The organism is Streptomyces sp. NPDC008121, assembly GCF_042957155.1.
Taxonomy (GTDB): Bacteria; Actinomycetota; Actinomycetes; order Streptomycetales; family Streptomycetaceae; genus Streptomyces.
Window position 1 is genome coordinate 613735 of record NZ_JBIBHT010000005.1, and the last position, 48345, is coordinate 662079.

The following is a 48345-nucleotide window of genomic DNA, read 5'->3' on the forward strand; positions in this document are numbered from 1 at the left end:
GCCTCTAGGGCCCAACACACCCCCTATCGTAAATGGCCGGACGGGCCCCCCCCCCCCCCCTTGGGGGGTTTTTGTCCTCGGGCCGGGGCCTATACCCCCAAGACACCCCCTAGGGCCGAAAAGGGATCTGTCGGCCCGTCACCCTCCCCGCACCTCTTGATGTGACGTGCCCATGTCGTCACGCTGTTACCCGGCGCACCCCCTACCGCAACCCGGCGCCGCCACGATGACCGGGCCGCCCGGCGCCCGCCGGCGCACGGCACGGACAAGGTCCCCCCACGTCAAGGGAGTTCACATGCTCGCCGCCAGCGTCTACGCGCGTCGCACCCTCCGTCGCGCGAGCGTCCTCACCGCCACCGCCGCCCTGGCCGTCACGGGCCTCCTCGCCACCGCCCCCGCCGCCCAGGCCGCGCCGCCCACCCCGGTCAGCGCCGCCACGGCCCGTACGTACCTCGCCTCGCTCACCGTCAAGGCGGAAGGTTCCACCAGCGGCTACAGCCGGGACCTCTTCCCCCACTGGAGCACCCAGTCGGGCGCCTGCAACACCCGCGAGGTCGTCCTCAAGCGCGACGGGGTGAACGTCGTCCAGGACTCCAGCTGCGCCGCCGTCAGCGGCAGCTGGTACTCCGAGTACGACGGAGCCACCTGGACCGCCGCGTCCGACCTCGACATAGACCATGTCGTGCCGCTCGCCGAGTCCTGGCGCTCGGGCTCCAACGCCTGGACCACGTCCCAGCGCCAGGCCTTCGCCAACGACCTCACCCGCCCGCAGCTCATCGCCGTCACCGACAACGTCAACCAGGCCAAGGGCGACCTCGACCCGGCCAAGTGGATGCCGTCGCGCACCGCGTACCGCTGCACGTACGCCCGCATGTGGGTGCACGTGAAGTACCACTGGAACCTGAGCGTCGACTCCGCCGAGAAGAGCGCCCTGCAGTCCGTCCTCAACGGCTGCTGACGAGCCTCGACGCCCCTCGACGGCACGCGGGGAAAGCTTCCTGCGCCCTCCGTCGTTCCGTACCGTACGGCGGAGCGACGGAGGGGATGCCACGATGGACGCCGGACACGGACCCGGAGAAACACCCAAGGACACAGCGACCCGCGGAACCCCGGACGGGCCGAGCGGCGCGGCGCGACCCACGGTCCCGCCGGGGCTCCCCGATGCGCCGGGGCTCGCGGTCACGCCGGAACGCGTGCCCGGACCCGCGGTCGGGCTCAGACTCGGGCCCGTGCTGCGGTACGTCGACGGGGTGACGGGCGACAGCGCGACGGTGTGGGTCGAGGCCGACCGCCCCTGCACGGCGGAGATCCGCTGCGCGGACGGGGCCGGCGGCCGGACCCGTACGTTCCAGATCGCCGGTCATCACTACGCCCTGATCCCCGTGACCGGCCTGACCCCGGGCAAGGCGAGCCCGTACGAGGTGCTGCTGGACGGCCGCCGGGTGTGGCCGCTGCCCGACTCGCCGTTCCCGCCGAGCACCATCCGCACCCCGGCCCCCGACGGCGAGGAGACCCTCCGGGTCGCCTTCGGCTCCTGCCGCTGGGCGGCGAGGCCCGCGACCGGCCGCGACCCGGTCGGCCCGGACGCCCTGGACACCCTGGCGACGGCCCTCGCCACCGGAGCGGACGCCGATCGCCCCGATGTCCTGCTGCTGCTCGGTGATCAGGTGTACGCCGACGAGACCTCCGCCGTCACCCGCCGCCGGCTGGCCGCCCGCCGCGACCCGCGCGACCCGCCGGGCTCCGAGGTCGGGGACTACGAGGAGTACACCTGGCTCTACGACGAGTCCTGGCGCGCCCCCGAGGTCCGCTGGCTGCTCTCCACCGTCCCCAGCTTCATGATCTTCGACGATCACGACATCGTCGACGATTGGAACACCAGCGCCGCCTGGCTGGCGCGGATCCGGGCCACGCCCTGGTGGCGCGAGCGGATCCTGAGCGGGCTGATGTCGTACTGGGTCTACCAGCACCTCGGCAACCTCTCCCCGGCGGAGCTGGCGGCCGACCCGCTGTACGCCGAGGTGTGCGCCGCGCCCGACGGGACGGAGCGGCTCCGGCGGTTCGCGGCGGAGGCGGACACGGATCCGGCGTGCGTGCGCTGGAGTTACCGGCGGGACTTCGGCCGGACCCGACTGCTGATGATCGACACCCGGGCCGCCCGCGTCCTGCGGGAGGACGCCCGGGAGATGCTCGACCCGGCCGAGGCCGACTGGGTCCGCGCGCAGGCGCTGGCGGACCCCGGTTCGTACGACCACCTGCTCATCGGCACCTCCCTTCCGTGGCTGCTGCCTCCGCTCGTCCACGACGCCGAGGCCTGGAACGCCGCGCTCTGCCGGGGGGAGCGGGGCGGGCCCGACGGGCGCTGGGCGCGACTGGCGGAGGACCTGCGCCAGCGGGCGGACCTGGAGCACTGGGCGGCGTTCCCGGAGTCCTTCGAGGCGCTGACGGCACTGGTCGCGGAGGTGGCCGGCGGGCCGCAGGCGCCGGCCACGGTGTGCGTGCTGTCGGGGGACGTCCACCACGCGTACGTGGCGGAGCCCGAATGGCCGGAGGCGGGGGGCCGCCTGGGGTCCGTCGCGACGGGTCCGGGTGCGGGGTCTCGCACGTCGGGGCCGGGCGCGCACGTGGTGCAGCTGACCTGCTCGCCGCTGCACAACGCGGTGCCGGCCTCGATCCGGGTCGGCTTCCGCTTCGGCTGGAGCCGGGTGGGCCGCCGCCTGGGACGGGCGCTCGCCCGGCACGGCCGGGTGGGCCGGCCGGTGATCGACTGGCGCAAGGCGGGCGGCCCGTGGTTCGGCAACCAGCTGATGACGCTGACCTTCCGCGGCCGCCGGGCTCACCTGTCACTGCGTCAGGCGCGGGCGGGAGACCGGCTGGTGACGGTCGATGAGCGGATGCTCCACGACGGGGGCGACGCGGGGTGACGACGGCGGGGGGTGATAGCGCAGGGAGGACGGTGACGACGCAGGGAGAACGGTGACGGCCGGACGCGAGCGCGGGTGACGCTCGCCACAGTGGCACCCTCAGCCGAATGTTGAACTTGCAAGTACTACTGAGGCCAACCTAACCTGACGACCTCATCGGTTCCGTCCCCCCGCGTTCCGTTCTCCGTGAACGGAACAGACCGAAGGAGTCCGTCCCCCACGAATACCCAGGTCAACCGCCTCCATCACGCCCAGCCGTACGCGCTCGGGCTGTTCCGTATCGTCGTCGGCCTGCTCTTCGCCAGCAACGGCGCCGCCTCGCTCTTCGGCGTCCTCGGCGGCGCGATGGGTGGCGGCACCATCGCGGCCGGCACCTGGCCGGGCTGGTACGCGGCCGTCATCCAGCTCGTCGCCGGCGTCCTGGTCCTGGCCGGGGTGGGGACGCGCAGCGCCGCGTTCGTCGCCTCCGGCTCGATGGCCTACGCGTACTTCAAGGTGCACCAGCCCGAGGCGCTCTTCCCGCTGCAGAACAGCGGCGAGGGTGCGGCGCTCTTCTGCTGGGCGTTCCTGCTGCTGGTCTTCACCGGCCCCGGGGCCCTGGCGCTCGACCGGCTCTTCGGCGCCCGCCCCGCCGAGCCGGCTCGCACGGAGGAGCAGCGCGCCCCCGCGACGGCCTGACCCGACAGGCCGCGCGGCCGGCGCCCGGTCCGTCCTGGGGCGGCCCTTCCCTCGTCCCGGGGCGGCCCGCGCACGGTGGGGGGCGCACCTCTTCTTCACCGCGCCCCCACCCCGTCCCCCACCGCTTCCGCACCCCCGCGTACGCTCTGCCTCTGTGAACGTGCTCGACAGCATGGGGTCACTGAGGTCACTGACCGCGGGCCCGTGGATCTACGCGGCGGTGGTGACGTCGGTACTTCTCGACGTCTTCCTGCCCGTGCTGCCGAGCGGAATCCTGGTGATCACGGCCGCCACGGCGGCGGCGACCGCCACGGCCGCGTCCCCGGACGTGCCCTCCGTGCTGCCGCTGCTGCTCTGCGCGGCCACGGCCTCGGTCCTCGGCGACTTCGTGGCGTACCGCCTGGCCTGGCGCGGCGGGGCCCGGCTCGACCGGGCCATCGCCCGCTCGCGCCGCCTGACCGTCGCGCAGGAACGTCTCGGCGCGGCGCTGGCACGGGGCGGCGGCCTGCTCGTGGTGATCGCCCGGTTCGCCCCGGCGGGCCGGTCGGTGGTCTCCCTCGGCGCGGGCGCGGCGAAGCGCCGGATCAAGGAGTTCCTGCCCTGGTCGGTCGTGGCGGGGGCGGCCTGGGCCGGTTACAGCGTGGGTCTGGGCTGGCTCGGCGGGCAGTGGCTGGGCGCGACCTGGTTCAGCGCGGGTGTCTCGGTCCTCGCGCTGTTCCTCGCCGGATCCCTCGCGGCCTACGTCATACGGCGTCCGGCTGCGGCTCCCGCTCCGGCGTCCTGACGCGCTGACGGGGGCCCCGCGCCCCGGTGTCACCGTGCGCGTCCCGCTCGTGCCGGCCGTTCTCGGCGTGGGCGTGGTGCCCGTCGTGACTGTCGTGGTCGGCGTGACCGTGGTGAGCGGCGCGCGTGGCGCCGGTCGTCCCGGCGGCTCCGGTCTGCCGGTGCGCGCCCCGCACCTCCAGTCCGTCGAGGAGTCGTGCGGTGGCCTCGGCGATCTCGGCCACGGCCCGGTCGAACACCTCCCGGTTGTGCGCGGCGGGCGCGCGGAAGCCGGACACCTTGCGGACGTACTGCAGGGCTGCGGCGTGGATGTCGTCCTCGGTGGCCTCTTCGGGCAGGACGGGCGGTCGGAGGGTCTTGATGCTGCGGCACATGCCTCCAGTGTGACGCGCCCCACTGACAGACGCCTCGCACAGCCGCCGGCCCCCGCATGCGACCTGCGTCTTTCCCCACCGGGCTCATCCGCCGCGGGCGCGCCGGCTCCGGGCGTTGATCTCCGCGGCGCGGGCCCTCAGCTCCCTCAGGGGCGTGGCGGGCTGCACGTCCGTCGGCTCGGCCTCCCACGCGTGGCCGCCGTCGACGGGCCGGATCAGGCACCGGCCGGCGACGCTGTCCAGATAGAACCCGACCCGCCCGGTGGCGGCGTCGCGCACGAGGTCACCGGCCTCGGGCAGCGGCAAGGGCAGTGGCTGCACGAATCGCCTCCGTCCCGGAAATCCTGTCGTCCCAGCTCTCCAGAGATACACCCAGGGAAGCGGCGCGCCCCCTCCCTGTCAACGTATCTCTAGAGATGTCCCCCGATGGATGGATCGGCCTCCGGCGTCGGACGGACGACGCCCGCGGGCGTGCGCCACCGCCCGGAAGTGCGCCGTAGGGTGTCCCGCAGACGAAGGGAGTGGCCCACCCATGGCTGACCGGGACAGCGGTCGTCGGCCCAAGTACCAGCGGATCGCCGACGAGTTGAGAACCGCCATCGAGTCGGGCGCCTTCGCCCCCGGCGACCGGCTCCCCGGCGAGAACGACCTCATGACGACGTACGAGGTGGCCCGGATGACGGCCCGGCAGGCGCTGTCCGTCCTGCGCAACGAAGGTCTAGCCGAGGCCCGCAAGGGCGCCGGCGTCTTCGTCCGCACCTTCCGCCCGTTGCGCCGCCACGGCATCCCCCGGCTCGCGCGGGAGCACTGGGGCACCGGCCGTTCGGTCTGGGCCGCGGACATCGAGGACCGGGCGCTCACGGTGGACGGGATCGAGGTCGGCGAGGCGCCCGCGGGCGCCCGGGTCGCCGAGGCGCTGGAGCTGCCGCCGGACGCGCCCGTCTGCGTCCGCAGCCGCCGCTTCGTCCTCGACGGCAAGCCGGTGCTGCTCTCGGTGTCGTACCTCCCGGCCCGCCTCACCCACGGAACGCCGATCACCACGCCGGACACCGGCCCCGGCGGCACCTACGCGCGGCTCGCCGAACTGGGCCACCAGCCCGTCCGCTTCCGCGAGGAGATCCGCTCCCGGATGCCGACGGCCGACGAGTCGGCGCGGCTGGCGCTGGGTCACGGCACGCCGGTCATCCTGATCTGTCGTACGGCGTTCACGGCCGCGGGCGTCGCGGTCGAACTCAACGAGATGACGCTGGACTCGGCGTCGTACGTCCTGGAGTACGACTTCGACGCGTGACGGCGAAGACGCCGCCGGGCGCGGCGTACTCCACGCTCCCCGGGAACCGTTCGGCCGCGCGCCGCACCGCCTGCTGGTCGGGGGCGTGTGAGGTGGTCCGGTGCGGCGACCCCGGGGCCGTACGGCGGCGCTCTCGCGGTCGTACCGCGGCGATCCCGGGCCGTACGGCGGCGCTCTCGCGGTCCGCTCCGGCGCTCCCCCGGCACTTTCCGCGCCGCGCGAGTGACTCCGTGCGCCGTCGTCGGCGGGCCTGGGGGTTCTCCGCGACGGGTAGACCCGGCGAGGAGGAGGTGGGGGGATGCCGACGGTACGACCCGAGGACTACGGCGCCGTTCCGGGCAAGGACGCGACGGCGGCCTTCCGGAAACTGTTCGCCGATGTCGACGAGCGGCTCGTCCGCGACGCGGGCGGCGGGGTGCCCGTCGCGACGACGGACATCCTCCTGACCGGCGTGTACACCGTCTCGGGCAGCATCATGCGGCCCGTCGCCGGCCGCGCCCAGGGCCTGACGGTGCGGGGCATCGGGAAACGGGCCTCGGAGATCGTGATGACCGGCCCGGAGCCGCTGCTGGTCAACAAGGACCGCTGGATGGGCGTCCGCTGGTACGACGTGAGCTTCCGTTCCACCAACCCGAAGGCCACGTATCTGTACGCCTCGTCGACGGGCGCCTGCCAGGACTGGGGGTGGACGAACTGCGAGTGGCGCGGCACCTGGCAGCGAGGCATCGGCCTGGACGGCCCCCGGGCCAGCAACACCAACTCCGAGATGTTCTGGACGAACTGCCACGTCAACGGCGCCTACGCGGACGCCTTCCTCCGTGTCGGCATGACCCCGGCCCACCCGCAGCAGGACCAGTTCCTCAACTACTGGTTCACCGGCTGCAAGATCGAGTACGAACACGGCGACTTCATCCGCGCCGACAAGGGCGGTTTCATCTGCGTCGAGAGCGGTTCCTTCATCGTCAAGGGCCGGCGCCCCGACGGCGGCCCGTCGCGCTTCTTCCATTTCCCGACCGCCGGCCACCACGACTCGGTCCAGCACCTCCACGTACGCGCCGTCCGCTTCGAACTGCGGCACGCGACGGCCAAGGTCATCGAGTCGAAGTGGGCCGGCCACACCGTCTTCGACGGCTGCTCCGACACCGCGCTCGGCTTCCAGCAGCACTCCCCCGCGCTCGTCGCCCACGAGTACACCAACCCTGGGGTCGTCACCTACCGAAACTGCGACCTCGTCGGGAAGCACGCCTACCACCTGACGGCCGCCAACCCGAGACAGCGGGTCATCTACGAAGCCTGCACCCGCCGGAACAACCGCACCCGCGCCGCCTTCCTCGCCGTCGACGGCCCGCACGCACCGAAGGCCCCGCCGATCATCCACGTGAACGACGCGGACGGCATCAGATAGCCGCCCGCGCCCTACACGTCGTTCACGCCGTTCAGGCGGTACAGGCGGTACAGGCTGCTTACGCCGTTCACAGAGACGGCGTCACCTCGTCCGCACCGCCCCCCTCCGGCTTCAGGCGCGGGGCGGCAGGTCCCGTACCGCGTCGAGGGCCGACCGCCACGGGAAGGCCGCCGGATCGCCCTGCCCCGGCGGGTGCGGCACGAACCCGCCGTCCCCGTACAGCACCGTCACCCCGGCGCCGCGCAGCGCCGCCACCGACCGCTCGAACTGCGGGTGCTGGACGTACGCCGCGTTCACGCACGGCACCGTCACCATCGGGATCCGCTCCCCGATGCCCTCGGCCATCACCCCGACGACGAACGTGTCCGTGATGCCGAGGGCCCACCGGTTGACCGTGTTGAAGGTGGCCGGCGCGGCGAGCACCGCGTCCGCCGGTGGCCAGACGTCGGGCTCCCCTGGCAGTCCGTAGTCCCAGCGCACCGGGTGCCCGGTGAGCGCCGCGAGCCCGTCGAGGGACGGGCCGAGCCAGCGGGCGGCGGTCGGCGTGAGGCCGAGGCAGACGTCCCAGCCGTCGGCCTGGGCGCCCTCGACCACCCGGGCGATGTCGAACACCGGCGGGGCGGCGCTGCTGAACAGGTACAGGGTCCGAGTGCTCATCCGCCCATCCGATCACATGCGGCCGCGCGCGTCCGGAGCGGAGCCGGAGCACGGGCCGACAGACGGGCGAGCGGACGGGCGGGAGCCAGGGCCGGACACAGGTCGGGGCCGGAGCCGGGAGCCAGGGCCGGACACGGGTCGGGGCCGGGACCGGGTCGCGCGCATGTCGGACCGGACGTGCCGGCCGGTCAGGCCCGGCAGCGCAGCATCTCCAGCGGCGGCTTCGCGATCAGGTCCGCCCAGAACTCCTCGCCGTACTCACGGACACCGGCCTCGGACACCGTCAGCGGGACCCACTCCACCTCGCGGAACCCGGCCGCGTCCAGACAGTGTTCGTAGACCTCGCGGCGCGGGGCGGCCGCGCGGATCCTGATCGGCTGCGGGTCGAGCAGCGCCGTCACCCATACCCCGGGCCCCGTCTCGGTCTCCTCGCCGGTGGGCTCGCAGCGGAACCCGTACCGCTCCAGGGACGGGCAGTCGAAGCCGTAGTCGGGCTTCTGCGCGAAGACGAAGAACTCCCCGCCCGGCACCAGGTTCTCGTGGATGTTGCGGCACATCCGCTCCATCGTCGCGATGTCCGGGGCGTAGTTGAGGCACTGCACCGCGAGGGCGACGTCGAAGCGCCGGCCGAGCGGCGCCAGCTCGGCGACGTCGCCGACCTCGTAGCGCACCCCCAGCGGGTCGCGCCGTTCGATCTCCCGCGCGGCGGCGATCATCTCGCCGGAGATGTCGACCCCGAAGACCTCCGAGGCGCCGCGCCGCTTGAACTCGCGGCTGTAGAAGCCCGTCCCGCACGCCAGGTCGAGCACCGACTTCCCGTCGACGTCCCCGACCATCCCGAGGAAGCTCGGCACCTCGCCGAACCGCGTCAACGGCAGCGCCTTGAAGCCCTCGAACGCCTCACCGATCTCGTCATACTGCTGCACGCTCATCGTGCCGCCCCCTTCTGTACGTCGTCCGGTACGCGACCGCGCCGGCCCTCCGGCAGCGGAGGCCTCATCGGGCCGCGGTCGTGGCAGAGAGTCTGCTCCGCCCAGGTCCGGCGCCCGTACTGGCGGATCACACAGAGAAGGCGACGGGTCGAACCTCGTATCAACCAACACACCCGCGCCGAGCAGCCACGACCCCGTACCGCCCCTGATAAACCGCCACGACCGTTTGCCACGCGTGGTTTTCCCTTCGGTCCGCCCGGCGCTCCCAGCAAAGACGGGCCTTCGCCCCGGTGGCATATCGCGGGCGTATCGAAAATCGCATACGCCACCACTACGGCCCTCGGTCTGTGATGGGGCCATGAACCACACGGCACCCCTCTCGGCATCGTCGCCCCGCCGCGCGCGCGGGGCGGTACCCCTCGGCCTGGCGTTCCTCGCGGTCCTCGGCGTGGCGGGCGCCCTGTTCTTCCTGCGGCGGCCGCTGATGATGTCGGCTCCGGCGTGCCTGGCGGGGCGGTGGCACGGCTGCTTCGACACGTTCAACGGCGTGGTGCTCATGACCCTGGTGACGCTGCCGTTGGCCGTGCTGGTGGCCGGGGGGCTGGCGTGGCGCCGACGGGCGGCCGGCGTCCCGTCGGCGTGGCGGCTGTCGCTGGCCGAGGTGGGCATGGTCCACGGGACGGTGCCGTTCGTGTGGCTGACCATGATGCCGGGGGGCGGGGCCGGCGTCGTCCCCGCGCGGGTGAGCCTGGTCCCGTTGCTGGACCTGGTCACCATGGGGTCCCTCGGGATCGTCGGCAACCTGCTGGTCTTCGCCGCGCTGGGCTTCTTCGCGCCGATGCGGTGGGCGGCCCTGGCGTCCGTGCCGCGGATCCTGGCGCTCGGGGCGGGCTGCTCGGCCCTGGTCGAGATCGCGCAGTACGTGCTGCGGCTGGACCGGGTGTCGTCGGTGGACGACGTCCTGGTCAACGCCACCGGGGCCGTGCTGGCGGGGCTGGCGTCCCGCCGCTGGTGGCGCACGGAGAGCTGAGCACCCCGCCCGCACCCGCACCCGCCCCCGCGCATCCGTCATCGATATGCGGCGCTGCTTAGGCTTCGGACATGCGTGTACTGATCGTGGAGGACGAGCCCTACCTGGCGGAGGCGGTCCGGGACGGTCTGCGGCTGGAGGCGATCGCCGCCGACATCGCGGGCGACGGTGACTCCGCCCTGGAACTGCTCGGCGTCAACTCCTACGACCTCGCGGTCCTGGACCGCGACATCCCCGGCCCCTCGGGTGACGAGGTCGCCCGGCGCATCGTCGCGTCCGGCAGCGGGATCCCGATCCTCATGCTCACCGCCGCCGACCGGATCGACGACAAGGCGTCCGGGTTCGCGCTGGGTGCCGACGACTACCTCACCAAGCCGTTCGAGCTGCGGGAGCTGGTCCTGCGGCTGCGGGCGCTCGACCGCCGGCGCGCGTACGCCCGGCCCCCGGTCCGCGAGATCGCGGGCCTGCGTCTCGACCCCTTCCGCCGGGAGGTCTTCCGCGACGGACGGTACGTCGCCCTGACCCGTAAGCAGTTCGCGGTGCTGGAGGTGCTGCTCGCCGCGGAAGGCGGGGTCGTCAGCGCGGAGGAGCTGCTGGAGCGGGCCTGGGACGCGAACGCCGACCCCTTCACCAACGCCGTCCGGATCACCGTCTCCGCCCTGCGCAAGCGCCTCGGCGAACCGTGGGCCATCGCCACGGTGCCGGGCGTCGGCTACCGCGTCGAGACCGGCAGCGCCGGAACTGTCGGGCCTGGCGGTACGGGTGCGTAGACGATCGGGGCTCAGCGCCCGGCTGAAGCTCACCCTCAGCTACGCCGGCTTCCTCGCCGTCGCCGGTGCTCTGCTGCTGGCCGTGGTGTGGGGGTTCCTGCTGCGTTACGTACCCGACAACGCCCAGGGCCTGCTCGGGATCTCTCCCAACCGCTACCTCCTCGTGCGCACCTTCGTCCCGGCGGCGGCGGTGGCGATGGGATTCCTGCTCGTGTTCGGCCTCGTCGGGGGCTGGATCCTCGCCGGCCGGATGCTCGCACCGCTCACCCGGGTGACGGCGGCGGCCCGCCTGGCGGGAACCGGTTCGCTGTCCCACCGGATCCGGATGGAGGGCCGCCGGGACGAGTTCCGGGAACTCGCCGACGCCTTCGACACCATGCTCGACCGGCTCGAATCGCACGTCGCCGAACAGCAGAGGTTCGCCGCGAACGCCTCCCACGAACTGCGCACGCCGCTGGCCGTCTCCCAGGCGCTGCTGGAGGTCGCCCACGAGGACCCGACACGGGACCGGGGCGAACTCATCGCACGCCTACGGGCCGTGAACACGCGCGCGATCGGCCTCACCGAGGCCCTCCTGCTGCTCAGCCGCAGCGGCCGCGGGACGTTCACCCACGAGGAGGTCGACCTCTCCCTCCTCGCCGAGGAGACCGCCGAAACCCTGCTCCCCCTGGCCGAACGGCGTGGAATCACCCTCGACGTGACGGGCGGCCCGGCACGGACCAGCGGCTCGGCGGAGCTCCTGCTGCGGATGGTGACGAACCTCGTCCAGAACGCCCTCGTCCACAACCTGCCCACCGGCGGCACGGTGACGGTCCACACGGAGACGCGGGACGACGCGAGCCTGCTCCGGGTCGAGAACACGGGCCCTCCCGTCCCCCCGGACCTGGCCCCGACCCTGATCGAACCCTTCCAACGCGGCACATCCCGCACCCGCACCGACGAACACGCGGGCGTGGGCCTCGGCCTCGCGATCGTCCACACGATCACCCAGACCCACGCCGGCACCCTCACCCTCACCCCGCGCCCGACCGGCGGCCTCTCGATCACGGTCCGTCTGCCCGGCCAGCCGTAAGAGCAGGCCTCGGGCTGGAAGCGGCCGGCCGCCACGCAGTGCCGCGACCGCACCAGATCGCCGTCACGTCCGCCGTCAGGCTTTCGTGTCACGGATGGCCAATCAGCCTCCACCACCCGCGCGTGCGCCGCATGATGAACGCTCTCATCCGCAACACCGAGGGACGACCATGCGCACCCACACCACGACCGCTGCCCTCGCCGCCGGCCTCCTCCTCACCGTGACCGGATGCGGTGCCGACCACGTGCGACCGACATCCGGCCCCGCCGCGACGGCAGCCTCAGACACGCCCAGCCCCTCAGGAAGCCCCACCGCGATGGGCCCGCTGCCCTTCGGTGCAGCGATGAAGGTCACGGACACCGAGGACGGCACCGCCGGCACCGTCACCGTCCTCGGCTACGAGCAGCGCGGGATCACAGCACAGACCAGCGCTGACGAGGAGTTCGGCACCAGCGGATATGTGTGGGCCACGATCGAGCTCAAGGTGTGCAGCACGAGGGGCACACTCGGCGCGACCCGTTACCCATGGGCCCTCGCCTACGCCGACGGCTCCCGCATCGAGCCGAGCGGTGTCACCTACGGCGACTTCCCCAAGCCCGAGTACCCCTACGAGGCGAAAATCAAGGCGGGCGACTGCGTCCGCGGCAAGACCGTGTTCGCCGTCCCCGGCGCACAGCGGCCCGAGCGCGTCCTCTACACGACCGACCTCTTCGACACCCCGCCCGAGTGGACCGTCCCCCTGGCATAGAGGCAGAAGGCTCCCGTATCCGGCCGCCCCGGCGGCGGTGGTGCAATCCCCGGATTGCACCATCGCAACTTCACATCAGGTGATACGCGCCGACCCCGCCATGATCGGCAAGGGACCTTTTCCCTGGTGGCGCGTACGGTTTCGAACCACCGACACCTGCTTCGTCAGCTCGCCCGACGGCGACTGAGCACCCTGGCGACCCTGGCGATCACTGCCGCCCTCAGCCCTCCGGAACTGCCTCTGTGCGCCGACGTTGATGCCAGCAGTCGGTGTCAAATCACGGGTTTGGCATCTGCTCGTCAGCCGCCCTGCGTGGCCGTGCAATGGCTTCCGCGGCACGCCTGTCAGCTGCATGCTTTCGCTCGATGGATGCCCGCAGTTCCTCAGGGGTCGGCCATGGCGCGTGCCGGTGGATCATGCGGTGACAGTTGGCGCATATGAGGGCGAGATCGCTGAGCTTGGTCCGCCCCTCCCCCGCTTCGTGCAACGGCACGACGTGATGGCACTCGATGTACCCAGCGCCACGGTCGCCGTAGACCTGCTCGAAGTCGAACCCACACGCCTCACACGCCAGCCGCCCACCGCGCTGAACCACGGAAGCGATCTTCTTCTTCCGCAGGCTCTTGTTCCGCTCGCGGGCCTGATGTCGGCGCATGAGGAGCCGTCCCTCGGGAGCGCTGTAGTCGTCGAACTCCTCGTCTTCGGTCGGCGCAAGGCTCTGCAGCTCGCCGATCGCGATGCCCTGCCGGAGGAGCCGAGCGACTTCGGTCATCTCGTCGGGCCGGGCAAGGAACTGCATCAGCACCGCAACGTCGAGGGCGCCGCCGTTGGTGGGTCTGCCTTGGTACTCCGGATGGCGCGTGGCGATGTCGAACGTCTTGCGCGCCACTCCGTTCGGGTTGCGGAACTTCTCGTTGCGCTCCGCCTCGGCGTGGAGGGGAAGCAGCTGGAGCAGGCCGGACAGCTCGACCACTCTGGCGTCCTGAGCGTCCAGCCCCTTCCAGCCGTTCTCCATCACGAGCTGACAGGCAAGGATGATCTCGTCCCGGGCCCAGTCAGGATTCTTGACAGCCTTGACCTGGAAGCCTGCCCGCTTCAGCCACGCCGCGGCGTGCTCTTTGCCTCCGCTGAACTCATCAGGTCTGAGGGCTCGCCCCTGATCCCACTGGTGCGCCACGCCCGCTATGGCTTTGGAGTCGTACTCCCGCCCGTCGTACACCACAACGTACGAGCGGGCCTCTCCGAAGCCGTACCTCGCCAGAAACTCATCCCGCCCCAACTTGTCATACTCTGCAATGGCCTTGAGTACGGACCCCTGTGTGATCGCTCCTCTACGCATGGCGGCAGCGTACGACCCCACGCTGACGGCCACCTGCCGCCCGAAGCAGCCAACGCCGGGCGCCGTGCGCCTCGTCATGCGCCCTATGCCCTCTTGCGCGGCTCGCACCCAGCCTGCACGGTTTCGTTGAATGCTGCTCGGCACTCAGGTGCCACAAGGGGGAAGGGCGGTAGGCCGTGGCAACCGTGACTGGGTGGGCCGAGAAGACCTTCGGCGACGCCGCAGGCCCGTTAGCCGACCTGGTCCGCGCCAGCTTGGTTCGAGCCCATGCCCGAGCCCGCAGCGGCCACGAGGGAGTACAGACCCAGACGCTGGAGGCATACGGACACGGCCTGTACGCCGCGCAGTACGAGGAACTGGAAGTGGGCCTCGCCGCACTCCCCGAGGCCACGCCTGTGCGCTTACAGGGACGAACGCTCATGATCCTTGGCGACCATGTGATCTACCCGCTCCGCTACGCGAAGAAAGACGTCCCCGTCACGGCAGCACGACTGCGACGCGCCACAGGCTTCCGGGCCGACCTTATTCGCCGGCACGGCCCCGAGCCCATGCAACAAGCCTTCGACCTGGGCCTCGACGAGTTGGACGAGCAAGAAGCCCATCCCGACCTCGCGCTGCTGTCAGAGGACGTCAAGCTCGTACTCGTCGCCTACGCCTGTTCCATGACTCAGGGCGTCATGCGCATCGAGTGGGGCTCCGCCGAACTGCGCCGCGAGGACCGCTACCTCATCTGGCACCACCATGAGCCACTCCGCTCACCACCGCGATAGAAGACACCCCATCAGAGGTCGGCGGAGCGGCTATGGGCTGGAACTGCTTTGAGGCGAGTGATCACGGCCCCGTAAGCTTCTGGCGCGTCGGGAAGCTAATGGACCTGCCCGGTGCAGTACGACGTTGGAACCATGCCCTCAGAGGCTCGCCCCAGTAGCTGCTCTCAGCCGTAGAGCTGACCGCTCCAGCCACACACTCCAGCCACAGAGGGGTTCCCCACCCAGCAACCCGAGCCGTCAGGCGAGATCCCTGACCCGCGTCGCGAAGAACGCCGGTCTCCGGTCGTCCGGCTGCACGACGCCCGGCACGGTACGGCGACGCTCCTCACCCGCCGCCACCAGGTCCCGCAGGGGCGCTACCGGACGCGGGCGACAGCCGGGGTTGCGGAACCGGGCTGCTGCACCGCAGGATCCTGGCGGGGGTGATCATGGAACGGCACGATCTGGAATCGCTGTTGTCCGGTCATGACGAGGCGTCCGTGATGGCTCTGGCCACCCTCCGCAGCGGCGCCACCTACTGGGTGGGAGACCGGGCACAGCCCGCAGGCCAGCATGCCGGAGTCTTCAAGCGCCGACTTCAGCGCATGCGGATGTACGGACTCGAACCGCTGGGGCTGGAACGGGCAGTACAGCTCGTCCGCGAACATGGCCGACCCGTGCGCACAGGGATGATCCATTCTGCCGATCGAACATGGACCACCCTGCTCTTCCTCACCGAGGACGGCAACGCGCTAGTGGCCTGCGCCGGCTGGCAGCTGCCGCTGGTAAGGAAGCCACCGCTTTAGGAGTTCGATCGGACGGTGCTGGCCGGGGAAGGAGCGTTGCTGACGGCTACTGTGGCTGACCGGGCGCGACTGCTGCTGTCCACCGTCGTTGATGTCAGCTGCGGATGTCAGACCGCCCTGACATCCTGCGCGCGTGAGAATGACATGGGCCGACTTCTGGGCGCTGATAGCCACCCTGAACGGCGCGAAGCCACCGAAGAGAGCTGCCACCGCCTCGCCGAGGAGCTGAGCCGCCGTCCCGTCTCCGACATCGTCGGTTTCGCGGAGCGGCATGCCGAGGCGCTCTACCGCCTGGACCAGGAGAAGTTCGGCACCCTGCCCGTGATCGACCTGACGGCCCGGTTCGGCAGTCCGTTCCCGCAGTCGTCCGACGGGTTCCTGTACGCGCGCTGCGCCGTGGTGGCCGCGGGTCAGGCTGTGTGGGAGAGCGTCTTCTTTGACGTCGACAAGTTCGCTCCGTACACCTCAAGCGAGCGTGACGGCGAATGGTTGCTGTACGTGCCGGACAAGGCCTACGAGCTGGCCACCGGCGAGGAGTGGGACCGCTCGACCCGATACTGCTTCGAGAGCTACTCCAACAGGGACGGATGGCCAGACCTGCGGAGCTGAGGCGAGCTACCGCTTGATCGGGATAACCGCATCTTCGGGCTCGTCGGAGGCACGCCGTGCGGTCACCAGGTAGCCCGCGAAGCTCACGTCCGGCCTGGCCTTCGCCCACCCGTCCGCCGCCTTGACCGGGACCAGTACGGTCGTGCTCGGAAGGGGGTAGTTCACCTTGTCCGTGGCGCCCGGGGGTACGCCGTAGCTGCAGTGCACCTCGACGATCGACACCACCTCCACCGAGGTGGGCGCGTGCCCCTCCCCCTGGCCGTGATGCTCCTCGCGGAAGTCGATCTCATCCGCACGTTCGCTACCGACAACGTCGGCGTAGTCCTCCGGATCGACCTCCAGCAGCGTCCACGAGACAACATCCCCCGACGCGAAGTTCTCTCCGCAGCACTGCATCTGCCAGTCATCAACCCAGATCGTCAACGTCATGTCGCCATTGTCTGCTGCCCCGAAGCCCGTCGTTGTCGACGGTGGGCGTCAGCGATCCAGGTTGGGGATGGGGCAGCGCTCCAGAGGTTCGTCCTGCCGGTCGGCCCAGTGCCACCAGAGACTTCGGTCCGGGCAACGCCACAGGGAACGACAGACTCGCTTCTCGTCTTCCTCGCGCAGGCAGAGGAAGAATCCCTTCCACTCCATGGATCGGTTGCACTCGGGGCAGTGAAGGGGCCAGTCAGCCATTGTGTGCAACCTGTCTCGGTCGTTGCCAGTGGTCGGTCGTAGCGTCGTCAGCCGATGGGGATCTCGTAGACGATCTCGCACAGTGCTCTGGGCACGACGATGTCCGCAGTCTCCACGGGCTGGCTGCCCTTGGTCGCTGTAGTAGGTCCGCTGGATGTGCGTGACGAGGGCGGCCTTCCGGACCCCAAGGAGCGACGCTTCCTCAGCGGTGGCCTGCCGCGGCTCGGGCTGCTCAATAGCGTGGCTCGCGCGCTGCGGACCGCACCATCCGTACCCGCTACCGGGGTTCGGCCCCATAGGTCCCGGATCCGGCCCGCCCCGGCGAGGACGGGTATGGTCGGCGTACCTCAATCCGCTCCGCCCTGCGTCTCGATGGCGACGCCGCAGGGCTAGGGGCTGTCCCTTAAAAGATCTCCGGACCTCTGTGGGGGCTACCCCATGACGGCGCGAGCCGTGTCGAGAAACGCCGATCGGTTGCCCTCCAGGTAGTCCCGCACGCTCTCGCCGTCGGGCAACCCTTCCCACACGGTTCGGTTGAGGTCGAGGAAGTGTACGTGTGCAGCTTCATGCACGGCTGGGGGGAACTGGATGCGGATGAGCCGGTCCGCGACCCAGAAGCGGTACATCACATCCCGGGTCGTGAGGTACCAGTCGTCGGTGTCCTCCCAGTCGGAAGGCCGGGCGTACGCGCAGCGTTCCGCCTCTGCCGACACCTCGATGAATCGCTCCAACAGTGACAGCCGCTCCGCGCGCCGGGTTTCCGACAACGCGATTTGCTGCCGTTCCTGTTCAGCGCGTTCCGCTGACCGCTGAGTCCTGTGCTGGACGAGGTAGGACAACATGCCGCCGAGGACAACGCCGCCCAACGATATGAGTGACAACCAGACCTGACCTGACATGACGATCATCATTTCATGACGTCGATCTCTGAGACGATCGCAGTGTGGCTGGTGTGACCACGGCGTCGGTGCCGCCCTGGATAGCCCCGTTAAACACGCACCTGACGATGCATCGGCTCGCCCCATTGTTCGAGGTGCCCAAGTCGGCGGCGGACCGCACCATCAACCACCTCGGGCCGATGCTCGCACTCCAACCCCGCAAACGGTTCTCCAAGTCGTCATCGACGCCGACACCCGCCTGGTCGTCGCGGTCGGTCGACCCCTCGCCGGATAGACGAGGCACCCCCACGAGGGACAACGACGCCTGAGGCAGCTCGTAGATCATTTACGGGACAGCCCTCAGGCGCAGCGTGCGCAACTCGAACACCTGTTCACCCGAAGAGTGAACAATGGATTGCCCGTACATCCGTCAAGCAGGGCGGGCGGTCATCCCCAAAGACGTGCCGGGGCGCTCAAAGCAAGCCCCGGGTCGGCGCCCCCAGCGCAAGGCGACCCCCCTCCGACGCTCCGAGGAGGCGCCGCTCGTGGGCCCATCGACATGCTTCTTCCGCCCGACTCCCTTAGGGGTTATCGAGGGGCCGGGAAGGTGTGGCGAGACTGCGTGAGAGCGCATCCAACGTGCAGTCACGGTGCAGTGGAACGGCTAAGGCCCAGGCCGAGCAACGCTCTGACCTGGGCCTTCGTTGACCTTTGGCAAGGTCAGCGCGGTGGGCGCGGACGGTTTCGAACCGCCGACATCTGCTTTGTAAGAGCAGCGCTCTACCCCTGAGCTACGCACCCGTGGAATGAGGCAACAGCGTACATGGCCCATGGGTGGGTCCCGCAAACCGATACGGGGGGCGGGGGGTAGCCCTACCCCGGGGCGGTGGGTCGCCGGATCGTGGGGGTGGGGGGTCGGTGCGTACCGTGAGGGGACAGTCAGCGTGTCACCAGGGGGTTCGATCGTCATGGCCGCTCGTCGTCGTATCCGTACGTTCCTCGTCGCCGGTGGAGCCGTCGTCGTCGCCCTCGGGGTCGCCGGGTGTGGGGGTGCCGATGTCGAGGGGGCGCCCGTCGAGAAGAAGAGCTTCGCGTTCTCCGGGAAGACGCTCACCATCGACGCCGACAACTCCGAGCTGGAGATCGTGCCCGCCGACATCGAGGACGTGCGCGTCAGCCGGCAGGTCGACGGATGGGTGTTCATGGGGTCGGGGCCCGAGGCGTCGTGGCGGATGGAGGGCGAGCGGCTGACCCTGCGGGTCGACTGTGACGCCGTGGCCAGTGACTGCGACTCCGTGCACCGCATCCAGGTGCCGCGCGGCGTCGCCCTCACCGTCGAGGACGACAACGGGCAGGTCACCGCCGACGGCTTCGACACCGCCCTGACCGTACGGTCCGACAACGGCGCCGTCCTCGTGCGGAACGCCTCCGGCGCCCTCGATCTGTCCAGCGGCAACGGCGAGGTCGTCGTCGAGGGCGGCACCACCTCGCAGCGCGTCGTCGCCCGGAGCGACAACGGGGCCGTGCGCCTCGCGCTCAGCGCCCCGCCGGCCCGCGTGGAGGCCACCAGCGACAACGGGGAGATCGACATCGCCCTGCCGAAGGGGACATACGACGTCGACGGCCGCGCCGACAACGGCGAGGTCCGGATCGACGTGCCGAGCACCAAGGGCGCCGACCGTGTCGTGACCGCTCGCAGCGACAACGGGGAAATCGTCGTGCGCAGCGCGAACTAAAGGGTTCGTGTGTTCGTCCTTACCTGGTGGGAGAATGAACCGGACCGGGCAGCGCGGCGATCACAGCACGGGAGAGGGACGTGGCGGCGACTCACGCGAGGGGCGGGGCGAGCGCTTCGGCGTCCCCGCGGCGCCCCTGCGGCCTGGGGCTCGCGTTCGCGCTTCCGCTTCTCGGGCTCGCCCTCCTTCCCGCCTCGTTCGCCGGTGGCGGGACCCGCCGCTGGTTCGGCGGGCGTGGCGAGAGCCAGCGGGCCGAGGCCCAGGCCGCCAAGGATGCCGCCGCCGCCGCGTTCTACGAACTCGACACCGCCCAGCGTGACCTGCGCATCTCCATCGAGACGATCACCGCCGTCGACGATTCGCCCGGTGCCCGCCGCGCCGTCGAGGGCTTCGCCGCACTCGGACGGCGGATCGACGAGGCCAGCCTCGCCTACATCACCGCCGTCGACGCCCACGACCTCGACCGGGACGAGCTGGACGCGGCGACCGCGAGCCGGGCCCGCGCCGAGCTGACCCGCGCCAAGGACGAGCTCCTCCGGGTCAAGGGCGAGCTGGACCGCTTCGAGCAGGGGCTCGGGCCGCTGCTCGACACCGCCGAGACGCAGCTCGCCCGGCTCGCTCCCGCCGTCGAGCGGGCCCGACAGGCCCTTCGCTCCGCGAGCACCGCTCTCGACACGGCCCGCGAGGCGGGCCTGCGCGCCGACGACCTCGCGGCCCGGCTCGCCGCCCTCGGTCCCGACCTCACCAAGCTCAACGAAGGCGCCGGCCGGCACGGCGTCCCCGCCACCCTCCAGCGCGCCGACCGCGTCCTGCGGGACGCCGAGGCCGTACGGTCCGAGGCGGAGCGGTTGCCCGAGCGCGCCGCCGAGACCGACAAGCGCCTCGTCTCCCTGCGTACGCGCGCCCAGGCGCTCACCACCCGGGCCGGGGGCGTCGAGCCCGTCCTCTCCGAGCTGCGGCGCCGTTTCTCCGCCGCCTGCTGGCAGGACCTGCAGCACGTTCCCGACCAGGCGGCCGACAGCCTCCGCCAGGCCGAGGAGAGGCTGGAGGAGGCCGCCGCGGCCCGCGCCGAGCAGCGCTGGCCCGACGCCACCAGCCTGCTGGCCACCGCCCGCGCCCTGCTCAACCAGACCGACGAGGCCGTCTCCGCCGCGGGCGACCGGCTGCGCCGTCTCGACGCCGTCGCCAAGGACCCGCAGCACGAGATCGACCGCGCCCGCTTCGCCGTACGCGACGCGCAGCGCCTCGCCATGGCCGGCCGCACCACCCCCGACCCCCGCCACGCCCGGCCCCTCGACGACGGCGTCGCCCGCCTCGACCGGGCCGTCGCCGCCCTCGACAACGGCCGCCACCCGGACTACTGGCACTTCCTCACCGAGCTGGAGGCCGTCCGCGCCACCGCCGCCCGGGTCGTCGAACTCATCCGCGAGGAACGGGGCGGTGGCGGCGGCGGCCGTTAGCCTGTCCGTATGCCTCGATACGAATACCGCTGCCGGACGTGTGGCGACACCTTCGAACTCAGCCGGCCCATGGCCGACTCCTCCGCCCCCGCCGCCTGCCCCGAGGGGCACGACGACACCGTCAAGCTGCTCTCCGCCGTCGCCGTCGGCGGCACCGCGACCGGCGGCGGCCCCGCCCCCGCCGGTGGTGGCGGTGGCGGATGCTGCGGTGGGGGCTGCTGCGGCTGACCGCCGGTCGGGTGGGTGAGCGCCTCAGCGTCGGCGGGTTCGGGCGGGGCACCTCATTCCGGTACGGGTCCCCCCACGCCGGTCGCGGCGTCCGCCGCACCTCCGGCCACCCCCGTGAGACCGCCTCCGGCCACCCCCGTGGGACCGGCTCCGGCCGGCCCCGCGAGACCCGTAGCGCCTGACGTGCCCGTAGTCCCCGCAACCCCTGCGATGCCGGTGATCGTCTCCGTGATCCCGCCGCCGGGCAGCCGTGCCGCGCGGTGGGCGCGGATCGTCGTCAGGAAGCGGCGCAGGATCTCCTCGCCCGCCGCCACGCCCCGTTCGGCGAGCACCTCCACGTGCGGGGCGGTCCAGCCCGTGTCGGCGAGTTCGCCGTGGCCGGGGCGCCAGGCGCGGTCGGCGGCGAGCAGCAGGTCGGCGTCGAGGAGGGAATCCCCGGCCGCCAGGGTCAGGGCGGCGCCGGACCGGCGGGCGACCTCGCGCATCGCCGCGCTCTTGGTGAGCGGCTTCGGTACGGCGTACACCTTGCGACCCTGCAAGGAGACCGTCCAGCCCCGGTCCCCCGCCCAGTCGCCGAACCGCTTCAGCCACTCCTCGGGCAGCCGCTCCCGCTCGACGACGAGGTACGCGAAGAGGTCCTCGGCCACCCGGTGCTTGCGCACCCAGGACAGGTCGGTGGTGGCGGTGAAGTAGGCGCGGATCTCGGCGAGCGGCGCGCACTCGTCGGCGAGGCGGCGCAGCACGCTCTCGTGCCAGTCGAGGTCGGTCACGCCGTCGACGAGGAGATGGCCGCCGTTGGCGCAGATGGCGTACTTCGGCGCGGGGCCGGGGAGTTGGATGCGCTGGTACTGCTTGCGGGTGCGGGTCGTGGTGGGGACGAAGACGGCCTCCGCGGACACCTCCGCCAGCAGCACGGCCGCGTCCTCGGTGAGGTACGACAGCGGCTTGGACTCGTGGACCTCGATGCTGAGCAGCCGGGGCGCCTGCGCGTCGGGCATGCCGAGGGCGAGGGCGGCCGCGGAGTAGATCAGCGTACGGTCGAGGTCGCTGGCGACCATCACGGTCTCGGTGCTCACTGGGAGACCACCGCCTTCCCGTCGGCGCCCGTGGCGCCACGCGTGTACTGGGGGTGGATCAGTCCGACACAGGTGTACGGGAGGTCGTCGACCTCCTCGACCGGCACCCCGCGCTGTTCGGCGAGGAGCCGGACGTGGGCGAGGTCGGCGCCCGCGCCGCGCTGGGCGAGGATCTTCCAGGGGACGCGGCGCAGCAGGACCCGGGTCGTCTCGCCGACGCCCGGCTTGACCAGGTTGACGTCGTGGATGCCGTACTCCTCGCTGATCCGCTCGACGGCCGCCCAGCCTTCCCAGGTCGGGGTCCGGTCGGCGGAGAGCAGTTCCTTGACGTCGGTGTCGACGGCGTCGCCGACCTCGTCGAAGCGGGCGGCGACGGCGTCGAGGAAGTCGTTCGACACATCGGCGCCGGCCAGCTCGCGGTAGTACTTCCCGCCGTGGAAGTCGTCGGGTCCGACCAGGTCGGCGCGGAGGACCGTACGCGATATGAGGCCGGAGACGGTGGAGTTGAGGCAGGCGGAGGGGATGAGGAAGTCCTCGCGGGTGCCGTAGGTGCGCACACAGGAGCCGGGGTCGGCGAGGACCGCGATCTCCGGGTCGAATCCGGGGAAGTCCCGCAGGGCCTCGGCCAGTTCGCGGGTGATGGCGCCCTTGCCGGTCCAGCCGTCGACGAAGACGACGTCGGCGGGGTCGTGGTGGGCGGCGAGCCAGCGCAGCGCGTTGGCGTCGATGCCGCGCCCGCGCACGATGGAGACGGCGTAGTGGGGCAGGTCGAGACCGTGGCGGGCCTGGGCCCAGCGGCGCATCAGGACGCCGACGGGGGTCCCGGCGCGGGCGAGGGAGACGAGCACCGGCGTGCCGCTGCCCCGGCCGGAGCGCTCGGCGAGGACGGTCTCGGTGACCGTGCCGACGGCGCGGGCGATGCGGGTCGCGGAGGTCTCCAGGGCCGCGTGGAACAGCTCCTGGTATTGCGCGGTGGGCTGGTACTCCACCGGCAGCGACTCGGCGTAGTGGGCGCCGCCGCTCTGGATGGCCTCCTCCCGCTCCTCGGTCGGGGCCTCCAGCTCGACGTCCGAGAGGTCCTGGAGCAGCCAGCCGACCTCCTCGGGCGCGTACGAGGAGAAGGCGGGGCCGCGGAGGGGCTCGGGCAGCATGGAGGCCCTTTCTGGGGGAGCGGCGCACGTGTAGGTCGGGACGACGGCGAGGACCACGTGCGGAATGTGCGCGGCGAGCTGGGCCAGCAGGCCGTCCGGGGCGTGCAGCTCGGGCGTGTCGGCGGCGGAGTCGACGACGGCCACGACCGCGTCGAAGCCGGCGCCCGCGACGTTGTAGGCGTACCGCCGGCCGGGGCCGTCGGCGGGCCTGTCGTGGGCGGGGAAGACGAGACGGGTGCGGATGGCGTAGCCGGGGTCGTCGACGGCGAGGACCGGCGAGCGGGTGGTGGTGGAGTACGCGGTGTCGAATCCGGCGCGCTCCAGCTCGACGGCGAGCCGCAGCGGGGCGTACATCAGCTCCTCGAAGCCGAGGACGAGGACCCGGCCGGATGCGGACGGGTCTGCGGAGGCCGCGATGGGTACGGACGGGGCCCCGGAGGCCGCACCCGGTGCCGACAGGGCCCCGGAGGCCGCCCCCGGTGCGGACGGGGCTGCGGAGACCGCCCCCGCCCCTGCCGTGAGGGCCGTCGCCAGGCGTCGGGTCATGGCCGGCAGAGCCGCCGTCAGGGCCAGGGCGTGGGAGGCGGTGAAGCCGTGACGGCCGCCGTCCGGGAGGCCCTCGGGCCAGCCCAGCTCGACCCGTACGGGCGGGGCGCCGAGCGGCGGCCCGGGGGCCGGGGCCGGCTCCGTGTCGTACTCCGCCACCAGGGCCTGGCCCCGCTCCAGGACGCCCTCGGGGAGGCGTACCGTCCCCGCCGCTCCGGCCACGAGGTCGACGCGGGCGCCGATCTCCTCCGCGAAGGCGCGCAGGCGGTCGTGGTCGGCGGGCCCGCGCATGTCGACGAGGGCGACGACCACGTAGCGGTCGCGGGGGTAGCGCTCGTGCAGGTCGCGGATGGTGTTGAGGACGGTGTTGCCGGTGGAGAACTCGTCGTCGACGAGGATCAGCGGCCCGTCACCCGCCAGCAGCTTGGGGTCCTCGGGGAGGAGGAGGTGCGAGGTGGCGTGCGAGTGGGACTCCTCGAAGCCGCCGGCCCGCGCGACCCCGTCCACCGGACGCCGGGTGGAGTGCAGGTACGGCGCGGAGCCCAGCCCGTCGGCGACCGCGTGGCCGAGGGCGGTCGCGGTCTCGGCGTAGCCGACGACGACGGCCCGCCCGGCCTCCTCGCCGCCCAGGAGGTCGCGGACCCGCTCGCCGAGGGCGACGCCCGAGCCGTACACCACCGTCGGGCGCTGGGGTATGTGCTTGCCCAGCACGTGGGAGACGAGGAGGTGCGCCCGCTTGGGGTTGCGGCGCAGTGCGAGGCCCAGCAGTCCCGGGAGCGTCTCGTCGCCGACCAGTTCGACACCGAGTCGCTCGGCGACCCATGTACCCGACCACACCACGTTGTCGATCACCCTTCGTCAGCCGGCCAGTCCGGCGGTCAGCAGATCCACGAAGCCGACGTCCTCGCGGGCGACGCCGAAGACCTCGGCGCGCAGCAGGGTCCGTTCCGCCCAGGCGCGGTGCGGCTTCACTTCGTTCATCTTGTTCGTATACGCGGAACGCATCACCCCGCCGGCACCCCGCTCGGGGCGGAGGATGTCCTGGGCGTCGCTGAACTCCTCGTGACTGACGACGGAGAGCGCGTGCACGGGCACCACGTGGGTGGGGTGGATGCAGGTCTTGCCGAGGAGGCCGTTGGCCCGGTCGAGTTCGATCTCGCGCAGCAGCCCGTCGAGGTCGTGCTCGATGAGCGCGGTACGGAGGTCCTCGGCGCTGCCCTCCAGGAAGGGGCTGCGGCGCAGCTGTGGCTTGAACATGCGTTCGCCGGGCCGGAAGTACTCCCAGACCGGGCCGGTGATGGTGAAGCCGCTGCCGTCGGAACGGCCGAGGACGTTGACGACGTCAGAGATGACGTGCGCGACGATCTTGACGTCGTACGCCGTCATGTCGGGCGAGCGGCGCAGTCCGTAGGCGGAGCAGAAGTCGGTGACGCCGAGCCGGAGCGCGAGGACCCGGTCGCGGTACTTGTCGACGATCGCGGCGATGCCGGCGAGGGTCGCGGCCCGGGTCTCCAGGTGGAGCAGCTCGGGGGACTCCAGGACGGGCATGGCGAAAAGTCGCCGTCCGCAGGCCCTCTCCGCCTCGGCGAGGGCCTCCAGGAAGGCGCGGCCGCGGCACTCGTCGAACTTGGGCAGGACGAAGCCGGTGAGCAGGCGCACGTGGTCGCCGAGCCGGGCGACCAGATCGGTGATCTGGCGGGGCTCACGGACCCGGATGAAGAGCAGGGGCACATCCGCGACCCCGCCGGCGCCGGGGGCCGTACCCGCGCCGGAGGCCGCGCCCGCGCCGGAGCCGGGAGGCACGCCGGGGTCCGTGCCCGCGCCGGAGCCGGGAGGCACGCCGGGGTCCGTGCCCGCGCCGGGGCCCGGCCGGGTCGCAGGGTCCTCGGCCGCCGTGCGGGCCGTGTCGGCGGCGGCCCGCGTGGCGGCGGGCGACACGCCCGTCGCGAGGTCGGCGAACTGGCTGACCAGGTTGGACTCGGCGGCCTCCACATCCGTGTCGGCGATCGAGTCCTCCAGGCAGAGCACCATGGAGACGACCCCGCGTGCGGCCTGTTTGCGGACGTCGTCGGCGAGCCGCGGCCGGGTGGCCGGGCTGTACAGCGTGGCACCCAGGGCCACGGCGAGCGTGCTCGCGGGCGAGTCGGCCGTGAACTCGGCCGGCTCCTGGTGGAACAGCCCGGCCCGCGAAGCGGACGGGATGTGCCCGAAATGACGCATGTAACTCCCCCGACTGCCTTTGCGGGCCCTGATGACATGTGGCCGGTAATAGTACGTAGGTGCGGGTGTCCGTAGTTCCCTCCCATCATGAAATCCAGGTAACTCGTCCGCATCCGATCGGTCTCGCCCGGCTCGCCGCGCCCCCCGCGTTGTCCGCGGGCCCACCCAGCAGGCAGGATGACCGTCATGACGCACGCGATGCTGAAGGGCTCCAACGTCCCTCTCGACACCGCGGCCGTACGGGCCGTGCTCCGCTGGACCCCGGGCCCCGGGGTCCCTGACGTGGACGCCTCGGCCCTGCTGCTCGGCACGAACGGACGCGTGCGGTCCGACGAGGACTTCGTCTTCTACAACCAGCCGCGCCACCCCTCGGGGCTGGTGCGGCGGCTGCCGAAGAAGCGGGTCGCCGAGGGGCTGACCGACACCGTCGAGGCCGATCTCGGCCGGCTCGACCCGTCCGTCGACCAGGTGGTGATCGCGGCCTCCTCGGACGGCGACACCTTCCGGAGCGTCTCCGACCTGCGGATCCTGCTCTACGACGCGGGGGCGCCGGACCGGGAGCCGCTGGCGCTGTTCGACGTGACGGCGGAGACGGGCGAGGAGACGGCGATCATCTGCGGCGAGCTGTACCGGCGCGGGGACGCCTGGAAGTTCCGGGCCGTGGGGCAGGGCTATCCGACCGGGCTCGTCGGCCTGGCCACCGACTTCGGGATCTCGGTGGACGAGGCCGCGGAGGAGGGCGCCTCCGGGTCCGGCGACCGTGCGAACGACGGCGGGGCCCCGCGCCCCCAGGGCGGCCGGAACACGCCCGCCGCCCCGGATCTGGACCTCGGCCCCGACCCGGATCTGGACCTCGACCTGGACGCGACCGTCGTCCACGCGCCCGTGACGGCGCCGGCACCGCCGGTCGTACCGCCGCAGCCGGCCAATCCCCCGGCCTACGGCTACCCGCAGCCCGCCTACGGCTATCCCCAGCCGTACGCCCAGCCCCAGCCGCATGCCCAGCCGTCCTCGGCGCAGCCCGGCTACGGCTATCCCCAGCCCGCCGCGGCCGCCGCGCCCGCTCCGGACCCGAACTTCCGGCTGCCTCCGATGGGCCCGCAGTTCGTACGCCCGTAAGTGGTCCGGCCGGAACCGCACCCGCTACGCCTTGGTCTTGTAGCCGCGCCCCCACTGCAGGCCCCAGCCGTACAGCCGGTCCAGTTCCGCCTGGAAGCCGTACACGAACTTCACCTCACGGCGGACAACCAGCTCGTCCTTGACCTTCTCGACGGTGAACACCGCGCAGGAGCGGGCCTGGGGGGCCCGCTCGTCGAGTTCGATCTCGATCCGCGGGCCGTTGCTGGGGTAGAGCGTCACCTTGGCGTGCGTACGGTCGAAGGCGGGCGTCTGGTCGTAGATGTAGACGAAGAACAGCAGGCGCTTGATCTCGTCCCGGTGGTCGAGGTTGACGAAGATCGTCTCGCCGGACGAGCCGCCGAACCGGTCGTCGCCGCTCAGGTTCACATACGGCGGCGCGTTCAGGGAGCCGAAGAAGTTGCCGAGCGGCTGCACCACGCCCCTGCTGCCGTCCGCCAGCTCGTACATGCAGCCGAGGTCCAGGTCGACGTTGACCATGCTCTGGGTGTGCGCCTGGACGACCTCGGGCTTGAAGAGCTTCGAGGGGTGCCGGAGCAGTTGGCCGCTCTGGCGTGAGCGGCCTTCTATGTCGGAGGTGCGCATCCGCCAGGAGAGGTTGACGCGCAGGTTGCCGGTGGCGGCGCCCTGTTTGGTCAGGGAGACCGCCGGGCGCCGTCTGGTCAGGTCGATGGTGTTGCTGGCGGCGTTGCCCGAATCGAACTGCGCGGCCCTCCCCGGAAAAAGGCCGTCCCAGAAGCCCATGTGCCCCACCCCCCACTCGGAAACCTATGACACGCCGAGGGGCGGCCGGGTGCACCGGCCGCCCCTCGGTGAAGCGTTCCTCGCGCGCGGGGGTGTCACACCCCGGACGGCACCTCTGTCTTGTCCCCGGAGGAGCCGGAGCTTCCCTCGGCCGCCGCGAGGGCCTTGTTGCGGCGGACGGAGGACCAGAAGGACCAGGCGATCAGGATGACGCCGATGGAGCCGGTGATGAGCTCGCTGATCTGGTAGCGGATGGTGACCATGAGGATCACCGCGAGCGCGCCGATGGCGTAGTGGGCGCCGTGCTCCAGGTAGACGTAGTCGTCGAGGGTGCCCTGGCGGACCAGGTAGACCGTGAGCGACCGGACGTACATGGCGCCGACGCCGAGGCCGAGCGCCATGAGGACGATGTCGTTGGTGATGGCGAAGGCGCCGATGACGCCGTCGAAGGAGAACGACGCGTCGAGGACCTCGAGGTAGAGGAACATGAAGAAGGCGGCCTTGCCGGCGAGCTGCACGGCCGAGACCTGCTTGCCGGACCGCTTGGCCTCCTCCTCGGCCTCGTGCTCGCGCTCTTCCTCCTCCTCGAGCTTGTTCTCGAAGAAGCCGGAGAGACCGCCGACGACGAGGTACGTGATGAGGCCGAAGACGCCGGAGAGCAGGACGGTCGAGGCCTTGTCGACGTGCGTACCGCCGTGCTGGTGTGCCTGGGTCGCGAAGGTCATGGCGCTGATGGCCAGGACGATCAGGGCGACGCAGACCGACAGCATGTCGACCTTGCCGAGCTTGGCGAGCGGGCGCTCCAGCCAGCCGAGCCACTTGATGTCACGGTCCTCGAAGATGAAGTCGAGGAAGATCATCAGGAGGAACATCCCACCGAAGGCCGCGATCGACGGGTGCGCGTCGGTCACCAGCTGTTCGTAGCGCTCGGCGTCGTTGAGCGCGAGATCGACGGCCTCGATGGGGCCGATCTTGGCGCTGATCGCGACGATCACCACGGGGAAGACCAGCCGCATGCCGAAGACGGCGATCAGGATGCCGATCGTGAGGAAGATCTTCTGCCAGAAGGGGCTCATCTTCTTCAGGATTCCGGCGTTGACCACCGCGTTGTCGAAGGAGAGCGAGATCTCGAGGATGCACAGGATCGCGACGACCCCGAGCGCTTCCCACCCCCCGAAGAGCACCGCTGCGACCAGTCCGAGCGCCGTGACGGCGAACGACCAGCCGAAGGTTTTCAGTACCACTGTCTACCTCATCGTGTAATTACGCGGCTTTACGAAACGTTGACCCCGAAGTCTAGAGCGATGCCCCGAAGCCCGGACGCGTACCCCTGCCCCACCGCTCGGAACTTCCATTCACCGCCGTACCGGTAGAGCTCGCCGAAGATCATCGCCGTCTCGGTGGAGGCGTCCTCGGAGAGGTCGTAGCGGGCGAGTTCCTGGCCGTCCGCCTGGTTCACGACGCGGATGAAGGCGTTGCTGACCTGGCCGAAGGTCTGGCCGCGGTTGTCGGCGTCGTGGATCGACACGGGGAAGATGATCTTGTCGCAGTGGGCCGGCACCTTGACGAGGTCGACGATCAGCGACTCGTCGTCGCCGTCACCCTCTCCGGTGAGGTTGTCCCCCGTGTGTTCGACAGAGCCTTCGGGGCTCGTGAGGTTGTTGTAGAAGACGAAGTACTCGTCGCCGAGCACGCGCCCCGACTGGCACAGCAGGGCGCTGGCGTCGAGGTCGAAGTCCGCCCCGGTGGTGGATCGCGCGTCCCAGCCGAGGCCGATCAGCACCTGGGTGAGATTCGGTGCGGCCTTCGAGAGGGAGACGTTGCCTCCCTTGGCGAGCGTGACGCCCATGATGTGTTCCTCCCCGGTGAGTACCGCTGCTACGGCTGGTGGTGCGGGTGGTGCTCGTCGTGCGCGTGTGGCTGGTCATGCGGGTGTGGCCGACGGTGCTGGTGGTGCTGGTGATGAGGCACGTCCGGCGCCGCACGAGAGGTGCGGCGCCGGACGGTTCAGTGTCGCGTGGCTCAGACGTTGACGCCGAAGTCCTGCGCGATGCCGCGCAGACCCGAGGCATACCCCTGGCCGACGGCGCGGAACTTCCACTCCGCGCCGTTGCGGTAGAGCTCGCCGAAGACCATGGCGGTCTCGGTCGAGGCGTCCTCGGACAGGTCGTACCGGGCGATCTCCGCGCCGCCGGCCTGGTTCACGACGCGGATGAACGCGTTGCGCACCTGGCCGAAGGACTGCTGGCGGTTCTCGGCGTCGTAGATCGACACCGGGAAGACGATCTTGGCGACGTCGTCGGGCACGGTGGCGAGGTTGACCTTGACCTGCTCGTCGTCACCCTCGCCCTCGCCGGTGAGGTTGTCACCGGTGTGCTCGACGGAGCCGTCGGCGCTCTTCAGGTTGTTGAAGAACACGAAGTCCTGGTCGTTGCGGACCTTGCCCTCCGCGCTGACCAGAATGGCGCTGGCGTCGAGGTCGAAGTCCGTCCCGGTGGTGGTGCGGACGTCCCAGCCCAGACCGACGATGACGGCGGTCAGGCCAGGGGCCTCCTTGGTCAGCGAGACGTTGCCGCCCTTGCTGAGGCTGACTCCCACGAGTCCCTCCATTGGTTTCCAGGGGCAGCGCCCCCGTCGTGCGTTGGCATCGGATCAACGTCTGGATCCTAGTGACGGGTTCCCGGCCGAGACAGACGATTCGCCCTGATCCTCAGAGAGTGTCGAGCGCCTTGAGGTAGTCGTCGAGGTCGCGGGCGTCCGGAAGGGCGTTGACGACGGTCCAGCGGACGACGCCCTCCTTGTCGATGATGAAGGTGCCGCGCACGGCGCAGCCCTTCGCCTCGTCGAAGACGCCGTAGGCGCGCGAGGCCTCGCCGTGCTTCCAGAAGTCGGAGAGCAGGGGGTATTCGAGGCCCTCCTGCTCGGCGAAGACGCGCAGGGTGTGGATGGAGTCGTTGGAGACGGCGAGGAGCTGGGTGTCGTCGTTGACGAACTTCGGCAGGTTGTCGCGCAGCTCGCACAGCTCGCCGGTGCAGACCCCGGTGAAGGCGAAGGGGTAGAAGAGCAGCACCACGTTCTTCTCCCCGCGGTAGTCGGAGAGCCTCACGGTGCGGCCGTGGTTGTCCTTGAGCTCGAACTCCGGGGCCTGGGTGCCGACCTCGATCGCCATGCGTACGCGTCCCTTCCGCTGGACCTTGTGGACCTCGTGGACCTTCACTGGACCGAACAGGTGAGAACAGCTTAGGGCGGCCCTCGGGGGGCGCACGCACAGAGCCCCCGCCGACGGGGTCGGCGGGGGCTCCTGCTGCTTGGGGTCAGCGCTTGGGTGCCACCAGTCGGCTGCCCGACCAGTCCTTGGCGACGCTGATGCTCTTGGTCTGGGAGAAGCCGGCGGTCTGCGCGGCATCGCTGATGTCGCTCGGCTCGACGTAGCCGTCTCGGCCCGTCTTCGGAGTCAGGAGCCAAACGACCCCGCCGTCCTCCAGCAGGCCGATGGCATCGACCAGGGAGTCCGTCAGGTCTCCGTCCTCGTCGCGGAACCAGAGCACGACGGCGTCGGCGACGTCGTCGTAGTCCTCGTCAGCGAGGTCCGACCCGATGATGGACTCGATGCCTTCGCGGAGATCGAAGTCGACGTCGTCGTCGTAACCGATCTCCTGGACCACCTGTCCGGGCTCGAACCCCAGCCTCGCTGCCGGGTTGGTCCGCTCCTCCGCGTGGTCCGCGGTCGCGCTCACGGCTTGCCTCCTGATCATGTATCGGAAAATGCTTCGGCCACGCGCGTACGCGCGGCGCTGGCCGTAGTCCACACGGGCTGGGCGGATCGCGCAAGTACCCGGCCGTCGAGACCGCCGAAACGGTGACGTTTGGGGCCGTCTCGCCGAAACCTCCGACCCGATTCCACTCCGCTCCGTAATAGAGGACACACGCTTCGTACCGGTTTATGGTCTTCCGCGGTTTCAGTCTGCCGAACGTGCGGACGAAACGCATGCGCGGGTTGGGCGTAAGGTTGCGATTTGACCCAACCAGGCGCCCCTCGGGGGTTACCCCTCGGTAGAGATGACGTTTGACACTGACGGGGTACACGATGGACACCCCGGCCTCCTGTGGGCTCCACCGAACAGCGAAGGAACAGCGTGGCTTCCGGATCCGATCGCAATCCGATCATCATTGGCGGCCTTCCCAGCCAGGTCCCGGACTTCGATCCGGAGGAGACCCAGGAATGGCTCGATTCCCTCGATGCCGCAGTCGACGAGCGGGGCCGTGAGCGAGCCCGCTACCTCATGCTCCGTCTGATCGAGCGGGCCCGCGAGAAGCGCGTGGCCGTGCCGGAGATGCGCAGCACGGACTACGTCAACACCATCGCCACGAAGGACGAGCCGTTCTTCCCCGGCAACGAGGAGATCGAGCGCAAGGTCCTCAACGCGACCCGCTGGAACGCGGCCGTGATGGTCTCGCGCGCCCAGCGGCCGGGGATCGGCGTCGGCGGCCACATCGCCACGTTCGCCTCCTCCGCCTCGCTGTACGACGTCGGCTTCAACCACTTCTTCCGGGGCAAGGACGAGGGCGACGGCGGCGACCAGATCTTCTTCCAGGGGCACGCCTCCCCCGGTATCTACGCCCGCGCGTACCTGCTCGACCGGCTGACCGAGACGCAGCTCGACGCGTTCCGCCAGGAGAAGTCGAAGTTCCCGAACGGTCTCTCCTCCTATCCGCACCCGCGGCTGATGCCGGACTTCTGGGAGTTCCCGACCGTCTCGATGGGCCTCGGCCCGCTCGGCGCCATCTACCAGGCGCGGATGAACCGCTACATGGAGGCGCGCGGCATCGCCGACACCTCCAAGTCGCACGTGTGGGCCTTCCTCGGCGACGGCGAGATGGACGAGCCGGAGTCGCTGGGCCAGCTGTCCATCGCCGCCCGTGAGGGCCTGGACAATCTCACCTTCGTCGTGAACTGCAACCTGCAGCGGCTCGACGGCCCGGTGCGCGGCAACGGCAAGATCATCCAGGAGCTGGAGTCGCAATTCCGCGGCGCCGGCTGGAACGTCATCAAGCTCGTCTGGGACCGCTCCTGGGACCCGCTGCTCGCCCAGGACCGCGACGGCATCCTGGTGAACCGGCTGAACTCGACGCCGGACGGACAGTTCCAGACGTACGCGACGGAGACCGGCGCCTACATCCGCGAGCACTTCTTCGGCGACGACCAGCGGCTGCGCTCGATGGTCGAGAACATGACCGACCACCAGATCCTGCACCTGGGCCGCGGCGGGCACGACCACAAGAAGATCTTCGCCGCCTTCGCGGCGGCCAAGGCCCACAAGGGCCAGCCGACCGTGGTCCTGGCGCAGACCGTCAAGGGCTGGACGCTGGGTCCGAACTTCGAGGGCCGCAACGCCACGCACCAGATGAAGAAGCTGACGGTCGACGACCTGAAGCGCTTCCGCGACCGGCTGCACATCCCGATCACGGACAAGCAGCTGGAGGACGGCGCCCCGCCGTACTACCACCCCGGGCCGAAGTCCGAGGAGATCCAGTACATGCACGACCGCCGCAAGGCGCTGGGCGGCTACGTGCCGACCCGGGTCGTGCGCGCGCAGCCGCTGAACCTCCCCGAGGACAAGACCTACGCGGCGGTGAAGAAGGGCTCCGGCCAGCAGTCGATCGCCACCACGATGGCGTTCGTCCGGCTCCTCAAGGACCTGATGCGGGACAAGGAGATCGGCAAGCGGTTCGTGCTGATCGCCCCGGACGAGTACCGCACCTTCGGCATGGACTCGTTCTTCCCGAGCGCCAAGATCTACAACCCGCTGGGGCAGCAGTACGAGGCCGTGGACCGCGAGCTGCTGCTCGCCTACAAGGAGTCGCCGACGGGCCAGATGCTGCACGACGGCATCTCGGAGGCCGGCTGCACGGCCTCGCTGATCGCGGCGGGCTCGGCGTACGCCACGCACGGCGAGCCGCTGATCCCGGTCTACGTCTTCTATTCGATGTTCGGTTTCCAGCGGACCGGCGACCAGTTCTGGCAGATGGCCGACCAGCTGGCCCGCGGCTTCGTGCTGGGCGCCACCGCCGGCCGGACGACCCTGACGGGCGAGGGCCTCCAGCACGCGGACGGCCACTCGCAGCTGCTCGCCTCGACCAACCCGGGCTGTGTCGCCTACGACCCGGCCTTCGGCTTCGAGATCGCGCACATCGTCCAGGACGGCCTGAAGAGGATGTACGGCCCCGACGCCGAGGACGTCTTCTACTACCTGACCGTCTACAACGAGCCGATCCAGCACCCGTCGGAGCCCGAGAACGTGGACGCCGAGGGCATCCTCAAGGGCATCTACCGCTTCAAGGCGGGCGAGTCCGGCGAGCTGCCCGCGCAGATCATGGCCTCCGGCGTCGCGGTGCCGTGGGCGATCGAGGCGCAGCGCATCCTCGCCGAGGAGTGGAACGTCCGGGCGGACGTCTGGTCGGCGACGTCGTGGAACGAGCTGCGCCGCGAGGCCGTGGACGTCGACCGCCACAACCTTCTCCACCCGGAGGAGGAGCAGCGCGTCCCGTACGTGACGCGGAAGCTGTCCGGGTCCCAGGGGCCGTTCGTGGCCGTCTCCGACTGGATGCGCTCGGTGCCGGACCAGATCGCCCGCTGGGTGCCGGGGACGTACACCTCGCTCGGCGCGGACGGCTTCGGCTTCGCCGACACCCGTGGCGCTGCCCGTCGCTTCTTCCACATCGACGCCCAGTCGATCGTGCTCGCCGTCCTCACCGAACTGGCCCGCGAGGGCAAGGTCGACCGGTCGGTGCTGAAGCAGGCCGTGGACCGCTACCAGCTGCTCGACGTCTCCGCGGCGGACCCGGGCGCCGCGGGCGGCGACGCCTGACGCGTACCACCTGGTGAGGGGCGGTGGGGCTGGTGGTCCCGCCGCCCTTCGGCGTTCCCTACGATGCCTGGCATGAAGGAACCCACCCCACAGCTGCGCTGGGAAGCGCGCACCCGGACCGCGCTGCTGGGGCTCGCCGTCGCCTTCGGTGTCGCCTACGCCGTGCCGATCGTGACGCCCGACGCCGACCCCTGGGTGCACCGGCTCTGCGGATACGTCGAGTGGGCGGTGTGGGGGGCGTTCGCCGTGGACTACGTCGTGCGGTTCGCCCTGGCACCGGCCAAGTGGCCGTTCGTCCGCCGTCACCCCCTCGATCTGCTGGCGGTCCTGCTGCCGCTGGTGCAGCCGCTGCGGCTGCTGCGGGTGGTCTCGACGCTCCTCCTCGTGGGCCGGCGGGCCCGGATGGCCCCGCAGATCACGCTCACCGTGTACGTGGCGGGCGCGGTGGTCGGGCTGCTGATGTTCGGCTCGCTGGCCGTGCTGCACGTGGAGCGGACGGCGCCCGACGGCAACATCAAGACGCTGGGCGACGCGGTGTGGTGGTCGTTCACGACGATGACGACGGTCGGCTACGGCGATCACGCCCCCACCACCGGCTTGGGCCGCGTCCTCGCGGTGGGTCTGATGCTGTCGGGGATCGCCCTGCTGGGTGTGGTCACCGCCAACATCGCCACCTGGTTCATCTCCCGCTTCGAGCGGGACGACGCGGCCGAGCGCCGGCAGACGGAGCTGCTCGAAGCCCTGACCCATGAGGTGAAGGAGCTGCGCGCGGAGGTCGCCCGCCTTTCGTCGCCCGCCGCTCCCGGCCGGACCCCCGGAGCGGCCGCCGTGGCCGGACAGCCGGCCGGTTCGGCCGCGCTGCCCGGGCAGCCGGCCGGTCCGGCGGCCGCCGCTAACGCTCCCAGATCTTGAAGGCTCTGATCTGATACGGGGTCTGGGGCACCCAGACCCCCCGGCCCGGGTACGTCTCGAACTCCCCCGTCTCCGCGCACTCCGCCGACTGGTAGACCGTCACGGGCCGCCCCGTGCGGTTGGCGAGGGCCTGGGCCGTGACGCCCGCGGGCAGCGGGACGCAGCTCTCGATGTCGGTGTCCGACAGCTCGTGCGCCAGTGCCCGTCCCCGGAACTCGGCCTTGGGCCAGAGGCAGAGCTGCCCCGGAGCGCAGGCGCCGAGCCGGGGCGCGGGAGCGGCGGTGGCCGCCGGGGAGCCGGTCGCCGTGGCGGCCGGCAGGGCGGTGAGCAGGCCGGCGACCGCCGGGCGGCGGTCGTGAGAACGGTCTTCGTACGCATGTCCATGATCCCCCGTCTTTCGTCACTCTCTGTGACCGAAACTGTGGACCATGGCACCCTCCGTCCGGAAGGGGGTTCTCGCCGGTTCACCCGGATAGGTGACGGCCCCGCCGGAGGGGTCCGACGGGGCCGCGGGGTGGAACGGAGGGGAGCCGCCGGGGCGGATCAGATGTGGGCCGCGCCCGCACCCGCCTCCGCGTTCTCGCCGCGCTTGGTGAACATGGCCACCAGCGCCGCCACGACGGCGACGACACCGGCGACGGTGAAGGCCAGGCCCATGCCCTCCATGAAGGTGTCGTGGATGACGCCGCCGATCGTGTCGAACAGGTCCGGGGTCACCCCGGGGGCCTTGGCCAGCTCCGGCGGGACCATGCCGAACTCGGCGGCCTGCTCCAGCTTGGGGTCGGCCGGCACCGGTATCCCGGCCGCCTCCCAGTTCTCCTCGAAGGCGCTCGAGACCTTGGAGGACATGACCGCGCCGAGCACGGCCGTACCGAGTGCGCCGCCGACCTGCATCGCGGCCTGCTGCAGACCGCCGGCCACACCGGAGAGCTCCAGCGGGGCGTTGCCCACGATGACCTCGGTGGCGCCGACCATGACCGGCGCGAGGCCCAGGCCGAGGAGGGCGAACCAGAGGGACATGGCGAAGGTGCCGGTCCCCTCCGTGAGGGTGATCATGCCGAACATGGCGGCGGCCGTGCAGACCATGCCGCCGACCAGCGGGATGCGCGGGCCGAACTTGGTGATGAGCACACCGGCCAGCGGCGAGGAGACGATCATCATCGCGGTCAGGGGCAGCAGGTGCAGACCGCTGTCAACCGGGCTGAGGCCCTTGACGCCCTGGAGGTAGAAGGTCACGAAGAAGAGGCCGCCCATGAAGGCGAAGGCCATCAGGACCATCAGCACCACACCGGCCGACAGCGGGACGGAGCGGAACATCGCCAGCGGGATGAGCGGCTCCTTGACCCTGGTCTCCCAGAAGGCGAAGAGCGCGAAGAGCAGGACCGCGCCGCCCAGGAAGCCCCAGGTGTTGCCGCTCGCCCAGCCCCAGGACTCACCGGCCTTGATGATGCCCCAGATGAGGGACCCCATCGCCGCCGAGAGCAGCAGGATGCCGAGGACGTCGAAGGAGCGCGGGGCGTTCGCGGCGCGGTGGTCCTTGAGGATCACCAGGCCGAAGACGAGCGCGAGGACGCCCACCGGCACGTTGATGAAGAAGACGGACTGCCAGCTGACGTGCTCCACGAGCAGACCGCCGACGATCGGGCCGCCGGCGGTGGAGGCGCCGATGACCATGCCCCAGATGCCGATCGCCATGTTCAGCTTCTCGGCGGGGAAGGTGGCGCGGAGCAGCCCGAGCGCGGCCGGCATCAGCAGGGCGCCGAAGACGCCCTGGAGGACACGGAAGCCGATCACGAGCGCGATCGAGTCGGACATGCCGATCGCACCGGAGGCGAGGGCGAAGCCGGCGATGCCGATGAGGAAGGTCTGACGGTGGCCGAAACGGTCACCGAGCTTTCCGGCCGTGATCAGTGCGACGGCGAGCGCGAGGAGGTAGCCGTTGGTGATCCACTGGACGTCGGCGAGCGTCGCGCCGAGGTCCTTCTGGATGGCGGGGTTGGCGATGGCGACGATCGTGCCGTCGAGGGCCACCATCATCACGCCGATGGCGACGGCGAACAGGGTCAGCCAGGGATGGCCTCGCAGTCCCTTCGCCGGGGCCGGCGCGGAGTCCCGGCCACCCCCCTGACCCTGCGGGGCCTTTTCCACGGTGGTCTGACTAGTCATACCGACGAGGCTAGTGTCAGCCACTGACAATTGACAAAGCGATTCACGCGCCGGTAACTGTCACGTAGCTCACAGGTACCCTGAGCTGCACGCGGCGACGAAATGTGGCGGAAAGAGGACCATGCGGTGACGGTTTCCGGGCTGCGGGAACGGAAGAAGCAGCGCACGCGCAACGCGCTGTTGCGGGTGGCCCTCGAGCTGTTCACGACGCAGGGGTACGAGCAGACCACCGTCGACGAGATCGCGGACGCGGTCGAGGTCTCCCAGCGCACCTTCTTCCGCTACTTCGCCTCCAAGGAGGAGGTCGCCTTCGCCGTCCAGCAGATGGTGGAGGAGCGTTTCGTCCGGGCGCTGGCCGAACGGCCCGCCGAGGAGGGCCCGCTCGACGCGATGCGCAACGCGGTCCTCGGCTCCTGGGACACCATCGGCGAGGCGATCATGGAGGTCGTGCCCGTCGAGCTGTACCTGCGGACCTTCCAGATGATCGAGTCGACGCCGGCGCTCCTCGCCGTCCATCTGCGGCGCTCCACCGAGATGGAGGAGAGCATCGCCCGCCTGATCGCCGAGCGGGAGGGCCTGGACGTGGACGCGGACCCGCGCCCGCGCATCGCGGTGGCGGCGTTCAGCGGCGTCATGCGGGTGACCGCCCAGATGTGGGGCCGGGGGACGGACCCGACCCTGCAGGCGATCCGCGCGCTGACCGAGCGGTACCTGGACCACCTGGGGCCGGCGCTGGAGCCGCACTGGCGCGCTTGAGGTGTAAGCGGGGCCGGGAGAGAGTGTCCCCGCCGCTTCCCGTGCTCCCGGCGGCTGCGCCACCCGTACCGCCCCGCTCACACCGCGTCACCTAAACCCGCTCGTCCGTGTGATCCCGGTCACCGGTGGCACGGCGCCGTCCGCGCGTCTCCTAGGGTGGGCGGCGGTGACTTCCTTCGACTCCTCCCCCACCCTCTCCGTCTGGCGCATGCTCCTCGCGCTGGCCGTCGTGTTCGTCCTCCTGGCGACCACCGGCTGGACGACCCTGCGTGATCAGCAGGGCCCACGGCTCCCGCGCGACAGCGCGCTCGCCTCCTGGGCGCGCGACAGGATCGGCCTGCGGACGCTCCCCGACCCGGCCGCCCCCGCCCGTACGATCGCCGCGTTCTTCACCTCGATCGGCCCCGCCCAGAGCGCCCGGCTCGCCGACGCCCACCCTTATGTCGTCGGCAACCTCGACGGCGCTCCCGTGACCCTCCGCTACCGCGCCAACCGGCTGGCCCTCTCCCGCGCGCACAGCGCCGAGCAGGGCAGGGTCCAGGACGTCCGGCTCACCGAGGCCGGCCGCCACGAAGCCCTGCGCCGGGTGCACCGGTTCGCCTCCCTGATGCGGCCGGGCCGGCAGATCCTCGCCTTCGACCCGGCAGGCTCCGGGCGCACGGCCGAGGTCCTCGGCGATCTGAACCGGGCGCAGCGGGTCTCGGTGATCGTCCCCGGCGTCGACACCAACCTCCTCACCTTCCAGAAGAGCCACGGCAAGTACTCGGCCCCGGCCGGCATGGCCGAATCGCTCTACGCCGCCGAGCGGCGCGCCGCGCCCGGCACCCGTACCGCCGTCATCGCCTGGGCCGACTACACCGCCCCCGTCGGCGTCGGCATCGACGCGGCCATCGGCCGGCTCGCCGAGACCGGGGCCGACCGCCTCCTGGACATGGCCACCGCCCTGCCCGGCAGCTCGCGCGTCAGCCTCTTCTGCCACAGCTACGGCTCCGTCCTGTGCGGGGTCGCCGCGCCCCGGCTGCCCGAACGGGTGACGGACGTGGCGGTGGCGGGCAGCCCCGGCATGCGGGTGCAGAGCGTGGCCGAGCTGTCCACGCGGGCCCGGGTCTGGGCGATGCGGGACACCGACGACTGGATCCAGGACGTGCCGCACCTGGAGTTCGGCGGGGTCGGGCACGGCGCGGACCCGGTGGAGCCGGAATTCGGGGCGCGGCTGCTCTCGGCGGCCGGAGCCGTCGGCCACGCGGGCTATTTCGAGCCGGGCACCGACAGCCTCGACAACTTCGCCGCCATAGGCGTCGGTTCGTACGACAGTCTGACCTGTGCGAGCGCCGACAGCGCTTGCCGCAGTGGAATCTCCGGTGCCGAAGGGGCCTGACGCGCGTAGAGCGCGCGCGGACCGGCCCCCGACCGAGGGGCGACGCGCGGGCGCCCGGCGCATACGATGAGGCACATGGGTGATGTGCTGGCCGGAATTCATGCCACCTGGGAGTTCGAGAGCGACGCCGTCGTCATCCGCTTCGAACGGGGGATCCGCACACCGAAGCTGTTCCAGACACTGCGCGAACGACGTGTCCCGCACGAGGCTTTGGCGTCCGTGACGCTCGCCCCGGGCAAGCGGGGCACCGTCGTGCTGCACGCCGTGCCGCGGCCGGGCGCCGACCCCCTGATGGAGGCGGCCGCCGGGCAGCTGAAGGCGGGGCGCGACCCCTACCGGCTGGTGCTGCCGGCCGAGCGCGAGACCCTGGCCGAGTACTACGCGGACGAGCTGCGCCCGCTCCTGGCACGGGACACCGGCCCGACCGACGGGTTCCTGGTGACGGCGCCGGAAGGGCCCCAGTCCTTCAAGGCCTTCGACGGGAGGGCCGGCTTCGACGGCCGGTCGGAGGTCACCTTCCGCTGGTTCGGTACGGGCGCCTCCTCGGAGAAGTGGAAGGCCGGCGACCAGACGTTCTCCGTCCAGGACCTCAGCGGGGTGGAGTGGCGCTCGCCCGACGTCTTCGACGGGTACCTGCGGCTGCTGCCCCGGGGCACCGAGCCGCTGCACGCGCAGGTCGACCAGGACCCGGCCGCCGTCGTCTTCGGCCTCGGCTACGGCCTGGTCCACGAGTCCCTGCCGTTCGCGGCGTCGGTCCTCGCGGCGATCCGGGGCGCGGGGCGGGCGGCGGCGCCGCTGGAGACGGACCGCTTCGATCCGGCGGGGGTGGCGGAGCGGATACGGCACCTCGGGGAGCTGCACCAGGCGGGTCTGGTCACCGACGAGGAGTTCACGGCGAAGAAGGCGGAGCTGCTGGCGCAGCTGTGAGGGGTGGGACGCGGGGGTTCGCCGGGAGCGGGCGGGCCACGCGGGTCATACCTCCGTAGGGGGTACGGGACGGCTCTGCGGTATGACGCCCTCCCGCGCCGGTGCTGCCTAGTCTGGGCAGGCCATGAGTACCGACACCCCCTCCTCCCCCGAACCCGCCGAGCCCCCCGCATCCCCCACGGATCCCGGAACCGGGCGCGCCGGCCGGTTCTCCGCTCGCGCCGGGCGGCTCGCCGCCCCCGCACGGGGCCTGATGCAGGCCTTCGGCACGGCCCTCGCGACGCCGACCGCGCCCGGCGAACCGCTCCTCGCCCATGCCAGGAAACGCTGGCTTCGGCAGCTCCCGTACGGCGTGGCCTTCGCCTTCGTCGCCTCCCTGCTCCCCGTCACCATCACGGTCCTCGTGCAGGACTACGAGGTCAACGGCGCCCTCGCCGGCGCCCTCGCCACCGCGCAGACCGCGCCGCTGCTGCTCGCCGTGACCCGCCCCCTCCAGGCGTGGTGGGTGATCGGCATCGCCGATGTCGCCGGAGCGCTGGTCCTGTTCGGGGCGGACGGGGTCGTCGGGCGCCCCTGGCCGTGGACGCCGATGGTCGTCATCGGCTACCTCGCCCTGATGGTGGCCCTCGGGCTGCGCGAGTCGCGCCGGGCACTGCTCGGGGTGTGGCTGGTGACCGGCGCCGTCGGCTTCGCGTTCGAGCTGGTCTCGCAGCGGCACAGCGACGGCACCCACGTCCTCCTCTTCGTGCTGAGCGGTGTCGTCCTGCTGGTCACCGCGACGCTCCGCGAACGCGGCGACGCCGAACGCCGTACCGCGGAGGAGCGGGCACGCACCACCCTCCTGGAGGAACGCGCCCGGATCGCGCGGGAGTTGCACGACGTCGTCGCCCACCACATGTCGGTGATCACGGTCCAGGCGGACTCGGCGCCGTACCGCATCCCCGACCTGCCCGACGCGGCCCGGGAGGAGTTCACCTCGATCGCCGCGAGCGCGCGGGAGTCGCTCGCCGAGATGCGGCGCCTCCTCGTGGTGCTCCGCAACGAGGGCACGGAGGGCGAACGGGCGCCGCAGCCGGGCCTCGACCGGGTGCAGCAGCTGATCGAGGCGACGGTACGGGCGGGGCTGCCGGCCGAGCTGTCGCTGGCGGCCGACCTCGGGGACGTACCGCAGGCGGTGGACCTGTCGGCGTACCGGATCGTGCAGGAGGCGCTCGCGAACGCCGTCCGGCACGCGCCGGGGGCCCGGACCCGGGTGTCGGTCCGCACCGAGGACGGCTGGCTGAACGTGCTCGTCGTCAACGGCCCCGGCGCCCGGCGGACCTCGCCGCTGGAAGGCGGGCCGGGGACGGGGCACGGGCTGGTCGGGATGCGTGAACGCGTACGGTTGACCGGCGGCACGCTGGACACCGGGCCGCTGCCGGACGGCGGCTTCCGGGTCGCGGCCAGGCTTCCGCTGCGTACGAAGGACGGACTTCCGTGACGCCCATCCGCGTGATCATCGTCGACGACCAGGCCATGGTGCGGGCGGGGTTCGCCGCGCTGCTGGCGGCGCAGGCGGACATCGACGTGGTGGGCGAGGCGCCGGACGGGCGGGCGGGGGTCGAGGTGGCCCGGTCGACGCGTCCGGACGTGGTGCTGATGGACGTACGGATGCCGGAGATGGACGGGCTCGCGGCGGCGCGGGAGATCCTGTCGCCGCCGGTCGGGGTCGTGCACCGGCCGAAGGTCCTGATGCTGACCACGTTCGACGTGGACGACTACGTGTACGAGGCGCTGCGCGCGGGCGCGTCGGGCTTCCTGCTGAAGGACGCACCGCCGGCGGACCTGATCGCGGCGGTGCGGGTGGTGGCCGGCGGCGAGGCGCTGCTGGCGCCGTCGGTGACGCGCCGCCTGATCGCCGACTTCGCCGCGTCGCGGCCCGCGCCGCGGGGGGACCGGGCGGCGCTGCGGCTCAACGGGCTGACGCCGCGCGAGACGGAGGTCCTGGAGCTGATCGCGCGGGGCCTGTCGAACCAGGAGATCGCGGACCGGCTGGTACTCGCGGAACAGACGGTGAAGACGCACATCGGCCGCGTCCTGTCGAAACTGGACCTGCGCGACCGGGCCCAGGCCGTGATCTTCGCGTACGAGTCGGGGGTGGTGGCGCCGGGGGACGGGGGGCGGTGACGGGGGTGGCGGTGTGAGCGTCGGGCGGGGCTTCGCCCCGTCGGCGGGCGGGCGCGCGGGGCCGGTGGTGCCGTCCGGCACGGGCGGTGCGTCTCCGGTACGCGGTACGCGGTGAACACCCCAGTCCGCCCCCTCCCGAAACCCTGACGGGACCAGGGCTCCGCCCCCGACCCCGTCACCCGGTCGCTCCGTGGGCCGACCCTCACCGGACCGGCCACCGCCGGGAGGCCTCCCCCCTTTCAAGACCGCGGCCACGCGCCAGGGTCGGCCCGTGTACAGCCCCCCGGGGATACGCCCCCCAACCCTCCCCCTGGGGAAACCCCCACCCCCGCCCCCCAGTCGGCCCCTCGTCCACCCCCTACCCCGGTAGCAGCTCGGAGTTGGCGCTCCGGGGTGACGTGGTGGGGGGCGTTTCCTTCCTACCTTCCTCTCGCTACGGACCAGACGCACGAGAGACAGCGAGAAGGAGGGCAGCCACATGCGCCGCTTCAAGAGGACCTTGGGGGCCGTCGCGATCGTCGGCACGGTGGTCGGGGGAACGGCGGGGTGGGTGTCCGGGAATGGGCAACGGGCCGTGACCGGAGGGCCGGTCGGGGTGGCGGCGTGGCGGGACGCGGGGCTGCCCGATCCGGAGCGGATGACGGCCGCCCGGACCGCCGCGTTCTTCGCCTCCCTGAGCCCCGCCCGGCAGCGGCAGCTCGCCGCCGCGCACCCCGCCGTCGTCGGCAATCTCGACGGCGCCCCCCTCCCCCTGCGGTACGAGGCCAACGCCCGCGCCGCCGGGCCCCGTTACGCCGGACAGCAGGTCCTCGCCTACGACCCCCGGGGCCGGGGCCAGGTCGCCGTCGTGCGCGGGGACCTGGGCACGGCCCGGCATGTCGCCGTCGTCGTGCCCGGCTCGGACATCGACGCCGGGAACGTCCGGCCGCTCACCGACATGGCCGACGCCCTGCACCGTGCCACCGGCGGCGGCACCGCCGTCATCGCCTGGGCCGGCTACACCACCCCCGTCGGCGTCGGCCTGGACGCCGCCTCCGGCGATCTCGCCGAGGCGGGAGCCGAGCGGCTCACCCGGCTCGTCGACGGGCTCGACGCCGTCGGCGCCGCCGATCCCGCCGTCTTCTGCCACAGCTACGGCTCCGTCGTCTGCGGCCTCGCCGCCCCCGAACTCAAGGCCAAGGACCTCGTCGTCCTCGGCTCCCCCGGCATGCGCGCCGACAACGTCGCCGCGCTGCGCACCTCCGCCCGGGTCTGGGCCGCCAAGGACCCCTCCGACTGGATCGACAAGGTCCCGAACGTCCGCTTCGCCGGGCTCGGCCACGGCGAGGACCCCACCAGCCCCGCCTTCGGCGCCCGCCGCGTCCCCGCCGAGGACGCCCACGGCCACAACGGCTACTTCACCGCCGGCACCCGCTCCCTCCGTACCTTCGCCGCCATCGCCCAGGGGGACCTCCGATGACCAGCCTCGCCCAGCGCATCGAGCACCGGACCCCCGCCCACCGCGACCGGGCCGTCGACGGCCTGCGCGCCCTCGCGCTGCTCGCCGTACCGACCGGGCACTGGCTCCTCGGCGGCTTCACCCTCTCCTCCGACGGGGCCCTGCACAACGCCAGCCCGCTCTCCGCCTTCGGCGCGTTCGCGCCCGTCAGCTGGATCCTCCAGATGCTGGGGATCTTCTTCCTCGTCGGCGGCTACGCCTCCGCCCTGTCGTACCGGAAGCGGAAGGGCTCCACCGGTGACTGGCTCAAGGGCCGCCTCGCCCGGCTCGGCCGGCCCGTCCTCGGCGTCACCGCCGTGTGGGCGCTGCTGCTCCCGGCGCTCCACTACGGCTTCGGCGTGCCCGGCGACACCCTGCGGACGGCGTCGACGCTGGTCGTCCAGCCGCTCTGGTTCGTCGGGGTCTACACGGTCGTCACCGCCCTCACCCCGCTCTGCCTGCGCGCGGCCAGCCGCCTGGGCGTCTGGGCCGCCGCCCCGCTGCTCGGCTCCGTCGCCGTCGTCGACGTGCTGCGCTACGGGCCGTACGCCGAGACCGTGCCTTCCTGGCTGGGCCTCCTCACCATCCTTCCCGGCTGGCTCTTCGCCTACCAGCTCGGTGTCTCCTGGGCGGAGGGCCGGCTCACCAGGCGGCACGCGTGGGGGCTGCTCGTCGGCGGCGCGGCGCTCTTCGCCGCCTTGTTGCTCTTCTTCGGCTACCCCGCCTCCATGGTCGGCGTCCCCGGCGAGGCCCGCACCAACTCCCACCCGCCGTCGCTGCTCGTCCTCGCCCTCGCCGCCGCCCAGAGCGGCGCCGCGATCCTGCTGCGCGACCGGCTCGGGAAGCTGCTGCGGCGACCCGCGCTGTGGGCGCCGGTCGTCGTCGTCAACCTGTCGGCGATGACCATCCTGTGCTGGCACCAGACGGCGATGCTCGCCGCCGCGATCCCGGCGTCGTACGCGGGTGAGGTCCCCGGGCTCGTCGGTGCGCCGGACACCGTCGGCTGGGTCCTCGCCCGACTCGCGTGGATGCCGTTGTTCGCCGGGCTGCTGGTGCTGATCGGGCGGTTCGCCCGGGGCTTCGAGTCCCCGTGGACGCGGACCGGCCCCGCCCGCCGCACGATGGCCGGCCTCCTGGCGGCGGGGTTCGCGGTCTTCGCGCTGGGGCTGGCGTGAGGCCGCCGGGCGGGAGGCGGGCCGTGTCGTGGCGTGGTCCCGGCGCCGCGACCGGCCCGGCTCCTACTCCCGCGCCGCCGACGTGGAGCTCATGTCCGGGTAGCGGTCCCCCGACACCCGCGCCGCGATCGGCTCCAGTTCCGCCAGTTCCGCGTCCGTCAGCGTGATCCGGGTCGCCGCCGCGTTCTCCTCCAGGCGGGCGCGCTTGCGGGTGCCCGGGATCGGCACGACCGTCAGGCCGTGCACCGTGGCCCGCTGCTGCACCCACGCCAGCGCGATCTGCGCCGCCGTCGCCCCGTGCGCCGCCGCGATCTTCAGGACCGGTTCGAGGAGCGCCGCGTTCCGCTCCGCGTTCTCGCCCGTGAAGCGCGGCTGGTGCTTGCGGAAGTCACCGGCCGACAGATCCTTGGACGCGTCCACGAAGGCACCGGTCAGGAAGCCCCGGCCCAGCGGGGAGTACGGGACGAACGCCACCCCGAGCTCCGCCGCCGCGCCGACCGCGCCGCGCTCCACGTCCCGGGAGAACAGGGACCACTCCGACTGGAGGGCCGCGATCGGGTGCACGGCGTGCGCCTCGCGCAGCTCCGCGCCGGTGACCTCGCTCAGACCGAGGTGCCGCACCTTGCCCTCGCGTACCAGCTCCGCCATCGCGCCGACCGACTCGGCGAGGGGGACGGCCGGGTCGCGCCGGTGCATGTAGTAGAGGTCGATGGTCTCGACTCCCAGCCGGCGCAGGCTGGCCTCGGCCGACTTCCGGATGTAGGCGGGGTCGTTGTTGATGCCCCGGTAGTGCGGGTCGTCGGCGCGGCGCTCTATGGCGAACTTGGTGGCGAGGACGATCTCGTCGCGGTGAGCGGCCACGAACGGGGCGAGGAACTCCTCGTTGGCGCCCTGCCCGTAGACGTCCGCCGTGTCGATCAGGGTGACACCGGCCTCCAGCGCCGCGTCGAGGGTGTCCCGCGCGGCGGCCTCGTCCGTGTCGCCGTAGAACTCGCTGATGCCCATGGCTCCAAAGCCCTGGACGCCGGTCTCGGGTCCGTCCGTGCCCAGTCGGACCGTGGAAATCCTGCTCATCGGTTCATCCCTCCGCGTAGTGGCCGATCTTGATGTCGAGGACGGCGAGGGTGTCCTGGAGTTCCGCGATCCGGGACAGCACGTCCCGGCGGGTGGTCTCCAGCAGCTCGCGCCGCTCGACGAAGGTGTGATCGCCCTCCCGGACCAGCTCCGCGTACCGCACCATCGCGGCGACCGGCATCCCGGTCAGCCGGAGCTTGCCGACGAAGGTCAGCCAGCCCAGGTCGCGGTTGGTGAAGCGCCGCTGGCCGGTGTGCGAGCGGTCGACGTGCGGCATCAGGCCGATCCGCTCGTACCAGCGGAGGGTGTGGGCGGAGAGTCCGGTCCAGGCCGCCACCTCGCTGATGGTGTAGCGGTCCTGGCCGTCCGGGCGGGGGAAAGCGGGGTCCTGCGAGGTCGTGCGGGCGATCACGCTCATGGGCCCCACGCTAGAACCTTGGAGTGCACTCCAAGCAAGTAGGCTCGGCTCCATGCAGAGCCTGGCGTTGATCGAGAACTGGCCCGTCCCCACCGCTGCCGCCGCCGTCGTCCGCGCGGACGGCACCCTCGCCGGGGCGCACGGCCCCACCGGACAGCGGTTCCCGCTCGCCTCGGTGACCAAGCCGCTCGCGGCGTACGCCGTCCTCGTCGCGTACGAGGAGGGGGCGATCGACCTCGACGAGCCCGCCGGGCCCGAGGGCGCGACCGTGCGGCACCTGCTGGCCCACACCTCCGGCCTGGCCTTCGACGAGCCCCGTGTCATGGCGGAGCCCGGTGCGCGCCGGATCTACTCCAACACCGGCTTCGAGGCGCTCGGCGACCACGTCGCCAAGGCGACGGACATCCCCTTCGCCGACTATCTGCACCAGGCGGTCCTCGAGCCGCTCGGCATGACGTCGACGTCGCTGGACGGTTCGCCCGCCAAGGACGGGGTGTCGACGGTCGACGACCTGGTGCGGTTCGCGGCGGAGGTGCAGGCGCCGCGGCTGCTCGACCCGCGCACGGTGCTGGACGCGATGACGGTGACGCACCCCGGTCTGACCGGCATCCTCCCCGGGTACGGGCATCAGCGGCCCAACGACTGGGGCCTCGGCTTCGAGATCCGCGACTCCAAGTCCCCGCACTGGACCGGGGCCTCGTCCTCGCCGCGTACGTTCGGCCACTTCGGCCAGTCGGGCACGTTCCTGTGGATCGACCCGGACGCCCGGGCCGCGTGCGTGGCGCTGACGGACCGGGCCTTCGGCCCGTGGGCGGTGGAGGCGTGGCCGCCGTTCACCGACGCGGTCCTCGCGGAGCTGCGCGGCTAGGGCGTGTTTCGAAAGTAGCGTCGTCCGCCCGCAGGGCGGGGCAGGGGGCGTCTGGTGCGTGCGATCGCAAGGCGGAGGGAGGAGAGCGCAGCGGGCTGCGCCGACGACCGACAACGCAGCGAGCGTGCGTGCCAGGCG

The 48345-nt window shown here is 71.6% G+C and carries 45 protein-coding genes, 1 tRNA gene and 4 pseudogenes; 28 read left to right on the top strand and 22 right to left on the bottom strand.

Annotated features, from left to right (window positions below; genetic code table 11):
* Window positions 1–295 precede the first annotated feature (295 nt).
* The 4 genes from ACFZBD_RS20330 to ACFZBD_RS20345 all read left to right on the top strand — a co-directional run bounded on the left by ACFZBD_RS20330 (window position 296) and on the right by ACFZBD_RS20345 (window position 4386).
* Entirely contained in the window at window positions 296–958 is a 663-nt protein-coding gene (locus tag ACFZBD_RS20330; protein WP_391141070.1) for a DUF1524 domain-containing protein, read from the top strand.
* 271 nt (window positions 959–1229) lie between these two features.
* Window positions 1230–2924, top strand: a complete 1695-nt coding sequence (locus tag ACFZBD_RS20335; protein ID WP_391141073.1) for an alkaline phosphatase D family protein — start codon at window positions 1230–1232, stop codon at window positions 2922–2924.
* Window positions 2925–3110: 186 nt separating this feature from the next.
* Window positions 3111–3602 carry a DoxX family membrane protein gene (locus ACFZBD_RS20340; RefSeq protein ID WP_391141076.1) on the top strand — a complete coding sequence of 164 codons (492 nt, stop codon included), beginning with the start codon at window positions 3111–3113 and terminating at the stop codon, window positions 3600–3602.
* A gap of 172 nt (window positions 3603–3774) precedes the next feature.
* Entirely contained in the window at window positions 3775–4386 is a 612-nt protein-coding gene (locus ACFZBD_RS20345; RefSeq protein ID WP_391141228.1) for a VTT domain-containing protein, read from the top strand.
* 154 nt (window positions 4387–4540) lie between these two features.
* Here the strand turns inward: ACFZBD_RS20345 and ACFZBD_RS20350 are convergent.
* Window positions 4541–4759 (bottom strand): annotated as a pseudogene (locus ACFZBD_RS20350) (DUF2277 domain-containing protein); the annotation flags it as partial.
* Between the two features lie 84 nt (window positions 4760–4843).
* Complete coding sequence (locus ACFZBD_RS20355; protein ID WP_391141078.1) at window positions 4844–5080, bottom strand: hypothetical protein; 237 nt, start codon at window positions 5078–5080, stop codon at window positions 4844–4846.
* Window positions 5081–5291: 211 nt separating this feature from the next.
* Between ACFZBD_RS20355 and ACFZBD_RS20360 the strand changes: the two genes are divergently transcribed.
* The gene (locus ACFZBD_RS20360; RefSeq protein ID WP_391141081.1) at window positions 5292–6050 is read left to right on the top strand and encodes a UTRA domain-containing protein; all 759 of its coding nucleotides are present in this window, start codon (window positions 5292–5294) and stop codon (window positions 6048–6050) included.
* Between the two features lie 298 nt (window positions 6051–6348).
* The gene (locus tag ACFZBD_RS20365; protein ID WP_391141083.1) at window positions 6349–7455 is read left to right on the top strand and encodes a hypothetical protein; all 1107 of its coding nucleotides are present in this window, start codon (window positions 6349–6351) and stop codon (window positions 7453–7455) included.
* 111 nt (window positions 7456–7566) lie between these two features.
* Here the strand turns inward: ACFZBD_RS20365 and ACFZBD_RS20370 are convergent, their stop codons facing one another.
* The gene (locus ACFZBD_RS20370; RefSeq protein ID WP_391141085.1) at window positions 7567–8112 is read right to left on the bottom strand and encodes a flavoprotein; all 546 of its coding nucleotides are present in this window, start codon (window positions 8110–8112) and stop codon (window positions 7567–7569) included.
* A 188-nt stretch (window positions 8113–8300) separates the two neighbouring features.
* The gene (locus tag ACFZBD_RS20375) at window positions 8301–9044 is read right to left on the bottom strand and encodes a methyltransferase domain-containing protein (protein ID WP_391141087.1); all 744 of its coding nucleotides are present in this window, start codon (window positions 9042–9044) and stop codon (window positions 8301–8303) included.
* A gap of 358 nt (window positions 9045–9402) precedes the next feature.
* On the opposite strand from ACFZBD_RS20375, the gene ACFZBD_RS20380 reads away from it, so the two are divergent.
* From ACFZBD_RS20380 to ACFZBD_RS20395, 4 genes are all read left to right on the top strand, one after another.
* Window positions 9403–10074 (top strand): VanZ family protein, encoded by a 672-nt coding sequence (locus ACFZBD_RS20380; RefSeq protein WP_391141089.1) that lies wholly within the window; start codon window positions 9403–9405, stop codon window positions 10072–10074.
* Between the two features lie 71 nt (window positions 10075–10145).
* Window positions 10146–10844: a response regulator gene (locus tag ACFZBD_RS20385; RefSeq protein WP_391141092.1), complete on the top strand. Its 699-nt coding sequence runs from the start codon at window positions 10146–10148 to the stop codon at window positions 10842–10844.
* Complete coding sequence (locus ACFZBD_RS20390; protein WP_391141097.1) at window positions 10837–11916, top strand: ATP-binding protein; 1080 nt, start codon at window positions 10837–10839, stop codon at window positions 11914–11916. Before ACFZBD_RS20385 ends, ACFZBD_RS20390 begins: the two co-directional genes overlap by 8 nt.
* Window positions 11917–12085: 169 nt before the next feature.
* The gene (locus ACFZBD_RS20395; RefSeq protein WP_391141100.1) at window positions 12086–12664 is read left to right on the top strand and encodes a DUF4352 domain-containing protein; all 579 of its coding nucleotides are present in this window, start codon (window positions 12086–12088) and stop codon (window positions 12662–12664) included.
* A 277-nt stretch (window positions 12665–12941) separates the two neighbouring features.
* Here ACFZBD_RS20395 and ACFZBD_RS20400 read toward each other — a convergent pair whose 3' ends face one another.
* Complete coding sequence (locus ACFZBD_RS20400) at window positions 12942–14003, bottom strand: HNH endonuclease (protein ID WP_391141103.1); 1062 nt, start codon at window positions 14001–14003, stop codon at window positions 12942–12944.
* 176 nt (window positions 14004–14179) lie between these two features.
* On the opposite strand from ACFZBD_RS20400, the gene ACFZBD_RS20405 reads away from it, so the two are divergent.
* The 3 genes from ACFZBD_RS20405 (at window position 14180) to ACFZBD_RS20415 (ending at window position 16167) form a co-directional block, all read left to right on the top strand.
* Window positions 14180–14773 carry a hypothetical protein gene (locus ACFZBD_RS20405; protein WP_391141106.1) on the top strand — a complete coding sequence of 198 codons (594 nt, stop codon included), beginning with the start codon at window positions 14180–14182 and terminating at the stop codon, window positions 14771–14773.
* Window positions 14774–15201: 428 nt separating this feature from the next.
* Window positions 15202–15558, top strand: coding sequence for a hypothetical protein (locus ACFZBD_RS20410; RefSeq protein ID WP_391141230.1), 357 nt, complete (start codon window positions 15202–15204; stop codon window positions 15556–15558).
* A gap of 144 nt (window positions 15559–15702) precedes the next feature.
* Window positions 15703–16167 (top strand): DUF4240 domain-containing protein, encoded by a 465-nt coding sequence (locus ACFZBD_RS20415; RefSeq protein WP_391141109.1) that lies wholly within the window; start codon window positions 15703–15705, stop codon window positions 16165–16167.
* 6 nt (window positions 16168–16173) lie between these two features.
* Here ACFZBD_RS20415 and ACFZBD_RS20420 read toward each other — a convergent pair whose 3' ends face one another.
* From ACFZBD_RS20420 to ACFZBD_RS20430, 3 genes and pseudogenes are all read right to left on the bottom strand, one after another.
* A complete protein-coding gene (locus tag ACFZBD_RS20420) occupies window positions 16174–16596 on the bottom strand; it encodes a DUF6578 domain-containing protein (protein ID WP_391141112.1) in 423 nt (140 codons plus the stop codon).
* A gap of 296 nt (window positions 16597–16892) precedes the next feature.
* Window positions 16893–17091: pseudogene (locus tag ACFZBD_RS20425) on the bottom strand (GntR family transcriptional regulator); the annotation flags it as partial.
* Between the two features lie 185 nt (window positions 17092–17276).
* Window positions 17277–17753, bottom strand: a complete 477-nt coding sequence (locus tag ACFZBD_RS20430) for a hypothetical protein (RefSeq protein ID WP_391141232.1) — start codon at window positions 17751–17753, stop codon at window positions 17277–17279.
* Between the two features lie 35 nt (window positions 17754–17788).
* Here ACFZBD_RS20430 and ACFZBD_RS20435 point away from each other — a divergent pair.
* A pseudogene (locus tag ACFZBD_RS20435) lies at window positions 17789–18015 on the top strand (IS5/IS1182 family transposase); the annotation flags it as partial.
* A gap of 437 nt (window positions 18016–18452) precedes the next feature.
* Here ACFZBD_RS20435 and ACFZBD_RS20440 read toward each other — a convergent pair.
* Window positions 18453–18524: transfer RNA gene (locus ACFZBD_RS20440), tRNA-Val, on the bottom strand.
* A gap of 167 nt (window positions 18525–18691) precedes the next feature.
* Between ACFZBD_RS20440 and ACFZBD_RS20445 the strand changes: the two genes are divergently transcribed.
* The 3 genes from ACFZBD_RS20445 to ACFZBD_RS20455 all read left to right on the top strand — a co-directional run bounded on the left by ACFZBD_RS20445 (window position 18692) and on the right by ACFZBD_RS20455 (window position 21147).
* A complete protein-coding gene (locus ACFZBD_RS20445) occupies window positions 18692–19459 on the top strand; it encodes a DUF4097 family beta strand repeat-containing protein (protein ID WP_391141114.1) in 768 nt (255 codons plus the stop codon).
* 80 nt (window positions 19460–19539) lie between these two features.
* Window positions 19540–20919, top strand: coding sequence for a hypothetical protein (locus ACFZBD_RS20450; RefSeq protein WP_391141117.1), 1380 nt, complete (start codon window positions 19540–19542; stop codon window positions 20917–20919).
* 9 nt (window positions 20920–20928) lie between these two features.
* Window positions 20929–21147: an FmdB family zinc ribbon protein gene (locus tag ACFZBD_RS20455; RefSeq protein WP_391141119.1), complete on the top strand. Its 219-nt coding sequence runs from the start codon at window positions 20929–20931 to the stop codon at window positions 21145–21147.
* Window positions 21148–21413: 266 nt separating this feature from the next.
* Here the strand turns inward: ACFZBD_RS20455 and ACFZBD_RS20460 are convergent.
* From ACFZBD_RS20460 to ACFZBD_RS20470, 3 genes and pseudogenes are all read right to left on the bottom strand, one after another.
* Window positions 21414–22205 (bottom strand): annotated as a pseudogene (locus ACFZBD_RS20460) (HAD family hydrolase); the annotation flags it as partial.
* A 14-nt stretch (window positions 22206–22219) separates the two neighbouring features.
* Entirely contained in the window at window positions 22220–24772 is a 2553-nt protein-coding gene (locus ACFZBD_RS20465; RefSeq protein WP_391141121.1) for a phosphoribosyltransferase domain-containing protein, read from the bottom strand.
* 6 nt (window positions 24773–24778) lie between these two features.
* A complete protein-coding gene (locus tag ACFZBD_RS20470) occupies window positions 24779–26140 on the bottom strand; it encodes an HpcH/HpaI aldolase/citrate lyase family protein (RefSeq protein WP_391141124.1) in 1362 nt (453 codons plus the stop codon).
* A 177-nt stretch (window positions 26141–26317) separates the two neighbouring features.
* Between ACFZBD_RS20470 and ACFZBD_RS20475 the strand changes: the two genes are divergently transcribed.
* Window positions 26318–27259, top strand: coding sequence for a TerD family protein (locus ACFZBD_RS20475; protein WP_391141127.1), 942 nt, complete (start codon window positions 26318–26320; stop codon window positions 27257–27259).
* A gap of 24 nt (window positions 27260–27283) precedes the next feature.
* Here ACFZBD_RS20475 and ACFZBD_RS20480 read toward each other — a convergent pair whose 3' ends face one another.
* The 6 genes from ACFZBD_RS20480 to ACFZBD_RS20505 form a co-directional block, all read right to left on the bottom strand.
* Entirely contained in the window at window positions 27284–28021 is a 738-nt protein-coding gene (locus ACFZBD_RS20480) for a Tellurium resistance (RefSeq protein ID WP_391141130.1), read from the bottom strand.
* A gap of 95 nt (window positions 28022–28116) precedes the next feature.
* Window positions 28117–29265 (bottom strand): DUF475 domain-containing protein, encoded by a 1149-nt coding sequence (locus ACFZBD_RS20485; RefSeq protein ID WP_391141133.1) that lies wholly within the window; start codon window positions 29263–29265, stop codon window positions 28117–28119.
* A 29-nt stretch (window positions 29266–29294) separates the two neighbouring features.
* Complete coding sequence (locus tag ACFZBD_RS20490) at window positions 29295–29870, bottom strand: TerD family protein (RefSeq protein ID WP_391141136.1); 576 nt, start codon at window positions 29868–29870, stop codon at window positions 29295–29297.
* Between the two features lie 173 nt (window positions 29871–30043).
* Window positions 30044–30619, bottom strand: a complete 576-nt coding sequence (locus tag ACFZBD_RS20495; protein ID WP_391141139.1) for a TerD family protein — start codon at window positions 30617–30619, stop codon at window positions 30044–30046.
* A gap of 112 nt (window positions 30620–30731) precedes the next feature.
* Window positions 30732–31190, bottom strand: coding sequence for a redoxin domain-containing protein (locus ACFZBD_RS20500; RefSeq protein WP_391141141.1), 459 nt, complete (start codon window positions 31188–31190; stop codon window positions 30732–30734).
* A gap of 145 nt (window positions 31191–31335) precedes the next feature.
* Complete coding sequence (locus ACFZBD_RS20505) at window positions 31336–31758, bottom strand: DUF3052 domain-containing protein (protein ID WP_137989507.1); 423 nt, start codon at window positions 31756–31758, stop codon at window positions 31336–31338.
* 399 nt (window positions 31759–32157) lie between these two features.
* Between ACFZBD_RS20505 and aceE the strand changes: the two genes are divergently transcribed.
* Entirely contained in the window at window positions 32158–34890 is a 2733-nt protein-coding gene (aceE, locus tag ACFZBD_RS20510) for a pyruvate dehydrogenase (acetyl-transferring), homodimeric type (RefSeq protein ID WP_391141143.1), read from the top strand.
* 72 nt (window positions 34891–34962) lie between these two features.
* Window positions 34963–35802 carry an ion channel gene (locus ACFZBD_RS20515; RefSeq protein ID WP_391141146.1) on the top strand — a complete coding sequence of 280 codons (840 nt, stop codon included), beginning with the start codon at window positions 34963–34965 and terminating at the stop codon, window positions 35800–35802.
* Here the strand turns inward: ACFZBD_RS20515 and ACFZBD_RS20520 are convergent.
* Both ACFZBD_RS20520 and ACFZBD_RS20525 read right to left on the bottom strand, forming a co-directional pair.
* Window positions 35783–36133 (bottom strand): peptidase inhibitor family I36 protein, encoded by a 351-nt coding sequence (locus ACFZBD_RS20520; RefSeq protein ID WP_391141234.1) that lies wholly within the window; start codon window positions 36131–36133, stop codon window positions 35783–35785. The genes ACFZBD_RS20515 and ACFZBD_RS20520 overlap by 20 nt on opposite strands.
* Before the next feature lie 212 nt (window positions 36134–36345).
* Window positions 36346–37968, bottom strand: coding sequence for a DHA2 family efflux MFS transporter permease subunit (locus tag ACFZBD_RS20525; RefSeq protein ID WP_391141149.1), 1623 nt, complete (start codon window positions 37966–37968; stop codon window positions 36346–36348).
* Window positions 37969–38070: 102 nt separating this feature from the next.
* On the opposite strand from ACFZBD_RS20525, the gene ACFZBD_RS20530 reads away from it, so the two are divergent.
* The 7 genes from ACFZBD_RS20530 to ACFZBD_RS20560 all read left to right on the top strand — a co-directional run bounded on the left by ACFZBD_RS20530 (window position 38071) and on the right by ACFZBD_RS20560 (window position 45847).
* Window positions 38071–38724, top strand: coding sequence for a TetR family transcriptional regulator (locus tag ACFZBD_RS20530; RefSeq protein ID WP_391141151.1), 654 nt, complete (start codon window positions 38071–38073; stop codon window positions 38722–38724).
* 166 nt (window positions 38725–38890) lie between these two features.
* Window positions 38891–40102, top strand: coding sequence for an alpha/beta hydrolase (locus ACFZBD_RS20535; RefSeq protein ID WP_391141154.1), 1212 nt, complete (start codon window positions 38891–38893; stop codon window positions 40100–40102).
* Between the two features lie 75 nt (window positions 40103–40177).
* The gene (locus tag ACFZBD_RS20540) at window positions 40178–41029 is read left to right on the top strand and encodes a DUF4429 domain-containing protein (protein WP_391141155.1); all 852 of its coding nucleotides are present in this window, start codon (window positions 40178–40180) and stop codon (window positions 41027–41029) included.
* 124 nt (window positions 41030–41153) lie between these two features.
* A complete protein-coding gene (locus ACFZBD_RS20545) occupies window positions 41154–42509 on the top strand; it encodes a histidine kinase (RefSeq protein WP_391141158.1) in 1356 nt (451 codons plus the stop codon).
* Complete coding sequence (locus ACFZBD_RS20550; protein WP_391141160.1) at window positions 42506–43195, top strand: response regulator; 690 nt, start codon at window positions 42506–42508, stop codon at window positions 43193–43195. Before ACFZBD_RS20545 ends, ACFZBD_RS20550 begins: the two co-directional genes overlap by 4 nt.
* 478 nt (window positions 43196–43673) lie before the next feature.
* Window positions 43674–44654 (top strand): alpha/beta hydrolase, encoded by a 981-nt coding sequence (locus ACFZBD_RS20555; RefSeq protein ID WP_391141162.1) that lies wholly within the window; start codon window positions 43674–43676, stop codon window positions 44652–44654.
* Complete coding sequence (locus tag ACFZBD_RS20560) at window positions 44651–45847, top strand: acyltransferase family protein (protein ID WP_391141165.1); 1197 nt, start codon at window positions 44651–44653, stop codon at window positions 45845–45847. The genes ACFZBD_RS20555 and ACFZBD_RS20560 overlap by 4 nt, the downstream gene beginning before the upstream one ends.
* A gap of 63 nt (window positions 45848–45910) precedes the next feature.
* On the opposite strand, the gene ACFZBD_RS20565 is transcribed toward ACFZBD_RS20560, so the two are convergent.
* Both ACFZBD_RS20565 and ACFZBD_RS20570 read right to left on the bottom strand, forming a co-directional pair.
* Window positions 45911–46921 carry an aldo/keto reductase gene (locus ACFZBD_RS20565; RefSeq protein WP_391141168.1) on the bottom strand — a complete coding sequence of 337 codons (1011 nt, stop codon included), beginning with the start codon at window positions 46919–46921 and terminating at the stop codon, window positions 45911–45913.
* Between the two features lie 4 nt (window positions 46922–46925).
* Entirely contained in the window at window positions 46926–47339 is a 414-nt protein-coding gene (locus ACFZBD_RS20570) for a MerR family transcriptional regulator (protein WP_391141172.1), read from the bottom strand.
* Between the two features lie 52 nt (window positions 47340–47391).
* Between ACFZBD_RS20570 and ACFZBD_RS20575 the strand changes: the two genes are divergently transcribed.
* Entirely contained in the window at window positions 47392–48207 is an 816-nt protein-coding gene (locus ACFZBD_RS20575; RefSeq protein WP_391141174.1) for a serine hydrolase, read from the top strand.
* The last annotated feature ends 138 nt before the right edge of the window (window positions 48208–48345 follow it).

Coding starts and splice junctions, on each gene's coding strand:
- ACFZBD_RS20410 (WP_391141230.1), top strand. CDS start 15,202: ATGGAACGGCACGATCTGGAATCGCTGTTGTCCGGTCATGACGAGGCG.
- ACFZBD_RS20565 (WP_391141168.1), bottom strand. CDS start 46,921: ATGAGCAGGATTTCCACGGTCCGACTGGGCACGGACGGACCCGAGACC.
- ACFZBD_RS20370 (WP_391141085.1), bottom strand. CDS start 8,112: ATGAGCACTCGGACCCTGTACCTGTTCAGCAGCGCCGCCCCGCCGGTG.
- ACFZBD_RS20525 (WP_391141149.1), bottom strand. CDS start 37,968: ATGACTAGTCAGACCACCGTGGAAAAGGCCCCGCAGGGTCAGGGGGGT.
- ACFZBD_RS20480 (WP_391141130.1), bottom strand. CDS start 28,021: ATGGGCTTCTGGGACGGCCTTTTTCCGGGGAGGGCCGCGCAGTTCGAT.
- ACFZBD_RS20415 (WP_391141109.1), top strand. CDS start 15,703: ATGGGCCGACTTCTGGGCGCTGATAGCCACCCTGAACGGCGCGAAGCC.
- ACFZBD_RS20515 (WP_391141146.1), top strand. CDS start 34,963: ATGAAGGAACCCACCCCACAGCTGCGCTGGGAAGCGCGCACCCGGACC.
- ACFZBD_RS20430 (WP_391141232.1), bottom strand. CDS start 17,753: ATGATCGTCATGTCAGGTCAGGTCTGGTTGTCACTCATATCGTTGGGC.
- ACFZBD_RS20490 (WP_391141136.1), bottom strand. CDS start 29,870: ATGGGCGTCACGCTCGCCAAGGGAGGCAACGTCTCCCTCTCGAAGGCC.
- ACFZBD_RS20545 (WP_391141158.1), top strand. CDS start 41,154: ATGAGTACCGACACCCCCTCCTCCCCCGAACCCGCCGAGCCCCCCGCA.
- ACFZBD_RS20470 (WP_391141124.1), bottom strand. CDS start 26,140: ATGCGTCATTTCGGGCACATCCCGTCCGCTTCGCGGGCCGGGCTGTTC.
- ACFZBD_RS20575 (WP_391141174.1), top strand. CDS start 47,392: ATGCAGAGCCTGGCGTTGATCGAGAACTGGCCCGTCCCCACCGCTGCC.
- ACFZBD_RS20400 (WP_391141103.1), bottom strand. CDS start 14,003: ATGCGTAGAGGAGCGATCACACAGGGGTCCGTACTCAAGGCCATTGCA.
- ACFZBD_RS20475 (WP_391141127.1), top strand. CDS start 26,318: ATGACCGTCATGACGCACGCGATGCTGAAGGGCTCCAACGTCCCTCTC.
- ACFZBD_RS20345 (WP_391141228.1), top strand. CDS start 3,775: ATGGGGTCACTGAGGTCACTGACCGCGGGCCCGTGGATCTACGCGGCG.
- ACFZBD_RS20395 (WP_391141100.1), top strand. CDS start 12,086: ATGCGCACCCACACCACGACCGCTGCCCTCGCCGCCGGCCTCCTCCTC.
- ACFZBD_RS20360 (WP_391141081.1), top strand. CDS start 5,292: ATGGCTGACCGGGACAGCGGTCGTCGGCCCAAGTACCAGCGGATCGCC.
- ACFZBD_RS20330 (WP_391141070.1), top strand. CDS start 296: ATGCTCGCCGCCAGCGTCTACGCGCGTCGCACCCTCCGTCGCGCGAGC.
- ACFZBD_RS20420 (WP_391141112.1), bottom strand. CDS start 16,596: ATGACGTTGACGATCTGGGTTGATGACTGGCAGATGCAGTGCTGCGGA.
- ACFZBD_RS20365 (WP_391141083.1), top strand. CDS start 6,349: ATGCCGACGGTACGACCCGAGGACTACGGCGCCGTTCCGGGCAAGGAC.
- ACFZBD_RS20385 (WP_391141092.1), top strand. CDS start 10,146: ATGCGTGTACTGATCGTGGAGGACGAGCCCTACCTGGCGGAGGCGGTC.
- ACFZBD_RS20380 (WP_391141089.1), top strand. CDS start 9,403: ATGAACCACACGGCACCCCTCTCGGCATCGTCGCCCCGCCGCGCGCGC.
- ACFZBD_RS20530 (WP_391141151.1), top strand. CDS start 38,071: ATGTGGCGGAAAGAGGACCATGCGGTGACGGTTTCCGGGCTGCGGGAA.
- ACFZBD_RS20570 (WP_391141172.1), bottom strand. CDS start 47,339: ATGAGCGTGATCGCCCGCACGACCTCGCAGGACCCCGCTTTCCCCCGC.
- ACFZBD_RS20560 (WP_391141165.1), top strand. CDS start 44,651: ATGACCAGCCTCGCCCAGCGCATCGAGCACCGGACCCCCGCCCACCGC.
- ACFZBD_RS20500 (WP_391141141.1), bottom strand. CDS start 31,190: ATGGCGATCGAGGTCGGCACCCAGGCCCCGGAGTTCGAGCTCAAGGAC.
- ACFZBD_RS20375 (WP_391141087.1), bottom strand. CDS start 9,044: ATGAGCGTGCAGCAGTATGACGAGATCGGTGAGGCGTTCGAGGGCTTC.
- ACFZBD_RS20445 (WP_391141114.1), top strand. CDS start 18,692: ATGGCCGCTCGTCGTCGTATCCGTACGTTCCTCGTCGCCGGTGGAGCC.
- ACFZBD_RS20555 (WP_391141162.1), top strand. CDS start 43,674: ATGCGCCGCTTCAAGAGGACCTTGGGGGCCGTCGCGATCGTCGGCACG.
- ACFZBD_RS20455 (WP_391141119.1), top strand. CDS start 20,929: ATGCCTCGATACGAATACCGCTGCCGGACGTGTGGCGACACCTTCGAA.
- ACFZBD_RS20540 (WP_391141155.1), top strand. CDS start 40,178: ATGGGTGATGTGCTGGCCGGAATTCATGCCACCTGGGAGTTCGAGAGC.